The sequence below is a fragment of the Sphingomonas naasensis genome, assembly GCF_004792695.1.
GTDB classification, from domain to species: Bacteria; Pseudomonadota; Alphaproteobacteria; order Sphingomonadales; family Sphingomonadaceae; genus Sphingomonas; species Sphingomonas naasensis.
This window is the reverse complement of the sequence record NZ_SRXU01000001.1, coordinates 898,926-956,596: the sequence shown is the minus strand read 5'-3', so window position 1 is coordinate 956,596 and position 57,671 is coordinate 898,926. Positions and strand designations below refer to the sequence as shown.

The 57,671-nt window shown below is 67.7% G+C and carries 45 protein-coding genes and 1 pseudogene (2 of these 46 cut by a window edge); 24 read left to right on the top strand and 22 right to left on the bottom strand.

Annotation, left to right across the window (positions count from 1 at the left end):
* Window positions 1–566, bottom strand: the 5' end (the start) of a protein-coding gene (locus tag E5A74_RS04405) for a carboxylesterase/lipase family protein (RefSeq protein WP_135983008.1). 985 nt of this gene lie to the left of the window's left edge; 566 of the gene's 1,551 nt are visible here — the first part of the coding sequence; it begins with the start codon at window positions 564–566; its stop codon lies beyond the left edge, outside the window.
* A 155-nt stretch (window positions 567–721) separates the two neighbouring features.
* On the opposite strand from E5A74_RS04405, the gene E5A74_RS04400 reads away from it, so the two are divergent.
* Complete coding sequence (locus tag E5A74_RS04400; RefSeq protein WP_135983007.1) at window positions 722–2,203, top strand: UxaA family hydrolase; 1,482 nt, start codon at window positions 722–724, stop codon at window positions 2,201–2,203.
* Here E5A74_RS04400 and E5A74_RS04395 read toward each other — a convergent pair.
* On the bottom strand, window positions 2,193–2,837 hold the full coding sequence (locus tag E5A74_RS04395) for a glutathione S-transferase family protein (protein WP_135983006.1): 645 nt from the start codon (window positions 2,835–2,837) through the stop codon (window positions 2,193–2,195). The two genes, E5A74_RS04400 and E5A74_RS04395, sit on opposite strands and share 11 nt — an antisense overlap.
* Before the next feature lie 176 nt (window positions 2,838–3,013).
* Between E5A74_RS04395 and E5A74_RS04390 the strand changes: the two genes are divergently transcribed.
* Window positions 3,014–4,174 (top strand): cytochrome-c peroxidase, encoded by a 1,161-nt coding sequence (locus E5A74_RS04390; RefSeq protein WP_166745599.1) that lies wholly within the window; start codon window positions 3,014–3,016, stop codon window positions 4,172–4,174.
* On the opposite strand, the gene E5A74_RS20795 is transcribed toward E5A74_RS04390, so the two are convergent.
* Window positions 4,171–5,574, bottom strand: a complete 1,404-nt coding sequence (locus E5A74_RS20795) for a hypothetical protein (RefSeq protein WP_166745598.1) — start codon at window positions 5,572–5,574, stop codon at window positions 4,171–4,173. The two genes, E5A74_RS04390 and E5A74_RS20795, sit on opposite strands and share 4 nt — an antisense overlap.
* A 449-nt stretch (window positions 5,575–6,023) precedes the next feature.
* Here E5A74_RS20795 and E5A74_RS04380 point away from each other — a divergent pair, with 449 nt between their 5' ends.
* From E5A74_RS04380 to E5A74_RS04340, 9 genes and pseudogenes are all read left to right on the top strand, one after another.
* A complete protein-coding gene (locus tag E5A74_RS04380; protein WP_135983004.1) occupies window positions 6,024–6,815 on the top strand; it encodes a 2-keto-4-pentenoate hydratase in 792 nt (263 codons plus the stop codon).
* 118 nt (window positions 6,816–6,933) lie between these two features.
* Complete coding sequence (locus E5A74_RS04375; RefSeq protein WP_135983003.1) at window positions 6,934–8,217, top strand: DUF885 family protein; 1,284 nt, start codon at window positions 6,934–6,936, stop codon at window positions 8,215–8,217.
* Between the two features lie 110 nt (window positions 8,218–8,327).
* Window positions 8,328–9,626: pseudogene (locus E5A74_RS04370) on the top strand (MFS transporter); the annotation flags it as partial.
* A 251-nt stretch (window positions 9,627–9,877) separates the two neighbouring features.
* Window positions 9,878–11,326: a glucuronate isomerase gene (gene uxaC, locus E5A74_RS04365; RefSeq protein ID WP_135983002.1), complete on the top strand. Its 1,449-nt coding sequence runs from the start codon at window positions 9,878–9,880 to the stop codon at window positions 11,324–11,326.
* A 21-nt stretch (window positions 11,327–11,347) separates the two neighbouring features.
* The gene (gene kduI, locus E5A74_RS04360) at window positions 11,348–12,187 is read left to right on the top strand and encodes a 5-dehydro-4-deoxy-D-glucuronate isomerase (protein ID WP_135983001.1); all 840 of its coding nucleotides are present in this window, start codon (window positions 11,348–11,350) and stop codon (window positions 12,185–12,187) included.
* Between the two features lie 150 nt (window positions 12,188–12,337).
* Window positions 12,338–13,093 carry a 2-dehydro-3-deoxy-D-gluconate 5-dehydrogenase KduD gene (kduD, locus tag E5A74_RS04355; RefSeq protein ID WP_135983000.1) on the top strand — a complete coding sequence of 252 codons (756 nt, stop codon included), beginning with the start codon at window positions 12,338–12,340 and terminating at the stop codon, window positions 13,091–13,093.
* A complete protein-coding gene (locus E5A74_RS04350) occupies window positions 13,090–14,097 on the top strand; it encodes a sugar kinase (RefSeq protein WP_135982999.1) in 1,008 nt (335 codons plus the stop codon). The genes kduD and E5A74_RS04350 overlap by 4 nt, the downstream gene beginning before the upstream one ends.
* A 30-nt stretch (window positions 14,098–14,127) precedes the next feature.
* Entirely contained in the window at window positions 14,128–15,459 is a 1,332-nt protein-coding gene (locus E5A74_RS21345) for a methyl-accepting chemotaxis protein (protein ID WP_135982998.1), read from the top strand.
* Between the two features lie 16 nt (window positions 15,460–15,475).
* Window positions 15,476–16,432 (top strand): alpha/beta hydrolase, encoded by a 957-nt coding sequence (locus E5A74_RS04340; protein ID WP_135982997.1) that lies wholly within the window; start codon window positions 15,476–15,478, stop codon window positions 16,430–16,432.
* 244 nt (window positions 16,433–16,676) lie between these two features.
* On the opposite strand, the gene E5A74_RS04335 is transcribed toward E5A74_RS04340, so the two are convergent.
* The 14 genes from E5A74_RS04335 to E5A74_RS04275 form a co-directional block, all read right to left on the bottom strand.
* Window positions 16,677–19,772, bottom strand: a complete 3,096-nt coding sequence (locus E5A74_RS04335) for a TonB-dependent receptor plug domain-containing protein (RefSeq protein WP_166745597.1) — start codon at window positions 19,770–19,772, stop codon at window positions 16,677–16,679.
* Between the two features lie 289 nt (window positions 19,773–20,061).
* Window positions 20,062–21,261, bottom strand: coding sequence for a serine hydrolase domain-containing protein (locus E5A74_RS04330; protein ID WP_166745596.1), 1,200 nt, complete (start codon window positions 21,259–21,261; stop codon window positions 20,062–20,064).
* A 2-nt stretch (window positions 21,262–21,263) separates the two neighbouring features.
* On the bottom strand, window positions 21,264–22,814 hold the full coding sequence (locus E5A74_RS04325; RefSeq protein ID WP_135982994.1) for an N-acyl-D-amino-acid deacylase family protein: 1,551 nt from the start codon (window positions 22,812–22,814) through the stop codon (window positions 21,264–21,266).
* Window positions 22,799–23,197, bottom strand: coding sequence for an adenosylmethionine decarboxylase (gene speD, locus E5A74_RS04320; RefSeq protein ID WP_135982993.1), 399 nt, complete (start codon window positions 23,195–23,197; stop codon window positions 22,799–22,801). The genes E5A74_RS04325 and speD overlap by 16 nt, the downstream gene beginning before the upstream one ends.
* Window positions 23,194–24,804 (bottom strand): flavin monoamine oxidase family protein, encoded by a 1,611-nt coding sequence (locus E5A74_RS04315; RefSeq protein WP_135982992.1) that lies wholly within the window; start codon window positions 24,802–24,804, stop codon window positions 23,194–23,196. The genes speD and E5A74_RS04315 overlap by 4 nt, the downstream gene beginning before the upstream one ends.
* Window positions 24,794–26,326 (bottom strand): polyamine aminopropyltransferase, encoded by a 1,533-nt coding sequence (locus E5A74_RS04310; RefSeq protein ID WP_135982991.1) that lies wholly within the window; start codon window positions 26,324–26,326, stop codon window positions 24,794–24,796. The genes E5A74_RS04315 and E5A74_RS04310 overlap by 11 nt, the downstream gene beginning before the upstream one ends.
* Window positions 26,319–26,531 (bottom strand): DUF350 domain-containing protein, encoded by a 213-nt coding sequence (locus E5A74_RS04305; protein WP_135982990.1) that lies wholly within the window; start codon window positions 26,529–26,531, stop codon window positions 26,319–26,321. The genes E5A74_RS04310 and E5A74_RS04305 overlap by 8 nt, the downstream gene beginning before the upstream one ends.
* A 9-nt stretch (window positions 26,532–26,540) precedes the next feature.
* Window positions 26,541–26,687 (bottom strand): hypothetical protein, encoded by a 147-nt coding sequence (locus E5A74_RS20790; protein WP_166745595.1) that lies wholly within the window; start codon window positions 26,685–26,687, stop codon window positions 26,541–26,543.
* Window positions 26,684–28,024 carry a DUF4178 domain-containing protein gene (locus E5A74_RS04300; RefSeq protein WP_135982989.1) on the bottom strand — a complete coding sequence of 447 codons (1,341 nt, stop codon included), beginning with the start codon at window positions 28,022–28,024 and terminating at the stop codon, window positions 26,684–26,686. The genes E5A74_RS20790 and E5A74_RS04300 overlap by 4 nt, the downstream gene beginning before the upstream one ends.
* Entirely contained in the window at window positions 28,014–28,688 is a 675-nt protein-coding gene (locus tag E5A74_RS04295; protein WP_135982988.1) for a DUF4178 domain-containing protein, read from the bottom strand. The genes E5A74_RS04300 and E5A74_RS04295 overlap by 11 nt, the downstream gene beginning before the upstream one ends.
* A gap of 16 nt (window positions 28,689–28,704) precedes the next feature.
* Window positions 28,705–29,697: an SPFH domain-containing protein gene (locus tag E5A74_RS04290; protein ID WP_135982987.1), complete on the bottom strand. Its 993-nt coding sequence runs from the start codon at window positions 29,695–29,697 to the stop codon at window positions 28,705–28,707.
* Window positions 29,698–29,795: 98 nt separating this feature from the next.
* Complete coding sequence (locus E5A74_RS04285; protein ID WP_166745594.1) at window positions 29,796–31,178, bottom strand: serine hydrolase domain-containing protein; 1,383 nt, start codon at window positions 31,176–31,178, stop codon at window positions 29,796–29,798.
* Between the two features lie 187 nt (window positions 31,179–31,365).
* Window positions 31,366–32,088, bottom strand: a complete 723-nt coding sequence (locus tag E5A74_RS04280) for an AraC family transcriptional regulator (RefSeq protein WP_166745593.1) — start codon at window positions 32,086–32,088, stop codon at window positions 31,366–31,368.
* 44 nt (window positions 32,089–32,132) lie between these two features.
* The gene (locus E5A74_RS04275) at window positions 32,133–33,365 is read right to left on the bottom strand and encodes a Gfo/Idh/MocA family protein (protein WP_206365757.1); all 1,233 of its coding nucleotides are present in this window, start codon (window positions 33,363–33,365) and stop codon (window positions 32,133–32,135) included.
* A gap of 101 nt (window positions 33,366–33,466) precedes the next feature.
* On the opposite strand from E5A74_RS04275, the gene E5A74_RS04270 reads away from it, so the two are divergent.
* The 10 genes from E5A74_RS04270 (at window position 33,467) to E5A74_RS04225 (ending at window position 45,367) form a co-directional block, all read left to right on the top strand.
* A complete protein-coding gene (locus E5A74_RS04270) occupies window positions 33,467–33,859 on the top strand; it encodes a c-type cytochrome (RefSeq protein WP_135982984.1) in 393 nt (130 codons plus the stop codon).
* Window positions 33,860–33,884: 25 nt separating this feature from the next.
* Window positions 33,885–34,928 (top strand): sugar phosphate isomerase/epimerase family protein, encoded by a 1,044-nt coding sequence (locus tag E5A74_RS04265; RefSeq protein WP_135982983.1) that lies wholly within the window; start codon window positions 33,885–33,887, stop codon window positions 34,926–34,928.
* 46 nt (window positions 34,929–34,974) lie between these two features.
* The gene (locus E5A74_RS04260; RefSeq protein WP_135982982.1) at window positions 34,975–36,276 is read left to right on the top strand and encodes an MFS transporter; all 1,302 of its coding nucleotides are present in this window, start codon (window positions 34,975–34,977) and stop codon (window positions 36,274–36,276) included.
* Entirely contained in the window at window positions 36,273–37,181 is a 909-nt protein-coding gene (locus E5A74_RS04255; RefSeq protein WP_135982981.1) for a hydroxypyruvate isomerase family protein, read from the top strand. Before E5A74_RS04260 ends, E5A74_RS04255 begins: the two co-directional genes overlap by 4 nt.
* 11 nt (window positions 37,182–37,192) lie before the next feature.
* Window positions 37,193–38,020 (top strand): 3-keto-disaccharide hydrolase, encoded by an 828-nt coding sequence (locus E5A74_RS04250; protein ID WP_240699635.1) that lies wholly within the window; start codon window positions 37,193–37,195, stop codon window positions 38,018–38,020.
* A complete protein-coding gene (locus E5A74_RS04245) occupies window positions 38,020–38,577 on the top strand; it encodes a gluconate 2-dehydrogenase subunit 3 family protein (protein ID WP_135983205.1) in 558 nt (185 codons plus the stop codon). The genes E5A74_RS04250 and E5A74_RS04245 overlap by 1 nt, the downstream gene beginning before the upstream one ends.
* Entirely contained in the window at window positions 38,574–39,413 is an 840-nt protein-coding gene (locus E5A74_RS04240; protein WP_135982979.1) for a sugar phosphate isomerase/epimerase family protein, read from the top strand. Before E5A74_RS04245 ends, E5A74_RS04240 begins: the two co-directional genes overlap by 4 nt.
* A 21-nt stretch (window positions 39,414–39,434) precedes the next feature.
* Window positions 39,435–41,111 carry a GMC family oxidoreductase gene (locus E5A74_RS04235; protein ID WP_135982978.1) on the top strand — a complete coding sequence of 559 codons (1,677 nt, stop codon included), beginning with the start codon at window positions 39,435–39,437 and terminating at the stop codon, window positions 41,109–41,111.
* 291 nt (window positions 41,112–41,402) lie between these two features.
* Window positions 41,403–43,910: a TonB-dependent receptor gene (locus E5A74_RS04230; RefSeq protein WP_135982977.1), complete on the top strand. Its 2,508-nt coding sequence runs from the start codon at window positions 41,403–41,405 to the stop codon at window positions 43,908–43,910.
* Window positions 43,910–45,367 carry a CehA/McbA family metallohydrolase gene (locus E5A74_RS04225; RefSeq protein ID WP_240699634.1) on the top strand — a complete coding sequence of 486 codons (1,458 nt, stop codon included), beginning with the start codon at window positions 43,910–43,912 and terminating at the stop codon, window positions 45,365–45,367. The genes E5A74_RS04230 and E5A74_RS04225 overlap by 1 nt, the downstream gene beginning before the upstream one ends.
* A 19-nt stretch (window positions 45,368–45,386) precedes the next feature.
* On the opposite strand, the gene E5A74_RS04220 is transcribed toward E5A74_RS04225, so the two are convergent.
* Window positions 45,387–47,039, bottom strand: coding sequence for an MFS transporter (locus E5A74_RS04220; protein WP_135982976.1), 1,653 nt, complete (start codon window positions 47,037–47,039; stop codon window positions 45,387–45,389).
* Window positions 47,040–47,636: 597 nt separating this feature from the next.
* Between E5A74_RS04220 and E5A74_RS04215 the strand changes: the two genes are divergently transcribed.
* On the top strand, window positions 47,637–50,552 hold the full coding sequence (locus tag E5A74_RS04215) for a TonB-dependent receptor (RefSeq protein ID WP_135982975.1): 2,916 nt from the start codon (window positions 47,637–47,639) through the stop codon (window positions 50,550–50,552).
* 480 nt (window positions 50,553–51,032) lie between these two features.
* Window positions 51,033–52,052 (top strand): FG-GAP repeat domain-containing protein, encoded by a 1,020-nt coding sequence (locus tag E5A74_RS04210; RefSeq protein ID WP_135982974.1) that lies wholly within the window; start codon window positions 51,033–51,035, stop codon window positions 52,050–52,052.
* 218 nt (window positions 52,053–52,270) lie between these two features.
* On the opposite strand, the gene E5A74_RS04205 is transcribed toward E5A74_RS04210, so the two are convergent.
* The 3 genes from E5A74_RS04205 to E5A74_RS04195 all read right to left on the bottom strand — a co-directional run bounded on the left by E5A74_RS04205 (window position 52,271) and on the right by E5A74_RS04195 (window position 56,569).
* Window positions 52,271–53,755 (bottom strand): serine hydrolase domain-containing protein, encoded by a 1,485-nt coding sequence (locus tag E5A74_RS04205; RefSeq protein ID WP_166745592.1) that lies wholly within the window; start codon window positions 53,753–53,755, stop codon window positions 52,271–52,273.
* A gap of 139 nt (window positions 53,756–53,894) precedes the next feature.
* Window positions 53,895–54,587, bottom strand: coding sequence for a hypothetical protein (locus E5A74_RS04200; protein WP_135982972.1), 693 nt, complete (start codon window positions 54,585–54,587; stop codon window positions 53,895–53,897).
* Window positions 54,588–54,610: 23 nt separating this feature from the next.
* Window positions 54,611–56,569 (bottom strand): hypothetical protein, encoded by a 1,959-nt coding sequence (locus E5A74_RS04195; RefSeq protein WP_135982971.1) that lies wholly within the window; start codon window positions 56,567–56,569, stop codon window positions 54,611–54,613.
* Between E5A74_RS04195 and E5A74_RS04190 the strand changes: the two genes are divergently transcribed.
* A complete protein-coding gene (locus E5A74_RS04190; protein WP_135982970.1) occupies window positions 56,547–57,416 on the top strand; it encodes a hypothetical protein in 870 nt (289 codons plus the stop codon). The genes E5A74_RS04195 and E5A74_RS04190 overlap by 23 nt on opposite strands.
* A 6-nt stretch (window positions 57,417–57,422) precedes the next feature.
* Here E5A74_RS04190 and E5A74_RS04185 read toward each other — a convergent pair whose 3' ends face one another.
* A protein-coding gene (locus tag E5A74_RS04185; RefSeq protein WP_135982969.1) for a LytR/AlgR family response regulator transcription factor crosses the window boundary here: on the bottom strand, window positions 57,423–57,671 show its 3' portion. It continues 516 nt past the right edge of the window; only the last 249 of its 765 coding nucleotides appear in the window; the start codon falls outside the window, past its right edge; it ends in the stop codon at window positions 57,423–57,425.

Here is a 57,671-nt window from a genome sequence, read left to right as displayed (position 1 = left end):
GCGATATTGTCGCGGACCCATTGCAGCGCGAGGATCAGGTCGAGCTGGCCGCAATTGCCGCTGTCGGCAAAGCGCGGATCGAGCCGCGCCAGATAGAGATAGCCGAAGGCGTTGAGCCGGTGGTTGACCGTCACCACCACCACGTCGCCGCGTGCCGCCAGCGCGCCGCCGTCGTTGAGCGGATCGGTGACGCTGCCGCCCGAATAGGCGCCGCCATGGATGTAGAGCATCACCGGCTTGCGGGCGCGCGGGTCGGCCTCGGCGGTCCAGATGTTGAGGAACAGACAATCCTCGGACTGGGCGCCGTAGCGGCTGCCCGCTTGCGGCGCGACCGGGCCGAAGCTCGCGGCCGACTGGATTTCCGCGGCGGCGGAGATGGGGGTGGGGGCGCGGAAACGCTCGGCATGGCCGTAGCGGATGCCGCGGAACACGCGGACACCGCCTTCGATCGTCCCCTGGAAGGCACCGGCCGCGGCGCGGACGGGCGCGCCGGCGGATTGCGCCCGGGCGCGCGCGGAGAGCAAGGCCGCCGAGGCCCCCGCGATCAGCGTGCGGCGGTCGATCATCGCTCACTCCCCTAAAGCATTGCTATGCTTGCCGGATCGGGTAACCGGTGTCAGACGGCTTTGCAACGCCACCGCGGCGCTACGCCGTCCAATGGTTGCGTCGCCCGCGGTTTCGACCCACATAGCCACTGGCGCAGGCGCGCCCCGGACAAGCGATGACGACTGCTCTCAAGATCCATTCGAACGACCATGTCGCGACGCTGCTCGAGCCGATCGCGGCGGGCGAAAGCGTCGAAATCGACGGCGCGCGCATCGTCGCACGCGCCGATATCCCCAAGGGACACAAGATCGCCCTGGTCGACATCGCGCCCGGCACCGAAGTGAACAAGTTCGGTTTCCCGATCGGCCGTGCGATCGCGCCGATCGCATCGGGCGATCATGTCCATAGCCACAATCTGGCGACCGGCCTGTCGGGCACGCTCGACTATCGCTACGATCCGCATGCCGAACCGCGCGCGCCGACTACGGGCGGGAAGACCTTCCTCGGCTATGTCCGCGCCGACGGCCGGGTGGGCACGCGCAACGAGATCTGGATTCTGCCGACGGTGGGCTGTGTCGGCCGCACCGCCGAGCGCATCGCCGCCGAGGCCGGGCGGCGCCATGCCGGGCAAGTCGACGGCGTCCACGCGTTCGCCCACCCCTATGGCTGCTCGCAGCTCGGCGACGATCTCGGCGCGACGCGGCGGATGCTCGCCGCGCTGGCCGCGCACCCCAATGCCGGCGGCGTACTGCTGATCGGGCTGGGCTGCGAATCGAATCAGCTCGCGCAACTGCTCGAAGCGATGCCCGAGGGCTATCGCGACCGCATCCGCACCGTCGTCGCGCAGAAATCGGAGGACGAGTTCGCGGACGGTCTCGCCGCAGTCGCCGAGCTCGCCGCCGAGGCGGCGCGGACGAAGCGCGAGCCCGTCGGCCTCGACAGGCTGGTGCTCGGGGTGAAGTGCGGCGGTTCGGACGGCTTTTCGGGGCTGACCGCCAATCCGCTGGTCGGCCGGATGAGCGACGTCGTCACTGCCGCGGGCGGCAGCGCGATCGTCACCGAGATCCCCGAGATCTTCGGCGCCGAGCAGATGCTGATGGATCGCGCCGAGAATGCGGCGGTGTTCGAGAATATCGTCGGCGTGGTCAACGACTTCAAGAATTACTTCCTCAGCCATGGCGAGCCGGTCTCGGAAAATCCTTCGCCGGGCAACATCGCCGGCGGGATCACCACGCTCGAGGAGAAGTCGCTCGGCGCGGTGCAGAAGGCGGGGCATGCCGTCCTCACCGACGTCAAACGCTATGGCGAGCGCATCGAGCGCACCGGGCTGACCTTGCTCGAGGCGCCGGGCAACGATGCGGTTTCGTCGACGGCGCTAGCCGCGGCGGGGGCGACGGTGATCCTGTTCACCACCGGCCGCGGCACGCCGCTCGGCTTCCCGGTGCCGACGGTCAAGATCGCGTCGAACAGCGACCTCGCCATGCGCAAGCCGAACTGGATCGACTTCGACGCGGGGCAGGTGCTGCGCGAAGGTTTCGACGCGGCCGAGGAAGCGCTGATCGACCGTATCGTCGCGATCGCGTCAGGCGCGGAGACCGCAGCCGAGCGCAATGGCGAGCGCGAGATCGCCTTCTGGAAGCGCGGCGTTACGCTGTAGGTGCGTTGACCGCCAGCTGCGCAGCGAAGGCGCGCTGATAGGCGGGGCGCGCCTCGCCGCGCGCGACATAGGCGGCGAGATTGGGATATTCGTCGAGGATCCCCGACATCCGCGAGCGGAGCAGCACCGACACCATCAGCAGATCGCCCGCGCTGAACGCGCCGTCGAGCCATTCGGCGTCGCCCAGCCGGGCCGAGAGCCGGTCCAGCCGATCGCGGATGCGCTCCTTCACCAGCGGCAGGCGCTCCGCCGCCCATGGCTTGTCGCCTTCGATGATCTTGACGACGGTCAGGTCGAGGATCGGCGGCTCGACGGTATTGAGCGCCGCGAACATCCAGGTGATCGCCCGGGCGCGCGGGTCGGGATCGTGCGGCAGCAGGCCAGCATGTTGCGTGGCGATATGAAATACGATCGCCCCGGTTTCGAAGATCGCGAGGCCGCCGTCCTCATAGGTGGGGATCTGCCCGAACGGATGGACCGCCAGATGCGCGGGCTCCTTCATCGCGGCGAAGGAAACGAGCCGGACGTCATAGGGCTGGCCGACTTCCTCGAGCGCCCAGCGCACCCGCGTATCGCGTGCCAGCCCCATGCCCCCGTCGGGCGATCGTTCAAAGGCGGTGATAGTGATCGTCATCGTGTCGGTCTCCCTGCGTGATGCGATGCCTCGTGGCGCCGCATCGTGACGACGAGCGCGCCTCCCGGAAATCGACACGCTGTTGTGATTATTTTCCGCCGAAGCGCAAATCGCGCGCCTGCGAATGGCCGCGGCATCGAAAGCGCCCTACGACAAAGGCGGACAAAGGGACGAAGATGCGGCTGGGAAGCTTGGGACTGGTTGCAAGCGCATTCGCGCTGGCGCTCGCGGCATGCGGCGGAAACGGCGGATCCGCGGTGACTCCGGCGGGCGTTGCGGAGCACACCACGCTCGATTTCGCGAAGGTCGCCGATTATTCTACGCGGTCGCTTCCCGCCCATTTCGATCAGAGCGTGGCGGCGCTCGACAACAGCCCGGCTTCCCGCCCGGGCGACGATCGCGTCGCGACGCTCGGACGGGTGCTGTTCTACGATTTGCGGTTGAGCACCAACGATCGCGCGTCGTGCGCCTCATGCCATCAGCAGGCGCTCGGCTTCACCGATTCGATGCGGTTCAGCAACGGGATCAGCAGCGCCGCGACCACCGATTTCCATGCGATGCGGCTCGGCAATCTGCGCTACTGGCGGCCCGGCTCGACCTTCTGGGATCGCCGCGCGGCGAGCGTAGAGGCGCAGGCCAGCCGTCCGTTCCACAGCCTCGTCGAAATGGGATGGGGCGGCGCGGCGGGCGGCTTCGACGCGCTGATCCGCAAAATGGGCAAGACGGCCTATTATCCGGATCTGTTCGGCTGGGCGTTCGGCGACGCCGCGATCACCGAGCCGCGGATCCAGCAGTCGCTCGCGCAGTTCGTGCGCGCGATGATCTCGCATTCGAGCCAATGGGACACGGGCTATGCTCAGGTCTTCGCGCCCGGCGCGCCCAACCGCGCGCTGAACCGCGATCTGCCGAACTTCACGCCGCAGCAGAATCGCGGCCGGCAGCTGTTCATGATGCGGGTCGGCGAGGGCGGCGCCGGCTGCTCGTCCTGCCATCTGCCCCCGACCTTCGCGCTGGCGGCGGACGCGCGCAGCAACGGGCTCGACGCCGGCGAGAAGCGTGTGTTCAAGGCGCCGTCGCTCCGCAATGCCGGATTGACCGGGCCGTACATGCACGACGGGCGGTTCGCGACCCTCGCCGAGGTCGTCGACTTCTACGATCACGGCATTCAGGACGGCCCGGCGCTCGACAATCGCCTGCGGCAGGACGGCCGGCCGCAGCGGCTCAACCTTGGTGCGGCGGATCGGGCGGCGCTGGTCGTTTTCGTGATGACCCTGAGCGATCTCGCGCTGACCACCGATCCGCGCTTCGGCGATCCGTTTCGCCGGCCTGCGCGCTAGCTGGCGCGGATCGAATACAAGGTCGCGTTGCTGATCGCATAGACCGCGCCGTCGGCGCCGATCAGCGTCGGCGTATAGGCCTGGCCGAGCCCGGTGTTGAGCCGGACGCCCTGCGACAGCGTGTTGGTCACGAGGTCCCAGCGGTAGAGCACGCCGTCCTCGTTGTTGGCGAGGATCGACTTGCGCTGCGGATCCGCCGCCATCGTGTTGATGCACCATTCGCGCCGTGCGGTGGGCGATCCGCCGTCCAGCGTCGGCCCGAGGATCGTCAGCACTTCGCGCATCACCTGCAGGCCGGCGACGATCGGATCGGCCTGGCTCGCCTTGGGATCGAGCACCGCGATCCGGTTGAGCCCGTCGCCCGTGCCCACCCCCGCATAGTTGTTGTACTTCTGCGCGAGCAGATAGGTCGAGGTGCCCGTATAGGACGGCACCATCGCAGCGGGGATCACGCTGGGCGAGACATCCCAGCCGAAGCTGCCCGGGACCCCCACCGGATTGAGCAGTGCGTCGAACTGGAGCAGCCAGCCGCGCGCATTGTGCGTCGGGAACTGCGTTTCCAGCACGCCGTAGAACACGCGGCCGTCGGGCCCGATCACCGGCGATGCCGTGCCGTCGTCGCTGATCCGCGCGAGTGTCTTCTGATTGGGATCGACCAATGCGACTTTGGCGCGGGTGGCGAGCGTCGTGCTGTCGAGCGCGAGCAGGAAGCCGGTCTGCGTTGCGGTGGTCGCGCCGCGGTTCACGGCGATGTAAACGGTGTTGCCGTCGATCGAGAGCGCGGGCGCGCAATTCATCGCGGGCTTCTGGACCGAAGCATCGCTCGCCGCGGTGGCTGCGCTCACCCAGATGCCGGTGCCGTCGGGCGAAACCCGCGCGATCCCGCTGACCAGATTCGCGGGGTTTGTCCCGGTCACGTGGAAGCCGAAGAAGAGATTGCCGTTCGCATCCGCGGTGATCGGCGTGTTGATGAAGACGCTGCCGTCGAACGCGGCAGGGTTCGCGTTGTAGGTCGCCGCGCCGTAGAAGATGTGCGCGGCAAGCGCGCCACTCGCCGCGTCGGCGTCGGCGCGCATCAGCAGCTTGCCCCCGGCGCCGGGGGCATAGAGGCGGCCCTGCTGGGTGAGCAGCACATTATAGGGCGGCAGCCAATTGCGCGGCGGCGTGACATAGTCGGTGGTCGCCGACCACAGCAGCGCGCCCGTCGTGCCGTCGCGCCCCTCGACGCGGTAGCCGCCGGTGGCGCCGGTCTTCACCGGGATCACCACCGTGTTGTGCGTGGTCACGACCGGCGATCCGTAATGGGTGAGCAGCGCGCCGGACGGCGTGTATTGCGGCGCGAGGTCGACCGGAGACGACCAGGCGATGCGCCCGAGATCCTGCGACGCGATCGCGCTCACTGCCGTGTGCTGCGCATCCCGGCCATAGCCATACCATGCCGGGCCCGAAACCGGCGTGGGTGACGGCGAAGGCGAGGGCGAAGGCGACGGGCTCGGACTCGGCGTCGGAGCGGGAGAGGGCGTAGGCGACCCGCCGCCGCTGCCGCACGCGGCCAGCACGGCGGACGATGACAGCATTGCCAGCGCGCTGCGACGCGAAAGGACAGCGGGGAGCGGGGCGTCTGGCGACAGAGGATGGCGGCTCATAGCCGCAGCGTACGCCCTCGTTCGGCGAAATCCACCCACTTATATGCGCTTACGCAGCTTCGACGTAGCTCTCCATCGCAAATCGGCGCCGCTCCTGAGGTGGAGATGCGGGGCGCCGCCGCTGAAAATCTCGGCGCCCCGTTGCCAATGACACCGGTTTCCTCTAATTCTCCGCCAAACACAGACCGAGAGGAAGGGGCCTGGTGGGATCCGTACAGTTTGCCGATGAAGCGCGTCGAATTGCCGAGACGTTCGTCGAGGCGCGTCGCGAGAGCCGCGGGCTGCCCGATTATCCGGGCGACGTGCCTGCCGCGCTCGACGATGCCTATGCGGTGCAGGACCATGCCATCGCGTTCGACGGCCGGCGGATCGGCGGGTGGAAGGTCGGCCGGATCAATCCGCCGCGCGACGGCGTCGATCGGCTGGCGGGGCCGATCTTCAGCGACACGATCGTCGATGCGCGCGAAGGGCTCGAGATGCCGATCTTCGGTGCCGGCTTCGGCGCGGCGGAGGCGGAGTTTCTGCTCCGGCTGGGTGCGACACCGCCGGCGGGCAAGACGCGTTTCACCGAAGAGGAGGCCGCCGATCTGATCGACGCGGTCCATGTCGGGATCGAGATCGCCAGCTCGCCCTTTCCGGGGATCAACGAGCATGGCCCGACAGTGACCATCTCCGATTACGGCAACAATAACGGCCTCGTCATCGGGCCCGAGATCAAGGACTGGCGCTCGGCCGGCATCAATGCCTGGCCGGTGACGCTCGACATCAATGGCGCGCGGATCGGCGCTGCCACCGCCGAGACGATGCTCGATGGCCCGGTCGGCGCCGTGCGCTTCCTGCTCGAGCTCATGGCGGCGCGCGGGATCGTGCTCGAGGCCGGGCAATGGGTGTCGAGCGGCGCGGTGACCGGCGTCCATCCGGTCAAGCCGGGCGACGAGGTCGCATGCCGCTTCGGCGCGGGTTTGGAAGTAGAGTGCGCGATCATCGCCTCGTAAGCGGGCGGATCGGGCGGAGTGGAGAGCACATGCGAATCGCGAGTGCGGCGGTGCGGAGCGCCGCTGCGCATCCCCAAGTCTGCACGATGCGCGTGACGCCCGCCGTCGGGGCGCTTTGGTGATCCTCGTGCGCCGCCGCGCGTTGCTGGGCGGGCTGACCGCCTCGGCGATGCTGTCGGCATTGCCCGCGTCCGGGCAGCCGCGCGACGACGCCCGTTTGCGCGAGGCGCTCGACGGGCTGGTCGGGGTGCCCGGCTATGATCAGCGGCTGGCCGCGCTCGAACCGTTCGATGCGGCCTCGCTCTCGCCTTCGGCGGCAGTGGATTTGCGAACCATCCGCAAGAATATTGCGATAGATTCGCAATTGTCGCGGCTCTTCCCTGGCGGCAAGGCCGGTTTGCCCTATGGGTTGCCGGCGTCTTCGGAGGGCCTGTCGCAACGTCCCGAGGGCGCCGCTGCCTATGCGCTGCTGCTCGAACGGCATGTCGGCGCGCGCGTTAACCCCGAAGCTGCGCATCGCCGGTTCGAGCGCGAGGCGGCGCGGCTGGTCGCGCGCGCCGATCAGCTGCTGCGCGGCGCCGGCTTCTCCCGGGGTACCGTCGGGGCGCGTTTCAGGGCGATCTTCGCCGATCCGCGCGGGCTCTATCCCGACGACGAGGCCGGGCGCGATGCCGCGGTGGCCGATATGAACCGCTGGCTCGACGCGGCGCGCCGGCAAGCGTCGGCGCTGGTCGGCCCGGTGCCCCAGGCCAGCCTCGACGTCAGCGTGCGCCGGATGAGTCTCGCCGATCAGGCCGCGGGCAAGCAGGGCTATCGTCAGATACCCACCCCGGGCCAATCGGGTGTCTACGTCGTCGATCTCAAGGAGATCCGCCGCCGGCCACGCTGGACGCTCGGCAGCGTCGTCCATCACGAGTTGCTGCCCGGGCACATGGTCCAGCTCCCGATCGAGGCTGCGGCGAATCCGCATCCGCTGCGTATCGCCTATCTGCCGGCTTTCGCCGAGGGCTGGGCGATCCACGCCGAGCAGCTGATGGCCGATCACGGGGTGTATCGCGGCAGGCCGCTCGACGCGCTGGGTCATATCCATTGGCTGCTGTTCCGCACGGTGCGCGGGCTGCTCGACACCGGCATCCATCATCGCCGCTGGAGCCGCGATGCGGCGCTTGCGGCATTCGATCGGTTGCAGGGTGTGCCCGCCTATTTCGCGCCGTTCGAAAAGGATCTCGAACGGATCGCCGGCGATCCGGCTGTGCGCGCTGCCGAAGCGCTGATCTGGCTCGGGCTCGCCGCCCGGACGAACGGGCAGCGCGGCGCAGCGCTCCGGCGAATCCACCAGCAGATCCTCGCCGACGGCCGCAAGCCGCTGGTGTTACTCCCGAATGTTGGGAGTGCAGTATGACATGCGAAACGATGGCTTTCCGTGGCGGGACAGGCTAACCACCGTCAAAACCAGCTGCGAGCGGGAATCGGGCCGCAAGAAATAAGAGTGGGAGAGGCTGAATGAACGACATGCGAGAGGCGACCATCGCGGCCGCCACCGAGCGGGTGGGGCGCTATCGCTGGGTGATCGTCGGCCTGCTCTTCGCCGCCACCGCGATCAACTATATCGATCGCCAGATGATCGGGCTGCTCAAGCCGATCATGATGGAGGATCCCTCGCTCCACATGGACGAGCGGACCTATGCCGATATCGTCGTGTGGTTCCAGATCGCCTACGCGATCGGCTATCTCGGCTTCGGCAAGGTGGTCGACGCGATCGGCGCGCGGATGGGCTATGCCGCGGCGGTGGTGATCTGGACGATCGCGCACGTCGCGCATGGCGGTGCCTATAGCGTCACGCAGTTCGCCGCGGCCCGCTTCGGGCTCGGCATCGGCGAATCCGGCAACTTCCCCGCCGGCGTCAAGGCAGTGACCAGCTGGTTCCCGCAAAAGGAGCGCGCCTTCGCCGTCGGCGTGTTCAACGCCGGCTCGAACGTCGGCGCGATCGCGGCGCCCTTGCTCTGCTTCCTGATGGTGCCGGCGGTCGGCTGGCGGATGACGTTCATCCTCACCGGCGTGTTCGGCCTGATCTGGCTGGTCGCGTGGCTCGCCGTCTATCGCGACGATCCGGCGAAGCATGCCCGCGTCGGTGCGCCCGAAGTCGCGCACATCACGCAGGATCCCGCCGACCCCGACGTGAAGACGCCCGGCCTGTGGCTGCGCCTGCTCGCCCAGCGCGAGACCTGGGCGTTCGCGCTCGGCAAGTTCTTCATCGACCCGATCTGGTGGTTCTATCTGTTCTGGCTGCCGGGCTATCTCGGCACCCAATATGGCCTCGACCTCAAGACCTGGTCGACGCCCACCGCGGCGCTCGCATTGGGCGGCATCTATCTGATCTCGGACATCGGCAGCGTCGCCGGCGGCTGGCTCTCGGGCCGGCTGATGAAGGGCGGGATGAGCGTCAACGCGGCGCGCAAGATCACCATGGTGATCTGCGCCTTCTGCGTGCTGCCCGTGGTGTTCGCCACCTCGGTGCCCAATCTCTGGGCGAGCGTGCTGATCATCGGCATCGCCGCGGCGGCGCATCAGGGCTTCTCGGCCAATCTCTACACTGTGCCGTCGGACACCTTCCCGCGTTTCGCGGTGGGCGCGGTGATCGGCATCGGCGGCACCATGGGAGCGATCGGCGGCGCGCTCTTCTCGAAATATTCGGGAGACGTGCTCGATCGCGTCGGCAGCTATGCGCCGATGTTCATCGCCGCGGGCGCGGCCTATTTCCTCGCCGTGCTGTCGGTGCATCTGCTGACGCCGCGGCTCGCGCGGGTCGAGAGCTTCCGCCACTCGACGCCCTGGGCGGTGATCGCCGCGGTGGTCGCCGGGCTGGTCGGCGTGATAGTCTTCCTCGCCTCCGGCAAGAACACCGAAGGCTGCGTGCCGGTGTGGATGGGCCCCGCCTCGCCCTGCTTCGAAACCGGGACCTACTGGATGATCCTCGGCGCGTGCGCGGCGGTTGCGATCCTCGCGATCGTCGTCAACACGCTGGTCCGCGACAAGGCGCCGCAAGCGTAAGAGAGAGTAGAATGACCAAGCCCCTCAAGCTCGATCCCGACCGGCTGTTTCCCGCCGACGAGCGCACGCGGAGCATCGCGCGCGCGCTCTATGCCGAAGTGGCCGGGCTGCCGATCATCAGCCCGCACGGGCACACCGATCCGACCTGGTTCGCCACCAATGCGAACTGGTCGAACGCGACCGAGCTGCTGCTCTCGCCCGATCATTACATCTACCGCATGCTCTATTCGCAGGGCGTCGCGCTCGACGATCTCTGCGTTCCGAGCAAGGCGGGGATGCCGGGCACCGATCCGCGCAAGGCGTGGCGGACTTTCGCCGAGCATGTCCATCTGTTCCGCGGCACGCCGTCGAGCATGTGGCTCGGCCATGTCTTCGGCGAGGTGTTCGGCTTCGACGTCGCGCTCGATGCGTCGACCGCGGATCATTATTACGACACGATCAACGAGAAGCTCGCCAGCGACGCGTTCAAGCCGCGCGCGCTGTTCGATCGCTTCGGCATCGAGTTCCTCGCCACGACCGAGGGGCCGCAGGACGATCTCTCGCCGCACCATGCGATCCGTGAATCGGGCTGGCAGGGCCGGGTGGTCACCACCTATCGCCCCGACGCAGTGATCGATGTCGAGCACGAGCAGTTCGCCGGCGCGATGAAGATCTTCGCCGACAAGACCGGCGAGGACGTCTGGTCGTGGGACGGCTATCTCGCTGCGCACCGCAAGCGCCGCGCCGATTTCCGCGCGGCGGGCGCCACCGCCACGGATCACGGCCACCCGACGGCGCAGACCGCCAATCTTTCGAAGGACGAGGCCGAGCGGCTGTTCCGTACCATCCTGTCGGATCGCTGGACTCCGCAGGATGCCGAGCTGTTCCGCGCCCAGATGCTCACCGAGATGGCGGCGATGTCGGTCGAGGACGGGATGGTGATGCAGATCCACCCCGGCAGCTTCCGCAACCACAATGGCGGGCTGTTCGAGAGCCATGGCCGCGACAAGGGCGCGGACATCCCGATGCGCACCGATTATGTCCATGCATTGAAGCCGCTGCTCGATCGGTTCGGGACGAGCACGCAGCTGTCGATCATCCTCTTCACGCTCGACGAGACCGTGTACGCGCGCGAGCTGGCGCCGCTGGCCGGCCATTATCCGTGCCTCAAGCTCGGCCCCTCCTGGTGGTTCCACGACAGCCCCGAGGGCATGCGCCGCTTCCGCGAGCAGGTCACCGAGACCGCGGGCTTCTACAACACCGTCGGCTTCAACGACGACACCCGCGCCTTCCTGTCGATCCCGGCGCGGCACGACGTCGCGCGGCGGATCGATTGCGGCTTCCTCGCCCAGCTCGTCGCCGAGGGGCGGCTGCTCGACTGGGAAGCGCAGGAACTCGCCCACGAACTGACCAACGGCCTCGTCCGCAAGGCATACAAGCTCGATCAACAAGCGCCGGCGCCCGTCGCCGCCGCGGCCTAAATCAAACCAACGGAGTACCCCATGTTCGACCGCACCTATTACGCCACGCACCCGGATATGATGGAATGCGTCTCGAACGAGGAGCTGCGCGATCGCTATCTGATCGACGGGCTGTTCCGCGACGGTGAGTGCGTGCTCAACTATACGCACGCCGATCGCTTCGTGATCGGCGGGGTCGCAGTGGCATCGGGCAGCGTCAAGCTTCCCGACCAGACCGAGCCGGCGTCGGCAGCGGGCCATCCGTTCCTCGAGCGCCGCGAGCTCGCGGTGGTCAATGTCGGCGGAGTCGAAGGCACTGTCACCGTTGATGGCGAGGCCTTCACGCTCGGCAACAAGGACTGCCTCTACGTCACGATGGGCGCCAAGGACGTCCAGTTCTCGGGCAATGGCGCGCGCTTCTATCTGGCCTCGTGCCCGGCGCATAAAGGCTTCCAGACGCGGAAACTGTCGATCGCCGACGCCAATGCGCTCGAGCGCGGCAGCCTCGAGGAATCGAACGAACGCACGATCTACCAGCTCGTCATCCCCGGCGTGTGCGACAGCGCGCAGCTGGTGATGGGCCTCACCGTGCTCAAGCCGGGCTCGGTGTGGAACACGATGCCCCCGCACATCCACGAGCGCCGCAGCGAGATCTATTTCTACTTCGAATTGGACGGCCCCAACGACCGCGTCTTCCATTACATGGGCGAAGGCGAGGCGATGCGGCACATCGTGATGGGCAACGAGGAAGCGGTGATCTCGCCGCCCTGGTCGATCCATATGGGCTCGGGCACCAAGGCCTATGCCTTCATCTGGGCGATGGCCGGCGAGAACCAGGACTATACCGACATGAACGTGCTGGACATCTGCCAGCTCGCGTAAGCCCGACGTGACTCCCCTCCCTCGAAGGGAGGGGTTGGGGGTGGGTGCCGAGCCGAAGGCTCGGCCCTCCTCCGCGACTGAAGAAGCGCGACGCTGCGCGTCGCGCGCCCACCCCGACCCCTCCCCGGCAGGAGGCGAGTGAGAGAGTGCATGACCAAGATCTTCGACCTGACCGGCAAGACCGCCATCGTCACCGGCGCCAATACCGGCATCGGCCAAGGCATTGCGCTCGCGCTCGCCGCCGCCGGCGCCAACATCGCCGCGGTCGGCCGCTCGGCCGCCACCGAGACCGTCGACAAGGCCCGCGCGCTGGGCGTGCAGGCCGAGATCGTCTCCGCCGATCTCTCGACGATCGAGCCTGTGGGCAGGGTTGTGGACGAGACTGTGGAAAAGCTCGGCGGGCTCGACATCCTCGTCAACAATGCCGGGATCATCCGCCGCAACGACAGCCTCGATTTCACCGAAGAGGATTGGGACGCGGTGATCGACACCAATCTCAAGTCGGTGTTCTTCCTCTGCCAGGCCGCCGGCCGCCACATGGCGGCGCAGGGCAGGGGCAAGATCATCAACATCGCCTCGATGCTGAGCTTCCAGGGCGGCATCCGCGTGCCGAGCTACACCGCATCCAAGTCGGGCGTGGCCGGGCTCACCAAGCTGCTCGCCTGCGAATGGGCGGCCAAGGGGATTAACGTCAACGCGATCGCCCCCGGCTATATCGCCACCAACAACACCACTGCCTTGCAGGCCGACGAGACGCGCAACCGCCAGATCGTCGAGCGCATCCCGGCGGGCCGCTGGGGCGATCCGGCCGATCTCGGCGGCGCCGCGGTGTTCCTCGCCTCCTCGGCCGCGGACTATGTCCAGGGCCATATCCTCGCGGTCGACGGCGGGTGGCTCGCTCGATGACCATCGCATTCTTCGGCGAAGTGATGCTGCGGCTCTCGCCGCCGGGGCGCGAGCTGCTGCTCCAGACGCCGACGCTCGAAGTGAATGTCGGCGGCGCCGAGGCGAACGTCGCCACCGGGCTCGCCTGTCTCGGCCACGCCACCCGCATGATCAGCGCGGTGGCCGACAATCCGCTCGGCGGCGCGGTAATCAACGAGCTGCGCCGGCGCGGCGTCGATACCGCGACGGTGGCGCGCGAGGAGGGGCGGCTCGGTCTCTATTTCCTCACCCCCGGCGCGGGCCTGCGCGCATCCGAGGTCGTCTACGACCGGGCGCATTCGGTGTTCGCCACGCGCGCGGCCGATAGCTGGGATTGGGATCGCCTGCTCGAAGGCGCCACCCGGCTGCATCTGTCGGGGATCACTCCGGCGCTCGGCCACAACACCGCCGCCGCCGCGATCGCCGCCGCCGAAGCGGCGTCCGCCCGCGGCATCCCCGTCTCGTTCGACGGCAACTATCGCGCCAAGTTGTGGGAAGCGTGGGACAGCGATCCGCGCGCGGTGCTGACCCAACTGATCAGCCATGCCGACATATTGTTCGGCAATCATCGCGATGTCTCGCTGCTGCTCGGCAAGCCCTTTTCGGGCGAAGGCTCGGATCGCCGGCGCGAGGCGGCGGAAGCGGCCTTTGCGCATTTCCCCAGGCTCCAGACGATCGCCTCGACCGCGCGGCATGTCGACGACGCCGACAGCCACCGCGTCTCGGCGCGAGTGGATACGCGCGGCGGCGCGCACCAGACCGACGAAGTGCTGATCGCCGGGATCGTCGACCGGATCGGCGCGGGTGACGCCTTCGCGGCGGGCGTGCTGCACGGCCTGATCGAGAGCGACGACGATGCCCGCGCCGCGGCAAAGGCCGGCCTCGCGCTGACCGCGCTCAAACATTCGCTGCCGGGGGACGCGAGCCTGTTCACCCGTGCCGATCTCGCCGCCTTCGAAGGCGGCGGGCTGGACGTGCGCCGATGACAAAATGCGAGGGGATTCCGGAGGGGATGTATGTTGGAGGAGAGGGGATTCGCCGCTGGTGAAGCGGCGTTGCCGCGGTACGATGCCGCGGCATTGCGACGCGGCTATGCGATCGACGATCGTTTCGAGGCCGAGCTGCGCGAAGCCTGGACCTTTGTCGAGCCGCACATCGCGGGGATCGCGCGCGACTTGCTCGAGCGCCGCGCGGGCGCCGCGGTGTCGGACGCGCTGGTCGCTTCGCGGGTCGATTATGCCCGCGCCAAGCTGGCGCGGTCGATCGATCAGGCCTGGGTCGACGCCATCGTCGCCGAGGCCGATCGCATCGCGCAGAACGACCTCGATTTCTCGGTGGTCGCGGCATCGATGCTCGTCGCGCAGATGCGCATCCACGCGCTGTTCTTCGAGCTGACCCAGGATCCCGCCCAGCTCGAGCGTCTCACCCGCGCGACCCAGAAGCTGGCGGGGATCGAATTCGAGGTCATCGCCAGCCGGCTGCGCGCGATCGCCCGCGCACGCAATCAGGCCGCGGTCCGCGCCGAAGCCGACGCGGTGCGCAAGCAATTGGGCGAGGCGATCACCACCAGCGCGCGCGCCAGCCGTGACGTGGCGATGTTCACCGAACGCAGCGCCGCCGAGATGCAGTCGCTGAGCAAGCCCGCGGTCGAGGTCGCCACCGCGGCCGATCAATCGGCGACGGCGATGGCGCAATCCGCCGAGAGCGCCGCCGTGCTGATCTCGGCGTTCGAGCGTGCCCGCGAGGAAGCGCTCGCGGCGTCCGAAGTCGCCGGCCGCGCCGACGCGATCGCGCTGCAGGGCGCGGAGAATGCCGCCAATCTCGCCTCGCACACTGCGCAGATCGAAACCGTGCTCACGCTGATCGCGGGGATCGCGCAGCAGACCAAGCTGCTCGCGCTCAACGCCAGCATCGAGGCGGCGCGCGCGGGCGAGAGCGGGCATGGCTTCGCGGTGGTCGCGCAGGAGGTCCGCAGTCTCGCCGATCAGGCGGCCGATGCCACGGGCGGCGTCACCGTCACGATCCGCCAAGCGCAGAATGCTAGCGAGATCATGGCGCACACCAACCAGGCGATCCTCGCGATCGTCAGCGAGCTGATGGAGCGGGTGCGCGGCCTTTCATCCGAGATGGAGGAGCAGGTGGCGACGGTGGGCGCGATCCTAGCCGCGATCGACGAGACCGCGATGTCCTCGCGTGAGATCGCCGGGCTGATCGCCCAGATCAGTGGACGCGTCTCCGAGCTCGCCGCCGCCGCGCAGGACGCGGGCCGGCAGGCGACCGAGGCCGGGGCCGCGCTCCAGCGAGTTGAGCATACGGTCGGCCAGTTCATGGCCGGAGTCGCGCGCTAGCAACAGGGAAGCCGTTATGGATCGTCGTACCCTCCTCGCCACGGGGCTCGCGCTCGGCGTCGCCGGCAGCGCGCGTGCGGCGATGGCTGCCGGGCCCGAACGCGTCACGCTCTGGCCCGGCATACCGCCGGGCGGGGAGGGGCTCGGCATCCGCGACGAGATCATCCAGCGTTCGCCGCCGGGCGGCGATCCCGACGACATCGCATGGACGCATATCGCCAGCCCGGCGATGACGGTGGCGCGCGCAGCCAACCCCAATGGCGCGGCGGTGCTGCTCATCCCCGGCGGCGGCTATACCCGCGTCGCGGTGCGCCGCACGCCTTCGAACATCGCGCAGATGTTCGCGGCGCGCGGGATCACTGCGTTCGAGCTTCTCTATCGCCTGCCGCACGACGGCTGGCGCGCCGGTCCGGCCGCCCCGCTGCAGGATGCCCAGCGCGCGATGCGGCTGATCCGCGACGGCGCGGCGAAATGGGCGATCGATCCGGCGCGCGTCGCCGCGATCGGTTTCTCGGCGGGCGGGCATCTGGTCGGGCAATTGAGCGCACGGGCCGAGCGGGAGACCTATGCGCCGCTCGACGCGGCCGATCGGCTGCCGGCGCGCCCGATCGCGACGGGCATGTTCTTCCCGGTGGTCTCGATGCTGCCGCCGCTCGCGCACGAGCAGTCGCGCCGCGAGCTGCTCGGCGCCGATCCATCCGAAGCGCTCGCCACCGAATGGTCGCTCGAGCGCAACGTCCCCGCGACGATGCCGCCGACCTTCGTCTGCCACATGGCCGACGACAAGACCGTCAAGGCGGCGAACAGCCTCGCGATGTTCGCGGCGCTGCAGGCGGCGCGCATCTCCTCCGAGCTGGTGATCGGCGAGAAGGGCGGGCACGGCGTGCCGCTGCTCGGCCGCGACGGCAAGCGGCATGTCTGGTTCGATCTGTTCGAGACTTTTGCGACCCGCCACGGCTGGCTGAAGGCCTAGGGTCCGTACTCAATACCCACAACGGTCGGGATCGCGCGCAGCGGCGGGCCGCTTTTGGCGCACAGCCACGTCACGAGCCAAGCCCTTGGAGTCACGATGACACCGCATCGCTCCCTCCTCTTTCCTCCCCGTGCGCCAAAATCGGCTCCGTCACGACCATTGCGGGTATTGAGTACGGACCCTAGCCCGGGCCAAAAAAAAGGGGCGGCACGCGGCCGCCCCGAGTTGATCGCTTCCGGTAATTCTAGAAGTCGAGCTTCACGCCCGCGCGGAAGTAGCGGCCCATGATGTTCGGGCCGGCCCAGGCGGGGTTGTAGCCATAGAAGCCATAAGCGGCGTTCGGATCGAACGGCGGCTTGATGTCGAAGGCATTGAGCACGTTCACATAGATCGTGAACTGGTCGTTGAGCTTGTGCGAGGCCGTCAGATCGACGTTCCAGATTGCCTTGGAGCGGCACTGCACCGGGGTGCCGTCGTCATAGGTCGCCGCGCCGGCGTCGACTGCGCTTTCGCAATCGCCGGGGACGCCGCCAAAGTCGACTGCCGCGACATCGTATCCGGCGGTGTAATAGGCCGTGGCGGTCAGCGTGGTGTCGCCGAGCGCGAGGCTGTTCTGCCAGCTCCAGCGCCAACGCGGCGAGCCCGAGCACGAGGTCACGTTGCACGGGCTGAGCGTGCCTTCGAACTTCTGCGGGTCCTGCGGCTCCCCGGTCGCCGGATTGACGAGCGTGAGATGGTTCTTGCCGAGGTACGAAGCCTCGAACGAGCTCGACCAGCGCACGCCGTCGCTGATCTTGATGTCGGCGTTGACGCCGAGATCGATGCCCTGAACCGCCTGCTGGTTGGCATTGACATAAGAGGCCTGGACGAACCCGATATGCGGCAGCGCGGTCGGATGGGCGGGATCGACCGGGGCGGGCGTCACGGTCAGGTTGGGAATCGTGACGACGCCATTGTTGGTGTAATATTGCTCGAGGATCGGTCCGAGGTCGGTGATCCCCACGATCTGGTCGCGGACCTTGATGCGCCAGAAATCGACGGTGAAGCTCAGGCCGCGCATCGGCTCGAACACCGCGCCGGCGGTCATGCTCTCCGAACGCTCGGGCTTGAGCTTGGGATTGCCGGTGCTGGTCAGGCCGACCGAGAAAGGCGCGGTCGCATAAGAGCTATTGCCGTGCGCCGCGCAGAACGCCGCATAGTTCTCGCAGAACGCCTCGTTGCCGCCCTGGGTCACATAGCCGGTGGTCGGCAGGCCGAAGGCTTCGTTGAAGCTCGGGATGCGGAACCCCTTCGACCAGGTGCCCCGCAGCGCGAGCTCGCGGACCGGCGTGAACTTGGCGCCGACCTTGGGCGAGAAGTTCTTCTGGCCGGTCGAGTAGGAGTCGTAGCGGCCGGACAGGTTGAGCTCGAGCTTGTTCAGCGCAGTCGCCTGAAGCTCGCCAAAGGCCGAGAACACCTTGCGGCTGCCCGCGGTGCCGACTGCGTTGACCGAATAGTATCGATCATAGGGATGCAGGTCGTTCTGCGGGTTGGCGCTCGGCGCGTCGATTGATTCATAGCGATAGGAAACGCCGCCCGCCGCATCGACGCCGCCGTCCGGAAGCGAGAACAAACGCCGCGAAAGCGTCGCGGTGGCCTGCCAGAGATCCGAATTTGAGACGGTGGTGTTGTCAGGAGCGAGATAGTCCCAGACGCTCTGCGGCGTCGCGGCGGGGTTGAACAGGTTGAACTCGCCACGGGCGAGGACGTCCATCGCGCGCTGCGGGATGATGTAGTTGGACTGGGTCCGGGTGAGCTTGGAGTTCGCCGCGACGAAGCTGGTCGAATAATCGAACCCGGCAAGGGTGCCGGACAGGCCGATGACGCCGCGCAGCGAGCGCGACACGGCGTGGTCTTCGCGTACGCGATCCCCGCGGAAGAGCACCTGCGCGGTCTGCCCCGCCGCTGCGAAGGGATTGTACGGATTGAGCACGCCATTGGTCGCGTTGCAGCCCGTGTTCACGCCATTGGGCGTGCCGATGCCCGTGGGGCAGACATAGACTGGCAGGATCGCGAAATAGGTATCGGCACTGTTCGGCGGCGGCGGCGTGCCGGCGAAACCATGCGGCGCCGAAGTCGCGAGAGTCGACGTCTTGTAGTAGTTCGCCTGCGCGTAGAGTTGATGCGAGTCACCGATGTTGGCGGTGAAGCGCGTGGACACGCCGAAGCGCTCCACGTCGGGCAGAAGCATCAGATATTCGCCGACGTAGTTCACTTCGCAAATGCCGGCGAGCGGCAGCGAATCGTCCGAATCCAGCTGATCGGCAGTGAGCTGGTTCCGCGTCCAACGGCCGCAGCGGACCGAGGGGTTCAGGTAGGTGTAGCGACCGTCGCCGATGATCTCGTCCGGGGTCGTGACGGGACGAACCAACACGACGTTGGGCGTGCTGAACAACGCGTTGATCTGGCCGTCCGGGCTAACCCCGTTCCAGTTGTTGTTGTGCATGCAACCGCCGTTGCCGTTGCAGATCTTGCTGAAGTCGGCGGTGTTGAACGGATGGCCGCGATCGCGCGCCATCAACGCGTTCTGCTTGTTGTATTCGCCGCTGACGTAGAAGTTGAATCCCTGCTCGCTGAGGTCGCCATAGCCCCAGGTCAGGTCGCCACGCGACTCGCCGGCATCGCCGCGCGACGAGATGCCCGCCGAGAAATTGGCGTGGAGGCCCTGAATTTCCTTCTTGGTGATGACGTTGATCACGCCCGCGACCGCGTCGGCGCCGTAGGTCGAGGAAGCGCCGTCGCGCAGCACTTCGATCCGCTCGATGATCGAGTTGGGGATGGTGTTGAGGTCGACGAAGTTGCGCTGGCCGTCATCGGCGAGCGGATAGGGCGCCATGCGCAGCCCGTCGAAGATCGTCAGGGTCGCCTGCACGGTGAGGCCGCGCAGCGAGATCGCGCTCGCACCTGCGGCGAAATTGCCCTGTGCATTCCAGCCTTGGGTGATGGTGCCGGCGTTGCCTGCGGCAAGCCGCTGCACCGCCTCGGCGACGGTGTTGAGGCCGCGCTGCTCGAGCGTTTCGGCTGACAGCACGGTCACCGGCGACGGCGTCTCGGCATTGGTGCGGCGGAACAGCGAGCCGGTGACGACGACTTCATCGCCGGTTTCGGGTGGGGTCTGGAGATAGGTGGTCTCCGCCGGGGCGGGTGCCGCTTGCTGCGTTTCCTGCGCCGCGGCCACGCTCTCGGTCGCGGGCGTCGCTTCGGTCGCCGCTTCCTGTGCCCAGGCCGGTGCGATCGACAGCGCCATCGCGGCGGTCGAGCCGCACAGCAGCCGCGCCAGAATCCTGCTTCGATTAGTCATTTCATTCCCCTTTGCTTGCCGGGATCGCCCGCTCATTGTGATGAGCCGGGTGTCACGCGAGCCACTCGACCAAGTCGCGCGGCGGGGATTCCAGTGACTTGCTCCGCCAAGATGGAAGAGTGTCTGAAGAAGACGATCGGCTGCCCGATCGTCCGATTGCCCCCGCTTTGCCGAAGCCGTTCCCGCGATGGAGAACGGCCGAGCGGTGGCTGTGCAGCGATTGTCTTCGCGACTGCGGTAGAAATCGACGGAACCGGATCTCGCGGCGACGAGGGCCGACCGGACAGCGCTAGCGGGCGGGCGCCAGCGCCTCGCACAGTCGATCGGTGGCGAGCGCCACGCGCGATTCGGCGGTGGTGCGGTTGCCGGGCGCGTTCTCGACGCCCCGGGTCTCCGTGTTGAACGCGAGCAGCGTGCCGATGCGCTGATCAGGGCACAGGCTCAGATAGGCGCGGAAGCCGTTCTGATCGCCGTTGTGCCCGACGATGCGGAAGCCCTTGCCCTGATCGAGAAAGAACGAGAGGCCGCTCTGCGTGGTCGCGGCCATCCGGCCCTGGCTGAAATCCTCGCCCGCGGAGATTTGCGGCCGCCACATCTCCTCGAGCGAGGAACGCTTGAGGATCAGATCATAATCGGCGGCGCGCTGCGGATCGCCGAGCAGGAAGGTGACATAGCGGGCCATATCGGGCAGCGGCGCATTGAGCCCGCCATTGGACACCGTCACGCCGGTATCGGCGTCGAACGGCGCGGGGGTGCGCTTGCCGTCGCGGATGTAATAGCTGTGCGAACGGTGCGGCAGCAGAAACGCCGGGGTGCGATCGAAATAGCTCGCATGCATGCCGAGCGGGCGAAGGATGTTCTTGTCGACATAGACTTCGAAATCCTCGCCCGAGAGCCGCTCGATTACCTGGCCGAGATAGACGATCCCCGGGTTCGAATAGCTGAAGCGGCTGCCGGGCCGGAACGTTACCTCGGTATAGGGCAGAATCGCCTCGAGCTGCTCCCAGCGCGGCGGCTCGAAGGGCTGCCATTCCTTGTCGCGCCACGGCCAGGTGCCGCTGCGGAAGCCGGCGCTGTGGCTCATCAGCTGGCGGATCGTGATCGCGCTCGTGTCGCCGAAGGGGTTATGGACCCGGGCGAGCTCGGGCACGTAGCGCACGATCGGATCGTCGAGGCCGAGCAGCCCGCGATCGCGCAATTGCATGATCGCGATCCCGGTCATCGTCTTGGTGATCGACGCCCAGTGATAGATGGTCCGGGCGTCGACCGGGACATGCGCCTCGGCATCCTGCTCGCCGAGATGGTCGGCGACCACCGTCTTGCCGTCGCGCACCACATAGAAGCTGCTGCCGGCGATTCCTGCGCGCTGAACCTCGGCGCGGTGCAGCTTGCGGAAGCCCGCAATCGCCGCGTCGAAACGGTCGTCCTGCGCCGCCGCGGGAGTGGCGACGGTGGTGAGGAGCAGGCAGATGGCGAGGGCGCGGCGCACGGTCAGCGCGCCCGCAGCAGGCGGCCGGGCCTTGCGACGCGCTTGCCGCCCTCGAAGGCTGGCCGACCATTGACCATCACGAGATCGAAGCCCTCGGCCCTGGCGAAAGGATCGAGGAACGTCGATCGCGCCCGTATCTTGCCCGGATCGAACAGGAGCAGATCGGCCCTGGCGCCGGGCCTGATCACTCCGCGATCGGGCAGGCGCAAGACGTGCGCGGGAAGCGACGTCGCCTTGCGGACCGCTTCCTCGATCGGCAGCTTGCGATCGCGCACGACATATTCCTCGATTAGCTTGGCATAGGTTCCCGTCGCGCGCGGGTGGCGCATGCCGGGGCCGCCATCGGTGGAGATCGCGACGAACGGATCGAGCAGCAGAACGTCCTGCAGGGCTTTGTCCATTGTGAAATGCGCGCCCGAGCCGCCTTCCGGGCCCAGCTTGATCAGGAAGTCGGCGAAATGCAGCCCGGCCTCCTGCGCGGCCTGCGCCACGGTCTTGCCGGCATAGGGCGCGGTGCCGAGCAGCAGCGCCTCCGGGCCGCCGCGGCGGATCATCCGCTTCTCGAGATAGTCGCGCAGCTCCTGCCGGCGATTGGCGACGACGCCGGCATAGTCGGTGGGCGGCAGCGCCCACTCGGGGAAGAGAATCGCGACGCCGGTATAGCCGGCGGTATAGGGGTAGGCGTCAGCAGTGAGATCGATCCCCTGGCGGCGCTTCGCGGCGAGGAATTCGAGCAGCGAACGCGCGCGCTCCTCGCCTTTGCCGAACACCAGCTTGAGGTGCGAGATATGCGGCCGCGCGGGCAGCGAGGAGGCGATCAGCTCGTCGATCGAGGCATTGATCTCCTCGTCATTCTCCGAGCGCATATGGCTCATCACCACCCCGCCCGTGCCGGCGACGACCTTGCCGAGATTGGTCAGCTCGGCGGTCTCCGAATAGATGCCGGGGACATATTCGAGGCCGTACGAAAGGCCGAAGGCGCCGGCGCGGAGTTCGGCCTCCAGCTGCTTCGCCATGCGGGCGAGCGCGGCCCCGTCGGGACGGCGGACGGCGTCGGGGATGCCCACCGCGCGGCGGAGCGTGCCATGGCTGGCGAGTGTCGCGACGTTGCAATCGAGCCGGGCGCGATCGACCGCGGCCATCCAGCTGCGGAGATCGAGATCCTTGCCGAGCCGCGGGCCGCTGCCGTCCTGCCCCAGCACGATCGTGGTGACGCCCATCGCGAGGAAGGATTCGTACGACTGGTCGAGCGGATCGCCATGGCTGTGCGTGTCGATGAAGCCCGGCGCGAGCACGCGGCCGTCGCCGGCGATGACGCGCGCGCCCTTCACGGTGGTGCGCGTGCCCGGCGCGGTGATCGCCGCGATCCGCTCGCCGCTGACGAGCACGCTCGCGCGCCGCGGCGCCGCGCCGGTCCCGTCGACCAGCAGGACGTCGTGAAACAGGGTCGCGCCCGCCGTCTGCCCCGCGGCGCGTTCGGGCAGTGCGGCCGCAACACCGCCCGCGGCGAGCGCGCCGCCGACAAGCTGCCGGCGCGTCAGGCGCTGAGACATTCTTGCTCCCCCGTCGGGCGGTTGCGCGCTTCGCCGCCGAAGTTCCTCGTCAACACGCTTCGCCGCGTCACCGTCGCCGCCAGCCCCGCGGTGATCGCGGCGAGCGCGGCGTCGAGATCATGCGTTCTTCCGCACAGGAAGATATCGATGCAGGCGCTGCCATATTCGGGCCAGGTGTGGATCGAGATGTGCGATTCCGCGAGCAGCGCGACGCCGGTGACGCCCTGACCGGGACCGAACGAATGTAGCCGCACCTCGAGCACGGTCGCGCCGGCGGCCGCCGCGGCGGCGAGCAGGCAGCGCTCGACATGGTCGACCTCGGTCAGGCGCGAGGCGCCCGCCAGATCGGCGATCAGATGCTGGCCTTCACACGCTTGGGTCACAACAGGCTCTCATGCGGATGGCCGAGCAACGCCATCGCCTGCTCGGCGGCGCGGACGCCGTGATAATGCGCCTCCTCGAACAGCGACAGCCCACTGAGGTCGGAATGCGCGACGAACAGCGGCGGGGCGGGCGTCACCGCCGCACCGCGCGCGAGGAAGCCGGGGGTCGGACGGATCATCGCATGGCCCCAGCGCCACAGCTCGATGCGGCGGATCGCGGGTTCGAGATCGGGATGCATCGCGAGCAGATCGTCGCGGACGATCCGCTTCCATTCGTCGGCCGGGCGCTGGACGAGCAGGCGGCGGGCCTGCTCGGGCGGCATGTCCGACAAGGGGAGGTACCAGGTCAGCACGGTTGCGGGCGTGATCGCATCGGGCCCCTGATGCGTCGCGACGACATAGCCCAGCGAATTGCTGGTGCTCGAAACATTGTCCCAGGCGAGCGGCACGCCGCGGCCCTCGGGCAGGCGATCGACGGTGACGTTGGCGACCAGCCACGGCGCGTAGCTGAAGCCGGGCGGGTCGGCGATCTCGCCGCAGACGCGCTTCGCCACGAAATGCGGCATGGCGAGGATCGCGGCGCCGGCGCGCGTGCGCACCGTCGCGGCGGTGGCGACGTCGAAGCTGTCGACGAGCACCGCCGATCCCTCGCGCGCCACGCGGTGGACGATGTGCCCGGCGGCGATCTTCCCGGGCAAGAACTCGGCGAGGCGGCGCGTCAGCCGGCCATTGCCTTCGGGCCAGGTCAGCTCGTTGTCGTTGACGCCGTCAGCGGCCCAGCCGCGCCGCGCGGCGAAATAATGCACCCCCGCCCACGCCGAGACCTGATCGGGCTCGGTGCCGTAATCGTCGCGCATCGCATAGCGGACATGCGCGCGCAGCACCGGCGAGCGCCAGCCCCGGGCGTCGAGCCACGCAGTAAAGCTCAGCGTGTCGAGCGCGAGCAGATCGGCGTCGCCTGCGCTGTACGCCATCGGCACCGCGAAGGCCGGTCTGCCATCGGCGCCGATACGCTTCGAGAATGCCGCCATCGCAGCTTCGAACGCTGCGAGATCCTTGCGGTCCTGCGCGGTGATGCCGGTGCGCGGGATCAGCCCTTCCTGCCAGCGGCCCTGCCAGAACAACCGCTCCTGCATGTCGGCGCAGAGCTGCTCGGAGTCGTAGATCGGCACGCCGTCGCGATCGCCGGTGATCATCCCGAGCTGGCGGAGCAGGTGCTGGAGCGCCTTGGCTTCCTTGTTGGCGACTGGGAGGTAATGCGCGCCGAGCGGATAGGCCGAGATCGCGTTGCGGCCGCTGCGCGCATTGCCGCCGACATGGTCCTCGAGCTCGAGCAGCTTGAACCGGTCATAGCCCGCATCGGCCAGCCGCCAGCCCGCCGAGAGCCCGGCGACGCCGCCGCCGGCGATCACCAGATCGACGTCCTCGAACCGGCTCGGCGCGGGAAATCCGCCGGTGCGCAGGCGATGGCCGCGCGCCATGTCGGCGCCGGCGAGCGCGCCGCCGGGCAGCGGCGCCTCGCGCCCCAGCGCATAGGCCAGCCCGCCGCCCGCCGCTGCGGCCGCGACGGCGCCGAGGCCGAGCAGCGCGCGCCGGTCAGCCTTCATATTTGCCCCATGCGTCGGCGAACTCGCGGACGAGCACCTGATTGTCGAGCCGGTTCACCGGGGTCGGGCGCCGCGCCATGTCGGGCGGGAAATCGAACAGCCGCTGGTCGATCACCGGCGTGAGGAAGCGCCCGGTCGGGATGTTGGCCTGGTCCGGGATCGGGCCCGGCGCGGCGAGGACGAAGCCCCATTCGCCGAAGCTCGGCACATAGGCGTGATAGCCCCGCGTCTGCAGCCCCGCGGCCTCGAGCGTCGAGGCGACGGTCCAATAGGCATTGGGCGCAACCAGCGGCGAGGTGCTCTGGACCACGATCATCCCGCCCGGCGCGAGCAGCTTGCGCACCGCGCGGTAGAAAGTGTCCGTGTAGAGCTTGCCCACCGAATAATCGACCGGATCGGGGAAATCGACGATGATCGCGTCGTACCGGCCGGTGGCCTCGCGCGCCCAGCGGAAGCCGTCGGCGTTGATCACCGTCATCCTTTTGTCGGTCAGCGAACCGCCGTTGAGCCGCGACAGCATCGCGGTGCGCGAGAACAGGCTGGTCATCTCGCCGTCGAGGTCGACCAGCGTCAGGCGCTCGACTCCGGGGTGGCGGAACACCTCGCGCGCGGCGAGCCCGTCGCCGCCGCCCAGGATCAGCACGTTGCGCGGGTTGGCGACGCGGCCGAGCGCGGGGTGCACCAGCGCTTCGTGATAGCGATATTCGTCGCGCGACGAGAATTGCAGATTGCCGTTGAGATAGAGCCGGACATCGTCGTCACGCCGGGTCAGCACGATGCGCTGGAACTTGGTCGTGCTGGCATAGATCACAGGCTCGCCATAGCTCGCCACCTCGGCCCAGCGCTGGAGCCGGTCCGACGCGATGAAGCCCGCGGCGAGTGCGAGCAGGACGAGCACCGACGCTATCTTCTCGCCGCGATAGCCGCCGGCACGCGGCAGGGTGAACAGCAGCGCCAGCGCCACGCCGGCGTTGAGGAAGCCGAACAGGAAGCCGGTGCGGATCATGCCGAGATGCGGCATCAGCAGCAGCGGGAAGAGCAGGCTGGCGACCAGCGCGCCGACATAGTCGAAGGTGAGGACGTTGGAGACGGTCTCGCGGAAGTCGAAACCGCGCAGGATGCGGATCAGCAGCGGGATCTCGAGCCCGACGAGGAAGCCGATCGCGAGGACGAGCCCGTAGAGCGCGACGCGGAAATGATCGATCACCGGGAAGAGAATAAATAGCGCCGCCGCCGAGCATCCGCCGAGCAGCGCGATGAGCAGCTCGACGCGGACGAACAGCCGCAATTCGCCGCGCCTCACATAGCGCGAGCACCAGCTGCCCACGCCCATCGCGAACAGATAGCTGCCGATGACGGTGGAGAATTGGGTAACGCTGTCGCCGAGCAGATAGCTGGCCAGCGTGCTCGCCAGCAGCTCGTAGATCAGCCCGCAGGTGGAGACGACGAAGGCCGAGGCGAGCAACGCCGCGGCGGAACCGGACGCACGGACTTTGGGTGTCGCGGGGTCGGCTTCAGCCATGGATCGCGGCGGCGACGATGATCGCGAGCCCGATCGCGACCGCGCCCGCGAAGATCGCCACGGCGACATTCTGCTTCTGCTCGATCTCTTCCCACAGCTTTCCCGGGGTGAGCAGGTCGAGGATGACGAAACCGACGACGAACACGACGATGCCGATCGCGGAATAGAGCAGGGTGCTCAGCACGGCGGGTAGGGTGGTGACCATTTCCGTCTCCTATTTGTGGTGGGGGCCGTAATAGCCGGCATGGCTGCGCGCGCGGCCGCCTTCGGCGAAAGGCGACCAGGCGAAGCCGGCGCCGAGTACGAACAGCCCCGCTACGCCGAGGCACCAGAGCGAAAAGAAGAAGGTGCGTCCGCTCATTCGTCGTCGTCCCCATCGCTTCCGCTCGGGGCGAAGTCGCTCTCGCCCTTGCGCGCGCTCTCGAACGAGAGGTGCCGGAACAGGCCGAACAGCAAAGGCGCCGCGATCAGAATCAGCGCAAGCCAGAGATTGGAGGCGTATACCGCGCCCTGCCGCACCTCGACGGTGACCTGCGGCGCGTTGGCGGCGTCCATCCAGCCGGCGCCGCTATCGAGATAGCTCGGCGCGTTCGACCAGCGATTGCCCTTGTAATCGACCACCAGATCATAGCTGCCCGCGGGAACGCTGGGGATCGACACCGCGGTGCGGCGGTCCCCCTCGGTCCATGCGCCGTCGGAGTCCGTGCCCGAATAGCGCTCGGCGGCGCCATAGGCTTCGTAGACCTGCTGGGTCTTGCGATCGACGAGGCTGTAGTCGAGATCGAGCCAGCCATTTTCGAGGCGCGGCACCTCCGCGCGGAGATGGACGCTCTGATAGCGGCTGCGCAAGGTGATCGGGCCGAGCGTCACGCTCTGCTCGCGTCCGTCGGCCGCGATCGGGAACGTGCCCGCCGCGTCCCATCGCGTGCCCCCGAATTGGAAGGCGAAGAGCAGCAGGAAGGCGAACGCGACAAGGCCGATCTTGACCCCGGTCTTGAGCCAGTCCCCCCAAGGCGAGGGCTGATGCGGCAAGGGCGGCCACGGTAGCGGATCGCGCTGGACTCCGAACGCCTGCTGCATCTCCTTCGAGGGCAACCATTCGTTGCGCGTCCAGCTGATCTCCTGGGCGTTCTCCTCGCGCGACAGCATCGCGCCCGGGCGTGCCCAGTCGGCGGTCTGCACGGTTTCGCCCACCGCCACGCGCCAGAAGAACTCGCCGAGCACATAATCGACCCGCGCGACACCATCGGCGTAGAAATGCGTGAAGATCTCCCCCGCGACGGCGAGCTGGTCGTGCGCGACCCAGTCCGGCATGACGGTCAGCTGCTCGCCGAGGCTCCAGCCACCGCGCGCGTACACCAGCCAGCGATAGCCGTGATACGGATTGAACAGCAGATACTCGTCCCAGCCATAGGCGCCGTTCTCCGAGCGCTGGAGATAGCCGATGACTTCCCATTCGACGCCGCGCAGCACGCCGCGCGTGCCGAGCGGGATCTCGAGCGCCGCCGCCGCCTGGTGATAGGCGGTGACCAGCTTCACCTGCGGATCGGTGACGTCGAGGATCGAGCCGCAATATTGGCAGGCGACATGGACGGTATAGCCCGCCGCGCGCAGCTCGACGCCGCCGCCGCAGGAAGGGCAGGTCAGCGCCCGCGTCGCAGGCGCCGGCTCGGCGCGGATCGCGGCGTCAGGCTGCATAAGCGGGCAGCGTCCAGCCTTCGATCGCGCGCATCCCGCGCGGCGCCAGTTCGGCGAGCGTCACATAGCGCCCTTGGTAGACACTCGTTTCCCCGCGGTCGCGCTGCAGCGTCGCGCACTCGCCGTGCTGGCCGCGCAGATCGACGCTGTAGAGCTTCCAGCCGCTCGGCGCGGTGAAGGGCAGCTCGCCCTCGGCCGCGACGCAGACCACCTCGCGCGCATCGGCGATGACCAGCTTCTGGTGGTCGAGCTGGACCTCGGTGCCGATCACCGCGTCCTGCCCCTTGACGATGCCGCGCAGCGCGGGGCTGCGGACCTGACCCAGCGAACGCTCCCACAGCAGCATGAACTGCCCCATCGCCTCGCCGAGCCACGCGTTGCCGCCATCCTCGAACAGCAGCAGCCACTCGTTCCACGCGCCGTCGGTCCATGCCCAGCGGACGCGGCCGATGACTTCGAAGCCCTTGCCGTCGATGCGGCCGCGCATGCCGATCTGCACCGGGCTGACGTCGAAGGGCAAAGCCGCGGCCTCGCCGACCTTGATCACGCCCGAATCGCTGCGCACCAGCAGCGAGCGGCAATAGTCGCACACACGGCTCGGCAGCGCTGGCGAGCGGAACACGACATCGGCGCCGCAATTGGGGCAGGGAAGGTGCTGGCTCATGCGGCCGGAATCCCGATCAGCGGATACGGCTCAGCAGCTCGGCCTTCTTGGCGTCGAAATCCTCCTGCGTGATCGCGCCGATGGTCAGCAATTTGTGGAGCTTCTCGATCTGCGCATAGGCGTCCTCGCCCAATGCCGCCGCCGGAGCCGAAGGCGCGGCACCGATGCCGCCCGCCATGGTCTGGCCGATCGCCAGTCCCGCCGCCATGCCCGCGCCGGCGCCCGCGACGCCGCCAGACTGGCCGGCCGCGGTCTCGATCGCCTGCGCGCTCTGGAAGCGGACGAAGCGATCGAGATCGCCGACGACGCGCATCGAGCTCGCCTTATCGAGATGCGCCTGGACTTCCTCGGGCAGCGACAGGCTCTCGATGAAGAAGCTGGTGCAGCTGAGGCCCCAGGCGGCGAAGGCGGGCTCGACCGCGGCCTTGAGCTTCTCGGAGAGCACGCTCTGGTTGGCGGCGAGGTCGAGGAACGCGATCTCGCCGGTGCCCAGCGCCGAGGCGATCGCAGTGGCGATCACGCCGCGCAGCTGATCCTCGAGATCGTGCACGGTGAGCCGGTCGAGCGAGCCCATCATCTTCACCGCGAAGGTCGGCACGCTCTCGATGCGGAACGAATAGGAGCCGAAGGCGCGGACGCGTAAGGGGCCGAATTCCTTGTCGCGCACCGTGATCGGCTGCTGCGTCCCCCATTTCAGCCCGGTCTGCTCCTTCTGGCTGAAATAATAGACATCGGCCTTGAACGGCGAGGCGAAGCCCTTGTCCCAGTTCATCAGCGCGGTGAGCACCGGCAGGTTGCCGGTCTCGAGCGTGTAGAGCCCGGGCAGGAAGGCGTCGGCGAGCTGGCCTTCGTTGTAGAAGAGCGCGGTCTGGCCGGCGCGCACGGTCAGCTGCGCGCCGTTCTGGATCTCGCGATCCTGCATCGGATAGCGGATCGCCAGCGTGCCCGGCTCGTCGACCCAGTCGATGACGTCGACGAACTGCTTCGAGAGAAAATCGAAAATGCCCATACGTCCCCCTCTTCCGCGGCGAGGATAGAGGCTTCCGCGCGAGTCCGAAACAGCAAAGCGACGTAAGGGCGCGGGCCGGGCGCCGCGCGTGCGTTTTTTCAGGCTCGTATGCGCGTGTAGATCGCGCCGCGGTATCGCAGCGCCGATCCGCCGTCGACGAAGCCGATCCGCTCGCCCTGCATCGGAACGAGCTCGACCCGGACGGTCTCGGGTTCCGGCGAGGGCTCGGCGAGCGCGCGCATCGCGCCGAAGTGGATGTCGAGCGATCGCGCCGACGCGCTGACTTCGATCTCGCCAAACGCGTCGTTGCAATATCGCCCGGCATATTCCTGCATCGGCCGGGTCAGCGTCGAGCGGCGTGCCGCTCGCGCCGCGCGATCCGCGGTGATCTTCGCGTAGAGGCGGTCGCGCGCGATCACGAGTTGCTCGATCCGTGCGTCGAAGACCTGGACGGCGTCTGCGCGCCGCGCGGTGCGATCATAGACATAGTCGGCGATGGCGTCGGTGAGCTCGGTGGCCGCGCTCGAATCGTTCACGAACGCGGCGACTCCGATCCGTCGCGCCGGGATGTACGAGACATGGGCGCGCGCGCCGGCAAAGCCGCCGAGATGGTGCAGCATCAGCTCGTCACGGAACGGCACATGGTACCAGCCGAGCCCGTAGGCGGTGCGGGTATAGCCGGCGAATTCGGCGCGAAGCGCGGCGATCGGCGCGCGGGTCGCGAGCACCGCTGCGGCAGGGACGATTTGCCGCCCGCCGATCGCGCCGGCTTCGCTCATTAGCTCGAGCCACCGGACGGCATCATGGGCGCTCATGATCACGCCGCCCGCCGAATGCATCGTCGCGTCATCCTTCTGCAGGCCGATCGGCGTCACGCCTTCGGGCAGCGCGACGTGCGGCCTGGCGACAGGCCAGCCTTCGCGCCGCGCACGCGACATGCGCGCGCTGGCATGCCGCATGCGTGCGGGGCCGAAGAGCTCGCGTTCCAGCATGTCCTGCCACGGTCGGCCGAAATGCCGGTCGGTGAGGAGCGTGGCGATGTTGTAGCCGATGTTGGTGTAGTGGAAGGTGCCGGGCGGCGCCTCGGTGTCGACGGTGCACGCGGCGAGCAGGCGCCACAGCGTCGCCGGATCGTGCTGGCCGGAAAAGGCGACGCGGAAGCCGATGGGATCGCAACTGATTCCGGAGATGTGCGCCAGCAGGTGGCGCAACGTCACTTCGCCTGCCCGAACCTCGGCGGGGAAGGGCGCGGCCTCGGCCCAGCGGGCGATCGGCGCGGCCAGGTCGAGCGCACCGCGATGCGCCATGGTTGCGAGCGTCAGGGCGGTCAGCGGCTTGGTCGATGATCCGATGTAGAAGCAGGTGTCCGCGTCGACTGGCCGGCCTGCCCGAAGCTCGGTGACGCCGAACCCGCGCGCGTAGGTTCCGTCAGGGGAATAGACCGCGACCGCAAGGCCGGTGGCCGCCGAAAGCCGGCGCATGGCCTTGTAGATGCGCTCGTCGAGTTCGTCTGCCAGCGGAAAGCTGGAAGCCCCTCGGCGAGGCGGAATTTGCGCATCTGCGGCCTTGGCGGCGCCCGACAGCGAGGCGGCCCCGATGCCGAGCAATAAGGAACGACGATCCATGGCCACACCCTGGAGCGGTACGGCGCGCGCGTATTGGACGATCTTAGCCGATCGCGCGCAACCATTGCGCCCGCTGCGCGCCGGGAGTGCGGCCGATCACGCGGCGGAAGACGCGATTCATATGGCTCTGGTCATAGAAGCCGGCCGCCACGGCGACGTCGCTCAGCGCCGCCTCGCGCGTCATCAGCGCCAGCGCGCGCCGCACGCCCTGCGCGCGGGCATGATCGCTGATCGACATGGCATAGCATTGCCGGAACAGGCGCGAGGCGTGGACCGGATGGACCCCGGCGGCGATCGCGCGGGCGCGAACGTCGACCTGTGCCTGGCTGACGGTTTCCAGCTCCTCCTTGAGATGCCGGAGCCACGCCGGGGGCGGTCGCCGCTCCGCGATATCGTCCGGCCGCGTCGCGATCAGGTCGTTTCCCGCGGTCGCCACCCCCGCCGAATCGCCTGCCAATGCGGCTTCGAGCAGCCCGGCGGCATGACGGAGCGCGAAGCCGTCCGAGCGGCGGTGCCATTCGGGCGCGTGCGGGGCGGCGTCGAACGGATCGTCGGTCAGAAATTCGATCGAGGCGACGATGGCGCCGTCGCTCCCGAACTGGTCCTCGTGCAGCGCGCGGTGCGATTTGAGCAGGACATCGCCGGGCGTCATGCGAATGGCGCCCGGCCGGCTTTCCTCGCGATACCCGCCCCGGAGGACGAAGCTGATACGCGGGTAGCGATCGCGGTGCGCGCGATGCCGCTCGCCCGGGGCGTAGCGGGACACGCTCACCGCATGGTGCGGCGCTGCCAACAGGCAGTCATGGCGTCTCACGCGATCGGGGCCGGCGCAGTCTGGGGGGGCAGGCCGGCCGATATCCGGCGCGCCTCCAGCACCTTGGCGAGCGCGGTCCATTTGGCGTCGCCGGCGCTGTTCTGGATCATCGCCTCGACGAAGGTCATCGTCCTGAGACCGTCGGTGATGCCCGGGAACCAGTCCGCCGCGCCGCGCACCGGGGGAGCTCCTGCGCCGGCACGGATCGTCCGGCCGAAGCTCTGATAGAGATTGGCGAAGGCCTCGATATACCCTTCGGGATGGCCTGAGGGCGTGCGCAGCCGTGCGGCGGTCAGCGGGTCGAGGCCGGGGCCGCCGGCGCGGACGGTCTCGGCGGGGCGGTCGAGCCAGCGCAGCGTCAGCGTGTTGGGCTCCATCTGCGACCATTCGAGCCCGCCTTTCTCGCCATAGACGCGCAGCCGCAGGCCATTCTCCTCGCCCGCGGCGACCTGCGTCGCCTTGAGCACCCCGCGTGCGCCGCCTTCGAAGCGGAGCAGCGCGGCGACGTCGTCGTCGAGCCGGCGGCCGGGGACATGGATGGCGAGATCGGCGCTGAGCGCCTCGACGGTCAGCCCCGAGACATGCTCGGCGAGCTGGAAGGCGTGGGTGCCGATGTCGCCGAGGCAGCCGCCCAGCCCGGCGCGCGCCGGATCGGTGCGCCATTCGGCCTGTTTCTGCCCGTCGCGGTCGATCGGCTGGCTCAGCCAGCCTTGCCAATATTCGGCCTGGACCAGCCGGATCGCGCCGAAATCGCCCCGCGCGACGCGCGCCCGCGCCTCCTCGACCAGCGGATAGCCGCTATAGGTGAAGGCCAGCCCGTAGAGCCTGCCGCTGCGCTGCACCGCCGCCTCGATCGCCAGCGCCTCGTCGAGGTCGAGCGCCATCGGCTTCTCGGAGAAGACGTGGAAGCCGGCATCGAGCGCGGCAATCGCGGCGGGGGCGTGGAGGTGATTGGGGGTGACGATCGCCAGCGCCTGCATCCGCTGATCCGCGGGCAGCGCCGCCTCGCCGGCGAGCAGCGCGTCGAGCGTCGCATAGGCGCGCGCGGGATCGAGCCCGAGGCCCGCGGCGCTGCGCCGGTTGCGTTCCGCATCGCTGCTGAACGCGCCGCACACCAGCTGGTATGCGCCGTCGAGCGACGCCGCCATGCGATGCACCGCGCCGATGAACGCGCCTTCGCCGCCCCCCACCATGCCGTAGCGTAACCTTGGCTGCGTGCCCGTCTCCATCGGTCCTCCGTCCATCGATTTTATGTCTGATAAATGGTTGCGCCGTGCGGCGCGAACCGCTTACATGAAGCCTACCGATCGTTGCCAGACCGGAGAGGATAATGAAATCTCTGATCATGTTGTCGCCGGTTGCGGCAACATTATGTGCGCTGACCCTGACAGCGTTGCCGTCCGTCGCCGCACCTCCCGTCCAGGATGCGGGCGCGGCGGCCTTCGCTACCTGCAAGGCGTGCCACACGCTTTCTGCCGGCGGGAAGAGCCTGCTGGGCCCCAATCTCCACGGCCTGTTCGGCCGCAAGGCCGGTTCTGTGCCGGGCTTCAACTACAGCCCCGCGCTCAAGGCATCGAACATCGTCTGGAATGCGCAGACGCTCGATCAATTCCTCGCCGCGCCGACGCAGAAGGTGCCCGGCACGCGCATGCCGATGAAGGTGACCGATCCGGCCAAACGCGCTGCGCTGATCGCGTATCTCAAGGCCGAAACCGCGAAGTGAGCTTCGCACCGACGGGAGGGGTGGCATGAAGGGTCCGGCGGTCTTCCTCGCCCAGTTCATGAGCGACGCGGCGCCGTTCGACACGCTTGCCTCGGCGGCGCGCTGGATGGCCGATGCCGGCTATGTCGGCGTCCAGATTCCCACTTGGGATAGCCGCTGCATCGACCTCGCCAAAGCCGCCGAGAGCCAGGATTATTGCGACGAGCTCGCCGGCATTTGCCGCGAGGCGGGGGTCGAGATCACCGAACTCTCGACGCATCTCCAGGGGCAGCTGGTCGCGGTGCACCCTGCCTATGACGTCGCCTTCGATGCGTTCGCGCCCGATGCGCTCAAGGGCAAGCCCGCCGAGCGCCAGCAATGGGCGGTCGCGCAGCTCCATCTCGCTGCCAAGGCGAGCCGGCGGCTCGGGCTCGACGCGCATGCGACCTTCTCGGGCGCGCTCGCCTGGCCCTATCTCTATCCGTGGCCGCAGCGCCCGGCCGGGCTGGTCGAGGAAGCGTTCGGCGAGCTGGCGAAGCGCTGGCGGCCGATCCTCGACGCGTTCGACGGGCAGGGCGTCGACCTCGCCTATGAGATCCACCCCGGCGAGGATCTCCACGACGGCGTCACCTTCGAGCGGTTCCTCGCGGGGGTCGACAATCACCCGCGCGCCAACATCCTCTACGACCCCAGCCACTACGTGCTGCAGGCGCTCGACTATCTGGCGTTCATCGACATCTATCACGAGCGCATCAAGATGTTCCACGTCAAGGACGCCGAGCTCAACCCGACGGGGCGCTCGGGGGTCTATGGCGGCTTCCAGGACTGGGTCGATCGCCCCGGCCGCTTCCGCTCGCTCGGCGACGGTCAGGTCGATTTCGGCGGCATTTTCTCGAAGCTGACACAGTATGGATACGAAGGTTGGGCAGTGCTCGAATGGGAATGCTGCCTCAAGCATCCCGAAGACGGCGCGCGCGAAGGCGCGCCGTTCATCGCGGCGCACATGATCCGGCGGGCGGACAAGGCATTCGACGATTTCGCGGGCGGGAGCGATCCGGGGCTCAACCGCAAGCTGCTGGGGCTGGGCTGACGACACGACCGGGCGCACGATAACGATAAGGGGAGGGAGCCAGAAAATGGCCACGACATTGAACAAGGGACGGCTGTTCTGGCTCGGCGTCCTCGCGCTGTTCACCGCGGCGTCGAGCCTCGCGATCCGCGGGGCGATCGCCAGCGGACTCAAGGCCGAATGGATCGATCCGATCGCCCCGCTGCACGCGGGCGAGCTGATCGCCGCCGCGCTCGGTGCGGCGTTCCTCAGCTTCTCGATCACGCTGTTCGTCGCCAGCGCGCTGCTCGATCAGATCGGCATGAAGCGCTGCCTGCTCGGCGCCGGGCTGTGCTTCATCCTCGGGCCGCTGCTGATCATCAGCGCGGGCAATCTCGCGACGGGCATGACGATCTACACGATCGTCTGGCTCGGCATGCTGCTCAGCGGCATCGGCTGGGGGCTGACCGAGGCGGCGATCAATCCGCTGACCGCGCAGCTCTATCCCGAGGACACCACCCATCGGCTCAACGTGCTCCATGCCTGGTTCCCCGGCGGGATCATCGTCGGCGGGCTCGCCGGCTTCTTCCTCTCGGCGACCTTGCCGTGGCAGGGCATCATGGCGCTGGTGATGATCCCCGCGGCGCTCACCGTGGTGATCGCCGCGACCACCACCTTCCCGCCGCCGCTGCGCAGCGAGACCGGGGTGAGCTTCGGCGAGATGGTCAGCGAGGTGTTCCGCCGCCCGAGCTTCTTCATCTGGTTCGGCGCGATGTTCCTCACCGCCTCGTCCGAGCTGGCTCCCGGCCAGTGGATCGACGTGGCGCTGTCGAACCGGGTGGGCATGCGCGGCATCCTGCTGCTCGTTTACGTCAATGCGCTGATGTTCGTGTTCCGCCATTTCGCCGGCCGTCTCGCCAACAGAATCTCGAATCCCGGCCTGCTCTGGGTGTCGAGCCTGCTCGCCGCGATCGGGCTGTTCATGCTGAGCCAGGCGCAGACGCCGGTGACGGCGGTGCTCGCCGCCACCGTATGGGGTCTCGGCGTGTGCGTGATGTGGCCGACGATGCTCGCCTCGGTGGCGGAGCGCTATCCGCGTGGCGGATCGTGGGCGATGGGGCTGGTCGGGTCGGCCGGCGCGCTCGCCAGCTTCTTCGTCCTGCCCTTGCTCGGCGCGATGTTCGACAAGGCCAAGGTCGAGTTCGCCGGCGGGCCCGAGGCGTTCGCGCAGCTCGCCGGCGCGGCCAAGCTTGCGGCGGAGGACGCCGCGGCGTCGGTGTCGTTCCAGAAGCTGGCGATCCTGCCGGTGGTGCTGCTCGCGGTGTTCGGCTTCATCTGGCTGCGCGAGCGCGGCAAGTCGCGCGCGGCGCTGGCAGGCGAGACGGCGTGAAGCTCAGCCGGCGATCGATACTGGCCGCCAGCGCCGCAGCGGCGGGCACGGCAACGATGGGCCGTGCCGCGCCGGCGCAGAACGCCGCACGCTTCTCGCTCGGCTTCGCGCCGCACGAGGGCAGCTTCGCGAGCCGCGGCAACCGGCTTGAGCAGATCGCGTACGCCGCCGATCAGGGCTTCACTGCCTGGGAAGACAATGAAGCGGCGGGCCGCACCATCGCCGACCAGAATGCGATGGCGCGCGCGCTCCGGCAGCGCGGCATGACGATGGGCGTGTTCGTCGCCAGCATGCCGCGATGGGCCGATTTCCGCCCGGTGCTCGGCGGCAACGACGATGGCGATCGCCAGGCCTTTCTGCGCGATGTCCGCGCCTCGATCGACGTCGCCAAGCGGCTCGACGTCAAGTGGATGACGGTGGTCACCGGCTTTCTCGATCGCCGGCTGCCGGTCGAGATCCAGACCGGGCGGATCATCGACACGATGCGCCGCGCCGCCGAGATCGTCGAACCGCACGGGCTCGTCATGGTGATGGAGCCGCTCAACACGATCGTGAACCACCCGGGCGTGTTCCTGCAGACGATCCCGCAGGGCTTCGCGGTCGCGCGCGGCGTCGACAGTCCTGCGGTGAAGGTGCTCGCCGACCTCTATCACGAGCAGATCCAGGCGGGGAATTTGATCAACACCCTCGGCGCCTGCTGGGACGAGATCGGCTATATCCAGTTCGGCGACAATCCCGGCCGCAAGGAGCCGGGGACCGGCGAGGTGAATTTTCAGAATGTCGTGCGCTGGCTGCGCGCGCGGAAATATGCCGGAGTCATCGGCATGGAACATGGCAATTCGATCGAGGGACGCGCCGGCGAGGAGCGGCTGATCGCCGCCTATCGCGCCATCGACGCGGCATGAGGGAGGAAGCAGTGAAGCGTATCGCATGGGCCACCGCGATGGCGGTGGCGGCGACGGCGGCAAGTCCCGCCGTCGCGCAGGAGAAGCCGGGCTTCAAGGACACGCCGATGCTGCCCGACGGCAAGTGGCAGGTCCACGATGCCGATCGGCCCTATCCGCAGGTGGTGACGCCCGCCGCGACCCCCGGCGCGCCGCCTGCGGACGCCGTGGTGCTGTTCGACGGCAAGTCGCTCGACGCGTGGCAGGCGCAGGCGACGCCGTGGGCGCTCAAGGACGGCGCCGTCACGTCTACGCCGCGCGCCGGCGGCGGCGGCGAGAATGCGCTGGTCAGCAAGGCGAGCTTCGGCGACGTCCAGCTCCATCTCGAATATCGCTCGCCCAATCCGCCGACCAAGACCTCGCAGGATCGCGGCAACAGCGGCATCTGGTTCATGCAGCGCTACGAGATCCAGATCCTCGACGGCTATCAGAACCCCACTTATGCCGACGGCACCGTCGGGGCGATCTATGGCTGGAAGCCGCCGCTGGTGAACGCCTCGCGCAAGCCTGGCGAATGGCAGAGCTACGACGTCGTCTTCGAGCGCCCGCATTTCGGGCCCGACGGCAAGCTGCTGCGCCCTGCATACATCACGGCGTTCCTCAACGGCGTGCTGGTGCAGAACCGCCAGCCCTGGCTGGGCGGCACGATCTGGCGCAAGGTCGGCACCTATCAGGCGCATGGCGATGCCGCGCCGATCCAGCTCCAGGACCATAATTCGCCGGTCTCGTTCCGGAACATCTGGGTGCGCCCGCTGCCCGAGGCGGCGGCGAGCTATGATTTCGAAGGTAGTGTGAAATGATCATCGATCGCAGAGACGCCCTTGCGGGCATGGTCGCGATGTTCGGCGCGGGGCTGTACGCCCCGATCGCCCGCGCGGCGAAGGCACAGGCAACCGGGATCAGCGACGGGCCGCCGAGCACGCCGGTGTTCAGCGCGCAGCAGCGCGCCGCGGTGACCGCGCTCAGCGAGCGGGTGATGCCGACCACCGATACCCCCGGCGCGATCGCCGCGGGGGTTCCCGCCTTCATCGAGAAGCTGCTCGCCGATTGGGCGGCGCCCGAGGATCGCAAACCGATCCTCGCCGGGCTCGACGCGATCGAGGCGCGCAGCCAGCAGGATTACAAGGTCGCCACCGACAAGGCGACGCCGGCGCAGCAGGACGCGCTGCTCACGCTGGCGATGGAAGACAAGCTGCCCGGCGGCGAGGACTTCTTCGACAAGTTCCGCCAGCTCGTGATCACCGGCTATTTCACGTCGGAGATCGGCATCACCCAAGAGCGCGAATATCTGCCCGTCCCGGGCCGGTACGACGGCGCCTATCCCTATTCTCAGGTCAACAAGGTGTTCTCGTCATGATGATCAGCCGACGGCAATGGATGGCGGGCGGCGCCGCGCTCGCGACGACGCTCGCGGCGGGGCCGCTGGTGGCGAAGAGCCTCAAGGGCAGGCCGGTGGGGCTCCAGCTCTACACGGTGCGCGAGCTCTTCGCCGCGGACCCGATGGGCACGCTCGGCAAGGTCGCGGCGATCGGCTATCGCGAGGTCGAATATGGCGGCGGCGGCTATGACAAGATGGATCATGCCGCGCTCCGCCAAACGATGGACCGGCTGGGCCTGAAGTCGCCCTCGCTGCATATCGGCTATGATGCGCTGAACAGCGATTTCGCCGGTTCGGTGAAGATGGCGAAGACGCTGGGCGCCGACACGGTGATCCTGCCCTACATGGTCGCTGAGCAGCGCAACGCCGAGAGCTGGAAGCTGGCGGTCGCCAATTTCAACCGCTGGGCGAAGCAGCTCAAGGGGGAGGGGCTCGACTTCGCCTATCACAACCATGATTTCGAGTTCACCACCAAGCCCGGCGGTGTCAGCCTGTACGAGACGCTGGTCACCGATACCGATCCGGCGTTGGTCAAGCTCGAGCTCGACCTGTTCTGGGCGATCGCCGCGGGCGAGGATCCCAAGGCGCTGATCAAGCGCCATCCGGGCCGGATCTACGCCTATCACGTCAAGGATCGCACCGCCGACGGCAAGATGACCAGCGTCGGCAAGGGCGTGATTGATTTCGCCGACATCTTCACGCTCAACGCGACCGCGGGCGTGAAGCATTTCTATGTCGAGAACGATCAGTCGCCGGCGCCCTATCTGCCCGACATCCAGACCAGCTTCGCGACGCTCAGCAAGCTGCGCGCGTAATTTAGTTCGAGGAACACAGCTATGGCGGACAAGTTCGATGCGATCGTCATCGGCTCCGGAGTGAGCGGCGGATGGGCGGCGAAGGAACTCACCGAGAAGGGGCTCAAGGTCCTGATGCTCGATCGTGGCGTGATGGTCGAGCATGGCGAGGGCTATGATTTCGACGGCAAGCCCGCCTTCGAGATCCCCAGCCGCGACATCATGCCCAAATCGCTGGTCGACAGCGATTATTTCATCGCCAAGCACGGCTATGTCTCGCCCGGCAACCGGAAGTTCTACAATAACGACCGGTTGAATCCCTATGCCTATGGCGAGGGGGAGAAATTCTACTGGATCCGCCCGGGCGCGGTCGGCGGCAAGTCGCTGATCTGGGGCCGCTGGAGCTTCCGCTGGAGCCCTGAGGATTTCGAGGCCAACAAGCGCGAGCAGGTCGGGATCGACTGGCCGATCCGCTACGAGGATCTCGCCCCGTGGTATGATTATGTCGAGAAATATATTGGCGTGTCGGGCTCGCGCGAGAATCTGCCGCAGCTGCCCGACAGCGCGTTCCAGCCGCCGATGCAGATGAACATCGCCGAGAAATGGGTGAAGGGCCGGCTCGAGGCGACGACGCCCGGGCGCAAGCTGATCAACACCCGCCTCTCGAACATGACCGAGGACAAGGAAGCGCAGGGCCGCAGCAAGTGCCAGTTCCGTAACCAGTGCGGTCGCGGCTGCTCGTTCGGCGCCTATTTCTCGACGCAGGCGGTGACGCTGCCCGCGGCGCGCGCCACCGGCCGCCTGACGCTGCGTTCGGACGCCGTGGTCTCGAACCTCGAATATGACCCGAAGACGAAGAAGGTCACCGGCGTCCGCGTGGTCGACGCCAAGACCAAACAGGCCGAGGTGATCCCGGCGCGGCTGGTGTTCCTCTGCGCCTCGGCGATGGCGTCGACCCAGATCCTGATGAACTCGCGGATCCCGGGCAGCAGCAAGAGCCATTTCGACACCAGCGGCACGCTCGGCCGCTATGTGATGGATCACATCTTCCGCGTCGGCATCTCGGGCGAGATCCCCGGCATGACCGACTATATCGAATATGGCCGCCGCCCCGGCGGGGTCTATATCCCGCGCTTCCGCAATGTCGGCGGCGAGGAAGGCATCGGTTTCAGGCGCGGCTATGGCTATCAGGGCAGCGCGCGGCGCGATCCGGCGCAGCCCGTCGGCTTCGGCGCGTCGATGAAGCAGGGCATGCGCAAATATGGCGGATGGAAGTTCGGCATGGGCGCGTTCGGCGAGTGCCTGCCCTATGAGGACAATCGCGTCAGCCTCCACGCCGACAAGGTCGATCGCTTCGGCATCCCGCTGATGCGCTTCGACGTCACCTTCCGCGAGAACGAGCTCAGGATGATGCGCGACGCGCGGACCGAGGGCGAGAAGATGCTGCGCGCGGCGGGGCTGCTCAACGTGACCAGCGACGAGGGCGAGCACGTCCCCGGCGACGCGATCCACGAGATGGGTGGTGCCCGCATGGCCGCCGATCCGCGCCAGTCGGTGCTCAACAAATGGAGCCAGGCGCACGACGCCGCCAATCTGTTCGTCACCGACGGCGCGCAGATGGCGTCGATCTCGTGCGTCAATCCGTCGCTCACCTTCATGGCGCTCACCGCCCGCGCGGCCGACTATGCCGTCAAGCAGATGAAGGCGGGGGCGATCTAGGAAAAGACCCTCCCCGGAACGGGGAGGGGGACCGCGCAACGTAGTAGCGTGGTGGAGGGGCTCTCCGCGAGGGAATCCCTTGCGGCACGCCCCCTCCACCATGCTTCGCATGGTCCCCCTCCCCGTGCCGGGGAGGATCTTTTTCGTCCTATACCCGCAAGGCATACCATCCACTCGAATTGCCATGCCGCTGTCATTGCAGTGCAGCAACGACGCCACCGACCCGTCACGACCCGCGCCTAATGCCCCGGCGACCGCATCCAGCGGGTAGTTTGCCGGGGAAGAAATCACATGAAGGTCGCCTATCCTGTCCGCGCCGTCGTCGCGGCGCTGCTCGTCACGTGCAGCAGCCACGCGCTCGCCCAGACCGCCGATCAACCCGCCGCGCCGGAAGCCGAAACCGAGGGGCAGGACATCATCGTCACCGGCCGCGCCGGCGCCGGCGAGCGTACCCGGGTCGAGACCAGCTACGCGGTCACCACGATCGACGCCGACATGCTGCGTTCGCGCGCACCGTCGAGCGTCACCGAAACGCTCAAATCGGTCCCCGGCTTCTGGGTCGAGGCCTCGGGCGGCGAAGGCTCGGGCAACGTCCGCGCCCGCGGCATCCCGGTCGACGGCTTCGGCTCGATCAACCTGCTCGAGGACGGGCTGCCGGTGCAGCACGATCCGGCGCTGGGCTATCTCAACGCCGATCAGGCCTTCCGCGTCGATCAGTCGATCGATCGTATCGAAGTCGTCCGCGGCGGCCCGTCGTCGGTCTTCTATTCGAACGCGCCGGGCGGCGCGGTCAACTTCATCACCCGCAAGCCGGGCGACGAAATCTCGGGCGTGGCGCGGGTGCTCTATGGCCCGACCGCCGATCTCTACCGCGTTGACGGCTGGGTCGGCGCACCGATTGGCGGCGGCTGGGGCATCGGCGTCGGCGGCTTCTACCGCAACGAGCGTGGCGTGCGCGATCCGGGCTTCACCGGCAACAAGGGCGGCCAGATCCGCGCCGATCTGCACGGCGATTTCGCCAACGGCAGCACGACGATCAGCTACAAGCACCTCGCCGACAATGCGATCTTCTACACCGGCATCCCGCTGACCAAGGACAGCGAGGGCGACATCGTCGGGCTGCCCGGCTTCGATCCGCATTACGACACCACCGCGAGCGCGCAGGTCCGCCGCATGACGCTCAAGAGCGCGACCGGCCCGGTCGACTTTCGCGAGGATCAGGGCACGCGCATCCGGCTCGACCAGATCAGCTGGCTGAGCGACTGGCAGGTCGGTGACGGCTGGAAGCTCAGCCACCGCATGCGCTACCGCGATTCGAACACGGTGCGGAACGGCGTCTATCCGGCCTCGGTGAGTACCGCGACGGCGCTGCTCAACACCTATCGCAACCAGGTGATCGGCGCTTTCCCGGGCGCGACCAGCATCCAGCTGCGCTATGTTGACAACGGCCAGGCGTTCGATGTCGCCGGCCAGAACGGCAATGGCGACGTGTTCATCAACGCCGCGCGCCCGGTCACGGTCGAAGAGAGCGAGCTGCTCAACGACCTGCGCCTCGCACACCGCTTCGAGGCGGCGGGTACCCACGACTTCGCGGTCGGCATCTACTACGCCTATATCAAGGAGACCTTCCGCCGCTATTCGGCGTCGACGATCCAGGACGTGTCGGGCAATTCGCGCCTGCTCGATCTCGTCGCGCTCAATGCCGCGGGCAATGTCGTCGGCGCGCTGACCGAGAACGGCGTCGCGCGCTACGGCTCGGAATTCGCCAATGGCTATGGTTCGCAGCGCACCGTCGCGGTCTATGCGTCGGACGAATGGCAGATCGCGCCGGGCTTCCGCATCGACGGCGGGCTGCGCTGGGAGAAGGTCTCGGCCGCCGGCGCGCAGGAGAACAGCCGCACGGTCAATCTCCGCAACGCCGCAACGCTCGCCGACGATAGCGTGCTCACCGGCAGCGGCGTGTTCGTGCCCTATAGCCGCACCTTCGATCGGCTCGGCTGGACGCTCGGCGCCAACTGGCAGTTCATGGAGGATGCGGGCCTGTTCGCGCGCTACACCTCGGCCTTCCGCCTGCCGAGCGTCGGCAGCTTCATCACCAGCGCCGCCGCGCAGCCGGTGGTGCAGGGGATCGACATGTGGGAGGCGGGGCTGAAATATAGTTCGCGCCTGCTCAGCCTCTACGCGACGGCCTTTCTGACCGATTTCGACTCCTATTCGATCGGCAACACCCGCTTCGACACGGCGACCAACAGCTATACCCAGCAGACCGTCTACACCGACACCCGCGCCTATGGCGTCGAGTTTGAAGGCACGCTCCGCCCGGCGCCGTTCTTCGATTTCACGCTCAATGCGACGTGGCAGGAGCCGACCTTCCGCAACCTCGCCTTCAACGAGCTGGCCACGGTCAACGGCGTCCAGACGCTGATCCCGCGCGATTATTCGGGCAATCAGCTGCTCCGCGTCCCCAAGCTCGCGCTGCGCGCCACCCCGGCGGTCAATCTGTTCGACAACCGCTTCCGCGCCCAGCTCGACGTCGAGCATTATACCAGGCGCTATGCCGATGCGGCGAACACCTCGACGCTGCCGGCCTATACCGTGCTCAACGCCAGCGTGCGGCTGAACGTGACCGACCAGATCAGCCTCTGGGCCTATGGCGACAATCTCACCAACACGATCGGCCTCACCGAAGGCAATCCGCGCGCCGGCGAGCTGACCAGCGGCCAGGCCAACGATCTGCTGTTCATCGGCCGCCCGATCCTTGGCCGGAACTTCCGCTTCGCGGTGGACTTCAAGTTCTGATGCGGATGCTGCTTCCTGCGTTGCTCGCCGCGCTGGCGCCCATCACGGCGGGGGCGCAGGAGGCGGCACCCGATCTCGTCTTCACCGGCGCGATCACCGGCGCCGATCATCAGCACTACAAGCCGGTGCCGTTCGACGTCCCCAAGGGCGTCGAGCGGATCACGGTGACGCTCAGCTACGACAAGGCGAGCAAGACCGTGGTAGATCTCGGCCTGTGGGATCCGGTGCGCTTCCGCGGCTGGAGCGGCGGCACGCGCGATCGCTTCACCATCGCGCCGAGCGATGCCAGCCCGGGCTATCTGCCCGGCGCGCTGCCGGCCGGGCGCTGGCAGGTGATGCTCGGCGTTCCCAATGCCCGCGCCGGGAGCAAAGCCGCCTATCGCGTCACCGTGGCGTTCGATCGCGGCGCGGTGCGGCATGCCAGCGCGGCGATCGCCGATCCGCCGATCGATCGCAATCCCGGCTGGTATCGCGGCGATCTCCACATGCACGACGCGCACAGCGACGGCAGCTGCGCCAGCCAGTCGGGCAGGCGCGTGCCGTGCCCGCTGTTCCGCACCGTCGAGGCGGCGGCGAAGGCGGGGCTCGATTTCGTCGCGGTGACCGATCACAACACCACCGCGCATTTCTCCGGCCTGCGCGAGCTCCAGCCCTTTTTCGACAGATTGCTGCTGATCCCAGGGGCGGAGATCACCACTTTCGGCGGCCATGCCAATCTGATCGGCCCGCGGGGCTTCGTCGATTTCCGGATCGGCAGCCGCGCGGTGCCCGATGTCCGCGCGCTCCAGCGCGCCGCGGCGGCTTCGGGCGGTCTCCTGTCGCTCAACCATCCGGCGCTGCCCTCGGGCGAGGCGTGCATGGGCTGCGGCTGGACCTGGCCCGACACCGATTGGTCGGCGGTCACCGCGATCGAGGCGGTCAACGCCAACGCCGCCGAGGGGCCGCTCGCCGGGATCGGCTTCTGGTATGCCCGGCTCAACGCGGGCCACAGGCTGACCGGCATCGCCGGCAGCGACAATCACGATCCCGATGCGCCGTCGGGCAAGGCGCCGATCGGCCGGCCGACCACGGTGGTGCATGCCGCCAATCTGTCGACCGATGCGATCCTCGCCGGCATCCGCGCGGGCAATGTCTTCATCGACGTGCGCGGCGGCGCGAAACGATTGCTCGAGGTGGAGGGCGCGGCGGGCGGCCGGGTCGCGGCGATGGGCGGAACGCTCGACGCCGCCCCGGAGACGCTGCTCCGCATCCATGCCCGGGGCGTCGCCGGTGCGACCGCGGAGCTCATCGCCAACGGCAAGCCCGCGCAGACGCAGCCGATCGACGGCGACGATGCGCGCCTCGTCTTCCGCCTCGGTCGGCCCGGCTGCGGCTGGGCGGCGGTCAATGTCCGCGACGGCGCGGGGCACCCGCTGCTGATCGGCAACCCGATCTATCTGCGCTGCCGATCGAAATAGGCGCGCAACGGGCGGCGGCTCAGTTCGACCGTGCCGGATCGGTGATCGGATCGAGCTCGCGCGCATCGGGTCCGCGGAAGCGCGGCAGCGAGCCGGTCTGCCGCTCGATCCGGCGGTGCACCACCGGCTCGCTGCCGTCGATCCGCAGCCGGCGGAGCGCCTCGCTGTTCGCGTCGTCGGCGTGCGTGCGGCGGTGGTTGTGGCGCACATAATCGAGCCAGGTCGCGACATGGTAGCGCTCGATCCACAGCCGCGGGTCGCCGAGGTCGCGGAGCAGCGCCCAATGCCGCGCGCCGTCGCGCATCCGGATCCGGCGGCGCTCGCTCATCACGCCCAGAAACGCGGCGACGTCCTTCTCGGCGATGCGATGCTCGATGGTGATCACGATCGGGCCGCTGCGGGCCTCGACCGGGACCGCCGTCTGCGGTTCCTCCCAGCTGTCGCGCGGATCGAGGTTGAGCTGGCTGACCGGCGGCAGGTACCAGATCAGCCCGGCGACCACGCTGAGCAACTGGACGCACGCCGCGGCAATCAGCGCGGCCTCGACGCCATGGCCGCTCGCGACGATGCCGAAGATCCAGCTCCCGCCCGCCATCCCGCCAAAGGCGGACATCTGGTAGAGCGCCAGCGCGCGCGCCACCACCCAGCGCGGCGAGGCCATCTGGACGCTGACGTTGAAGGTCGACAGCGCCAGCACCCAGCCCGCGCCGCAAAACGCCAGCGCGACGAGCGAGAGCGCCAGCCATCCCGTCGCCGCGGTCGCCGCCGCGCCGATGGCGAGGCCGAGCGAGGCCAGCCGCACCAGCGCTTCGGTGGAGAGCCGGCTCCGCATCCAGCGGCTGCCCAGCGCGCCGCCCACCGCGCCGAGCCCGAAGCCGCCGAGCAGCAGACCGAAGGTGAGCGGGCCGCCGCCGACGATGTCGCGCGCGACCAGCGGCATCATCGCGGGGACCGCGCTGGCCGCGAAGCCGAACAGCGCGGCGCGCGCGAGCACGGTGCGGATCGGGGGCGAGAGCGCGACGTAGCGGATCCCGGCGCCCATCGCGACGCCGATCCGCTCGCGTGGCAGTCGCGCCGCCGGAAGCTCGGGCTTCCAGCGCGCGAGCACGACGATCAGGCCGATATAGCTCACGGCGTTGACCAGAAAGGCCGCGGCGGCGCCCGCGACGGCGACGATCGCGCCGCCTATCGCCGGCCCGACGCTGCGCGCCACGTTGAAGCCCATGCTGTTGAACGCCACCGCGTCGGGCAGCATCGTGCGCGGCACCATGTCGCCGACCGAGGCTTGCCAGGCGGGGCCGTTGATCGCGGTGCCGCAGCCGATCAGGAAGGTGAACACCAGCAGGAGCCACGGCGTGAGCATGCCCGCCCAGGTGCCGATGGCGAGCAGCGCCGATACGATCAGCATGAAGAACTGCGCCGACAGCATCACCCTGCGGCGATCGAGATTGTCGGCGACCGCGCCCGACCAGAGCGACAACAGCATGATCGGCAGGCTGGTCGACGCCTGGACCAGCGCGATCATCTGTGGCGTGCCGCCGAGATTGATCATCATCCACGAGGCGCCGACCGACTGGATCAACCCGCCGAAGTTGGACGCGAGGCTGGCGATCCACACCGAGCGGAAGAGCGGGACGTGGAAGGGGGAACGATGCTCGGATACGGCGCGCATGGCTGCTCAATACCTCAGCACCGTGGCCGATCCGCGATAATTTGTTTTGCGCCGGTTTGCCTCGGTCGCGCCGAACGATCCGGCTGGCCGCCGCGCTCCCGCGGTTCCGCGCCGGCGGAGGCTTTGATCACGGCAGGACCGAGCCGAAGGTCTCGAATGCCGATCCCCGGGACGCGCGTTCCTCGACGGGCGCGTCACCCATGAGAATGTCGGGTCAGGCGGCTTCAACGCACCGGGAGAACCGGCGCATCTTCCATTTTCCCCCCGACGAGCGGACCGCGCGGAGTACGTGTCGGCTCTCCAGATTCTCGACGTGCAGCGATTGACACCGGTGACCGTTTTCCTCGCAAAGGGGTCTCCAGCTGGTCCCATATTGTAGGAGTAGGGGTGTCGATTTTGTTGCCCGCATCGATTTGCACAGGATCCACGATGAAAAATCAGCATTTGCAACCTACCTATTGACACCGGTGTCCAATGGCGTGAAGTTGGTCCTCATCCCGCCTCTGCATGGCGGAGGATCGATGCGCGCCTATCGCGCGCGGAGATCTCGGACTCGCCACAGAGCGGGCCGACAGGAACAGGCAAGGAGGAGGCCCGATGAAATTCCGCGTTTCTCGATTCGATTGGCGCATCGGCGCGTCGGCGGCGGCGGTTGCGCTCGCGCTCGGCGCTGCAGCGACCGCGTCGGCACAGACCGTCGAGCCGGCACCCGCCGCGACCGATGACGCGCAGGCGCAGCCTGCCGAGGAGCCGGCAGCCGACGAGATCGTGGTCACCGGCTTCCGCCAGTCGCTCGAAGCCGCGCTGAATGTGAAGCGCAATTCGGTCTCCGCGGTAGACGCGATCGTCGCCGAGGATATCGCCAAGTTCCCCGATCAGAACCTCGCAGAATCGCTTCAGCGCATCCCCGGCATCTCGATCCAGCGCGACGGCGGCGAGGGCAGGGCGATTACCGTGCGCGGCCTCGGCTCGCAATTTACCCGCGTCCGGGTGAACGGGCTCGAGACGATCGCCACGTCGCATGACGGCGCCTCCTCGAACCGCGATCGCGCGTTCGACTTCAACGTCTTCGCCTCCGAGCTCTTCACCTCGATCGTCGTCCACAAGACCGCCGAGGCGAGCCTGGACGAAGGCTCGCTGGGCGCGGTGGTGGACCTCAACACCGGCAATCCGCTGGCGGGCAAGGATGGCTTCACCCTCGTCGGCTCGGCGCAGGGCAGCTACAATGATCTCAGCAAGAATTGGGGCCCGCGCTTCGCCGGCCTGATCGGCTGGAAGTCGCCCGACGGCACGCTGGGCGCGTCGATCTCGGCGGCCTATCAGAGCACCGACACGCTCGAGCTCGGCAACAACACCGTGCGCTGGGCGCAGGCGCGCTTCGATTCGGTCAATGGCACGCCGTGCTTCTATTCGGCGAACACCGGCGGCACGCCGGTCGCGAATTCGGGCGGCAACTATCGTCCGAGCACCGCTTGCGACGCGGTGGCGCTGGCCTTCCATCCGCGCATCCCGCGCTATGGCGAGGTCCGTCACGATCGCGAACGTCTCGGCATCACCGGCAGCATTCAATGGGCGCCGAGCGATGCCACCAGGATCTCGATCGATGGCCTGTTCTCGCGGTTCCGCGAGAATCGCGAGGAGAAGTGGGGCGAGGTGCTGCTGCGCTCGAACGAGCGGTCGATCAACGTCAGCAACTACGTCATCGACGACGACAATAATCTGATTAGCGCGACGCTCGACGACGCATGGGTGCGCACCGAGCATTTCCTCAAACAGTCGAAGACGACATTCTATCAGATCGGCGGCAGCTGGGATCAGGATCTCGGCGACAATTTCCGCTTCACGCTGCTCGGCGGCATCTCCAAGTCCGACGCAGACGTGCCGGTCGAGACCACGTTCGTGTTCGACGATCGCGACGCGCAGGGCTATCACTACGATTATAGCGACATGAACCGCCCGGTGCTGACCTTCGGCACGAGCGTGACCAATCCGGCCAATTTCCAGCTCGCCGAGCTACGCGACCGGCCGTCGAACGTCACCAACAAGTTCCGCACGGTGCAGCTGCGCACCGAATGGGATGTCGCCGAGGGCTTCCAGGTCAAGCTGGGCGGGCTCTATCGCCGCTTCGACTTCGATTCCGAGGCGTTCACCCGCGATACCGTGGTGTGCGGCAATGGCGGGCTCGATCGCGTGCTCGGCACCGTCACCTGTTCGCCCAGTTCGGCATTCGGCCCGGCGGCGGTGTACGGCCTCCCGGTGACCTCGGCGATCAGCGAGCTGTTCCGGCTCGGCAATGCCGGGCAGCCGGGCGGCACGACCACCGAGTGGCTGGTTCCCAATATCGGTGCCGCCGCGGACTATACCAACCTCTACAACCGCCCGACGGCGGTCGACGCCGGCAATACCCGGGGCGTCACCGAGGAAGTGAAGGGCGGCTATCTTCAGTTCGATGCGAAGACCGAGCTGGGCGGCGTCGAAGTCGCGGTCAATGCCGGCATCCGCTATGTCCGCACCGATCAGGAATCGCGCGGCCTCACCAGCGGCACGCCGGTGACGGTGAACCGCGATTACGAAGATTGGCTGCCGGCGGTGAACCTCGCGATCACGCCGGTCCACGACGTGATCATCCGCGCTGCGATCGCGAAGGTGATGACGCGCCCGACGCTCGGCAATCTCACGCCCGGCGGCTCGGTCGACGGGTTCAACTATCGCATCAACTACGGCAATCCGTTCCTCGAGCCGTTCCGCGCGACGGCCTATGATCTCGGCCTCGAATGGTATTTCGCGCCGGGCTCGATCGCTTCGGTCGCGTTCTTCCGCAAGGAGATCCAGAGCTTCCCGGTAGCCGAGACGCGCAGCGGCAGCTTCGCCTCGACCGGCCTGCCGCTGTCGATTATCCCGCCCAGCTCGCCCGCGGCGATCAACCCCGAAGGTCAGCTCTGGACGATCAACTCGATCGGCAACGGCGCGGGCGCCGAGCTCAACGGCATCGAGCTTTCGTTGCAGGCCCCGTTCCGCTTCCTGCCGGGCTTCCTCTCGAACTTCGGCGGCATCGTGAACGCCACCTTCGTCGATTCCGACGCGGACTATACCGTGGCCGGCCCGACGGTGAACGCGTGCGTGCCCGGTGCCACGCCCACGGCGGCGTGCGCCTTCGGCCCCAATGTCGCAGCGACGCGCAGCTCGACGCTGTTCGGCCTGTCGAAAAAGGCGTTCAACGCGACGCTCTACTACGAAGACAGCCGTTTCAGCGCGCGTGCCTCGGTCAGCTATCGCGGGCCGTACAATGATCAGAACAGCGGCACCGGCAACGTGTTCGAAGGCTATGACGCAATCACCAACGTCGACGCCTCGATCCGCTACAAGCTGACCGACTGGATCGAGCTGTCGGTCGAGGGCACCAACCTCACCGACGCCTATCGCGAGCGCTTCACCGACGTCGATGCGCAGCGCAACTACGAGTACAACCATTTCGGGCGCACCTTCCTCGTCGGTGCGCGCCTCAAGATGTGAGAGGCGTCGGCGGTATCGTTCTTCAAATCCTCCCCCGCGCGGGGGAGGTGTCGGCCGCAGGTTGACGAGGGACAAGCAGCGCACGCGCCCGTTGCGCGCGGTGCCCGCGCCCCGTCGCGCTTCGCGCGTGACACGCGCCAATACGAATATGCTGGCAACGGATCGCGACAGTCGAATGCACGACGGCGTGTCCGACGGAGGATCTGCGAAATCATACCGCTCCGACTGTCAGAGGTCCCTCCCGCGCTTCCCACTTTGCTCGCGGCGTAAGGTCAATCATCGCACGCGGCGAGGAAGGGGCGATCATAGGGCGCTTTCAGCGGTGTCGGGGAACACCGACCCTTATCCGGAACAGACTTCGCCCTCGTTGATCTCTGCCCTGCCAACTGGCACACCATCGATCGGGATGGCGGAGAAATGCCCCGATAATCACAGGTTGTCGCCGGCGAGAGAGAGGCGCCCGAGCAGGAGGATGTCCCTATGTCCGACACGGAAGCTCGGGTACCCGCGTTTCGCCCACCCGCCCATTATCCTACCGACGGCATCGCGCAATCACTCGCGGGCCTCGACTTCGACAGCGATGGCGATATCGACCTTCTGGCGGCAATTTACGATGACGGCTCGCACAACGGCTACGTCGCTTTGCTAGAGAACATCGGAAACGGGAGCTTTACTGCACCGGTCAAGGTGAGCGGTACCTGGCAGACTGGCCCCGACATCCTCGTTGCGGACCTCAATCAGGATGGCAACCAGGACTATCTGGTGGTGAAGCTCGTTTTCAACGGACCCGAGCCTTGGGAATCCGTGAGCGATTTATATCTCTACCATGGCGACGGCGTTGGGGGCTTCACGTTCCAACGAAACACCAGCACGCCGGGCGTGATCGCCGCAACGGTTCTCGGGGACGTGAATGGCGATGGCCGGCTCGACCTGATCACCACGAGGCGCGTCTGGAGTGATCCCGCCACCTCGCAGGCCCTGTTCGCGGTAGAGCTGGGGCAGGCGGATGGGGCATTCGGCAATGCGCTGACCAGGGTTCTTCCCGTTGGCGGGAACGGAATCGCGCGCGGCCACCTGAACGACGATGCCTTTATCGACCTCGTCGTGACGACGGCATCGGGATATTCGTTGTTGCTCGGCAACGGCGACGGGACGTTCGCGCAAACCAACGTCAGCGTCGCGGGCGGCACGACCAGCCCCGCAGTCGGCGATTTCAACGGCGACGGCAACACCGATCTGCCGTGGCGCAGCGCCGCGGGCGAGAGCCGGGTATGGACGCTCGACGGCACGACGGTCCTGTCGCAGGCGGCGACCAACTCGCAGGCGCCGACCGCGTGGAAGGTGCAGGACGTCGCCGACTTCAACGGCGACGGCAAGGCCGATATCCTCTGGCGCCACGACGACGGCGCGACCTTCATGTGGTTCATGGACGGCACCGACGATTATGTTGGTGCGGGCTACACCAATTCGCAGACATCGCTGAGCTGGCACATCGTCTGAAGGCCGACCCGGGGCTGTTGCGCGCGACATCGAGCAGCCACCGCGAGCTCACCAACCCTCAAAGTATCCGGGGGATTTGAGATTCCTGATCGCGATGGCGGCTTTGCGCGCTGAGCTCGGTCATTCGACGTTGCGACGCGTCGCCGCCTTGCCCGGGACATCGACGTCCATACGTTTCCTCGAGCGCGACCTGCACGGAGGGTCGATCGCGTTCCAGGCTAGGTCTGGGCCGCGACCATCTTGACGACATCGTCTCCAACCCATTCGATGAGGGGCGCGTCGTAATTGCCCATCGCCACGACGGTATAGCCGGTTTCCCAAACGATCCGGGCAATATCGTTGATGCCGGAGAATGCGCCGCCCCCGGTGTGGCCGCGGACCGACCTGTCCCCCAGTTTGCGGTGCAGGAAGCCATAGCCATATTGGCTATAGCCCTTCTGGAGGCTCGTCATTTCCTCGGTCATGCGGGGCGAGAGCAACTTTCCGCTGCGCAGCGCCTGAAGGAAGCGCGTGATGTCGCCGACGGTCGAGTAGCTACCGCCGCAGGAGTTGCCGCGATAGCCCAGTCCCTGGAAGGTCCAGTTGTTGATCCGCTCGCCGAAGCCGAGAAAATCCTCATCCGGAAACCGATACCCGACAGCGCGCAGGGGCGAGACCTGGTCGATCCGGTAATAGATCGTGTCCTTCATGCCGGCACGCTCGAAAACCTTGCTCTGCACGGCGTCGTAATAGGTCGGCCCGGTCAGTTTCTCGACGATAGCGCCGAGCAGGATGAAACCCTCGTTGCTGTAGCTTGCCTGGGTGCCGGGCGCGAAATCCAGTGGCTTGGAGGCGAAGCGCGGGAGCAGCTCGCGCACGCGTTCGAAACGGCGAAGGCGATCTTCCGCCGGGCCGCCGAAAGACGAAGCCACGCCGGATTGGTGGCTGAGCAGGTGCCGCAGGGTGATCGAACGCGCGGCGTCAGCGTTGGGATAGTCCGGGAGAATCTCGCCAAGCCGGGTGTCGAGGGTAAGCCGTCCTTCCTCGATCAACTGGCCGATCAGAACGGCGGTGAACATTTTGTCCATCGAGCCCGTGTGGAAACGGGTGTCCAGCGTGACGGGAATTCCGAAATTCTTGTCGGCCTGGCCGAACGCCCCGCTGTAGATCGTCTCGTCGCCGCGCATCACGAGTACGGCGCCGGAGAATTCATCCCGGCCGGCCGCGAAGCGCAAGCGGTCGTCGATTGCCTTTCGCAGCGCGTCGCGCGTGACCGGGTGATCGATTAACGGAGCCGGATAAGGAGCGGGGCGCGCAAATGCGTTGAACCGCAAGACGCCGTTTGCCGGCGTTCCGTCGGTTTCGAGCGAAAGCTTGCCGGTCTTGCCATTTGCCGCGCGCAGGTCGAGGCGCAGCCAACCATTCTTCCGTTCCGTCGAAATGAGCGTCAGGCCGCGGCTTGCGTCGCCAATGTCGCCCAGCATCTTGCTCAGGTCGGTGGCATTCAGGGCGCCATCGCGGAGCGAATGATATCTGGCGGCCCATCGGGTGCGGGTCACCGGGTCGCCGGCGTTGACCGCAGCTACCAGATCCGTGGCGAGAATCTTGTCGGCCTCGCTCGCGCTGGTATCGATCGCGGCCGGCGGCACGGACTGCGCGGAAACAATCTCGCTCGAAAGCACTGCCGCGCCGACGAGATAAGCTACGCGCAGCAATTGTCTCATGTGCCGATCCCCGGAGATTCGTCGTTGAACGCGCAGAGCGACCGCGACCGGCATCGAAAGGCAAGGTCTGAGCGACCAACGCCGCCATGGTTCGACGAAGATCGCCGCCGGCATCGCGAAATGCCAGGCCCGATCGCCCTCAGTAGATCTCGTGCCAGTTTTCGGTCGATGAGGAGCGGTTGGCGAGGCCCCAGCAGATCAGGCTCGGGCGCGCCGCCGAGGCCTTGCCCTTGACGAGCTGATATTTCAGCCGCCGGCACCGAAAGCCGTCGATCGTCTCTTCGGTCAGCACCGTGAGCGTTCCGGCGGCGGCCTTTCCCTGCCAGCGATGCACGTGGCCGACCTGCCAGCTGCCGGCCCGCCGGGCGCGTTCCTCATATTGGCCACTGAACTGGTCATAGGCATATTTCGGGCGCCCATCGAAATCGATCCCGCCTTCGCAGTCGTTGCAGCGCACTTCGCCGAACAGATTGTACGCGATCCGGAGCGCTTCGGCGTCCGAGGGCTTGGCGATGTCGTCGGTGTAGCGTGGGGCGCGCGTGGGGGCGGCTTCCGTCGTCGCCGGCGCAGCGCGGGGCGGTCCGCCGCGTACGGCGCGGGGCGTCATCACCGCGGCCGGCGCTGCTTCGCGGCCCCGTCCACGAACGTCGCCGCCGGAGGACGCGGGAGCGGTGGAGCCGGTTCCCGGGTCCTCGACGATCCGCTCGACCCGTTCTTCTGCCTTCTCGACGGCGCGTTCGGCGAGCCGCTTCAGAAAGCCCTGCGCGCAGGCGGGCTGGGGATTGACGAGGAAAGCGGGCGCAATCGCCATCGCCCAAAGCACGTGTCGCATCGGTATTTCCTGCCTGAGAGATTTCAGAAGTCGTAGACGGCCTGCTTGCCGCCCTCTTCGATCGTGAGGGTCATGGGCCCGCCGCCATTCTGGCGGTCGAAGACGAATTTGGTGCGGATCTCCTTGCCCGCGCGCACAACCGGCGGGGGCGATCCGAAAAGCTTCGGGTAACCGGGCTCCGCGCGCAGGCCCTGACCGCTTCTCTGCTCCACTCCGCCGGCTTCGAGATAGACCCAGACATCCTCGGTCTGCAGCAGGTCGCGCGTGCCCGGATTGCGGAGCGTCAGATAAACATGGGTCAGCCGGTCGTCGCGCGGGTTCTCGACGCGATCGAGACGCACGTCCCATTTGCCGAGCGGCTGATAGTCGCCGGCCGGCGCTTCGGTCTCCGATCCCGGCGTCGGCGCGGATGGCGCCGGCGCCGGGCGCGGGTCCGAGACGGAAGCCGGAGCGGGCGTCGGGGCGGGCGTCTGCGCCACGATCTTGCGTCCGGACCAGCCTTGCTCGACCGGCTTGCCCGCCACCATGCGCGTATAGCTGCCGCTGAAGCTCTTGCCATCCGCCGACGGGTCGAGGCGAAGCGTTCCCGCGCCTTCCACGCCGACGATCGCGGCCTTCCACGCCCCTCCCAACTCCGCGCCCCGCCGCATGCCGTCAAAATGGTGCATCGCCACGAGTATGCGGCCCTCGGATGCACCGTGGTCGGGTATCACGGTGCCGGTCAGATGCGCGCCTTCCACGCGGAGAGTCATTCTGCCGAGGCTGGTCTCCCAGTCGCCGGACAGCGATGCGGCCGGAGAGCTGTCGTCCACCCGCGATGCGGTCAGCACCATCCGGCCGCTGAACGGCGCACCTTCGGTGACGGAGAGCTCGAGCGTTCGATCGTCGATCAGCCGCGCCTTGAAGCGTCGCTCGCCGCCGCTGTCCTGGCCCCCCTGGCCGATGAGCTCGCCCCCAGCCGGTCGGACAACAAAGCTCGACGCCTTGCCGGAGTCGGGCGTGAACCGTCCGGACAAGCGGGCACTCCCGTTGGGAGACTCCGGCGAGCCACCCATGATCTCGATGGTGCCAAGAGTGGAGTTCCATCGTCCGGTCAGCCGGACGAAGTCTACGGTTTCCTGATCCTTCTCCGCTGCCGGAAAAGCATCGGGGACGGCCGGTACGGTCGGCTCGCGCGGCGTCTGTGGCTGTCCCGCGCCAGGAAGCTTGTCGACCCGCTCGCCCCGGAAGCCGAACTCCTGCATGCCCAGCGCGCCAGCCTTGTTGGCGCTGTAGGTGCCGGTGAAGCTGTTGGCATCGGCGGAAAGCGTCAGGGTCAGGTCGCCCCAGCGGGCGGGCTTGTGGATCCACGTTCCGGTGACGTCGAACTCGGAATCCCACGCGCCGCTGACGGTCTTTTCGTCGCCCTTGAAGGCGACGCGCTCCTTGCGCGGATCGGAGCCGTGGGTGATCCAGCCGAAGAAGTTGAAGCCGTCGGTGGCGATTTCGAGCAGACCGAGATTGGTCTGCCACTTACCCTTCCAGACCATCGCCGAAAGCTGGGCGCGCCCCTCCTCGATGCGCGAAAAAGGCACCAGTTCGGGCGTGGCGTTCGCGCCGTTCATCCAGAGCCGGTTGTTGTCGGCAACCCACGCTTTCAGCTCCCGGTCGGCTGGAAAGCCGCTGACGGGCACGTAGCGCACCGTGCCGATCATCGCGCCCTGCGTCAGCGCGGGCTCGAGAATACCGTTCGCATATTCCCTGCCGGTTTCGCGGACGATCTGGCGGAACTGGACTTTGCCGCCTGGCAGCGGCGTGAAGTGATATTCGTGTTTGTCGTCCTGCCATTTGCCATGGAGGCGGACGCCCATCACCGAATTGTCCGGCGCGATCTTCGCCTTTTGCGCGATCGCCGGGACCGGCGCGGTGATCGCCGCCGAAAGCGGCGCCAGCAGCAGCGCGGACTGCAGGAGCGAGCGCTTGAACATCGAACGCGAGAGCATCGTTTCCTCATTTTTCTTGGCATGCTTGCCGTCGACGAGGCGCTTGCCGCGGCGAGCAGAGGAGCGCCGCTGCTCTGATACCGGGCTCGCCGGCCGCGAGACTGACCCCGCCGTTCGCGACGAAGCCGGCCGACGAAGCGACAAATCCGGCTTTGAGCGGCGCGTAGCCGCGCGAACCCGCTTCGATGCAGGTCGGGCGACCGCACAACCGGGTCGAGCGCATCGTGGCTGCCGGTCGCCCGGCAATGCGCCAGGCGGGGGCATGATCAAAGGAGACAGGCCCATGCTGCACATCACTGGATTCATGCTCGCCGCCACAGCCGCCGCCGCGAGCGTGTTCGCGCTTTCCGGCCGGTCGCCCGAGCCTGCGACGCTCGCCGGTAACTGGTCGCAATCGAGCCGGGGCAAGGAACTCGTGCTGGTCCCCCGGATCAAGCTACAACCCAATGTCGGCGTGGGCACGGGCACCAGCCTGGGCGGAACGGTGGGCTATGGCTCGATGACGCGCACGGCGGTCGTCACCGAGCCGGTGCCGATGGAGGTCACGCGATCGATGACGCTGGCTATCGCGCCTGACGGACGCTTCGAGTGGACGATCACGCGCGGCCATGGCGAGGATGGCGGCTGCATGCGGACCAGCTCGCAGATAAAGCAGGGGAATGTCCGCAGCGAAGGCCGCGACCTCGTATTTGCCGTTACGGGCGGCACCGAGAATTGGCGGTCCTCCTGCGGCAAGCAGGGAAGCGGGAAAGTCGCGGCGGCCAGCGAGCGCTATGGGATGACGCTCGAAGGGCGCACCCTGCAACTCGTCAGCGGCCCGAGCCGCTGGACGTTCAGCCGGCGCTGATGCCGGTCAAGCAGGCTCGCGCGCGAGGCCCAGCCGCGCGAGCACCGCTTTCACATAGCTCGGACCGACCTGCACCACCGCGCCATCGCGCATCTCGAGCGCGATCAGCCCTCTGCCGAGACGCTGAACTCCGGCGACCAGAGCGGGCCGAATGAAGGTGGAGCGATGCACGCGCATCAGGGCGCTCGATTCGAGCAAGACCTCGAGTGCGGTCATCGAGATGCGGTGGATATAGCTGCGCGTGGCGGTGTGCAG

Excerpts from the sequence above, each read along its gene's own strand:
- E5A74_RS21345 (WP_135982998.1), top strand. The coding sequence starts at position 14,128 with ATGTTGGAGGAGAGGGGATTCGCCGCTGGTGAAGCGGCGTTGCCGCGG.
- E5A74_RS04325 (WP_135982994.1), bottom strand. The coding sequence starts at position 22,814 with ATGTCTCAGCGCCTGACGCGCCGGCAGCTTGTCGGCGGCGCGCTCGCC.
- E5A74_RS04200 (WP_135982972.1), bottom strand. The coding sequence starts at position 54,587 with ATGCGACACGTGCTTTGGGCGATGGCGATTGCGCCCGCTTTCCTCGTC.
- E5A74_RS04225 (WP_240699634.1), top strand. The coding sequence starts at position 43,910 with ATGCGGATGCTGCTTCCTGCGTTGCTCGCCGCGCTGGCGCCCATCACG.
- E5A74_RS04275 (WP_206365757.1), bottom strand. The coding sequence starts at position 33,365 with ATGGAGACGGGCACGCAGCCAAGGTTACGCTACGGCATGGTGGGGGGC.
- E5A74_RS04315 (WP_135982992.1), bottom strand. The coding sequence starts at position 24,804 with ATGAAGGCTGACCGGCGCGCGCTGCTCGGCCTCGGCGCCGTCGCGGCC.
- E5A74_RS04305 (WP_135982990.1), bottom strand. The coding sequence starts at position 26,531 with ATGGTCACCACCCTACCCGCCGTGCTGAGCACCCTGCTCTATTCCGCG.
- uxaC (WP_135983002.1), top strand. The coding sequence starts at position 9,878 with ATGACCAAGCCCCTCAAGCTCGATCCCGACCGGCTGTTTCCCGCCGAC.
- E5A74_RS04310 (WP_135982991.1), bottom strand. The coding sequence starts at position 26,326 with ATGGCTGAAGCCGACCCCGCGACACCCAAAGTCCGTGCGTCCGGTTCC.
- E5A74_RS04260 (WP_135982982.1), top strand. The coding sequence starts at position 34,975 with ATGGCCACGACATTGAACAAGGGACGGCTGTTCTGGCTCGGCGTCCTC.
- E5A74_RS20790 (WP_166745595.1), bottom strand. The coding sequence starts at position 26,687 with ATGAGCGGACGCACCTTCTTCTTTTCGCTCTGGTGCCTCGGCGTAGCG.
- E5A74_RS04270 (WP_135982984.1), top strand. The coding sequence starts at position 33,467 with ATGAAATCTCTGATCATGTTGTCGCCGGTTGCGGCAACATTATGTGCG.
- E5A74_RS04285 (WP_166745594.1), bottom strand. The coding sequence starts at position 31,178 with ATGCGCCGGCTTTCGGCGGCCACCGGCCTTGCGGTCGCGGTCTATTCC.
- E5A74_RS04235 (WP_135982978.1), top strand. The coding sequence starts at position 39,435 with ATGGCGGACAAGTTCGATGCGATCGTCATCGGCTCCGGAGTGAGCGGC.
- E5A74_RS04395 (WP_135983006.1), bottom strand. The coding sequence starts at position 2,837 with ATGACGATCACTATCACCGCCTTTGAACGATCGCCCGACGGGGGCATG.
- E5A74_RS04230 (WP_135982977.1), top strand. The coding sequence starts at position 41,403 with ATGAAGGTCGCCTATCCTGTCCGCGCCGTCGTCGCGGCGCTGCTCGTC.
- E5A74_RS04400 (WP_135983007.1), top strand. The coding sequence starts at position 722 with ATGACGACTGCTCTCAAGATCCATTCGAACGACCATGTCGCGACGCTG.
- kduD (WP_135983000.1), top strand. The coding sequence starts at position 12,338 with ATGACCAAGATCTTCGACCTGACCGGCAAGACCGCCATCGTCACCGGC.
- E5A74_RS04205 (WP_166745592.1), bottom strand. The coding sequence starts at position 53,755 with ATGAGACAATTGCTGCGCGTAGCTTATCTCGTCGGCGCGGCAGTGCTT.
- E5A74_RS04210 (WP_135982974.1), top strand. The coding sequence starts at position 51,033 with ATGTCCGACACGGAAGCTCGGGTACCCGCGTTTCGCCCACCCGCCCAT.
- E5A74_RS04290 (WP_135982987.1), bottom strand. The coding sequence starts at position 29,697 with ATGGGCATTTTCGATTTTCTCTCGAAGCAGTTCGTCGACGTCATCGAC.
- E5A74_RS04340 (WP_135982997.1), top strand. The coding sequence starts at position 15,476 with ATGGATCGTCGTACCCTCCTCGCCACGGGGCTCGCGCTCGGCGTCGCC.
- E5A74_RS04195 (WP_135982971.1), bottom strand. The coding sequence starts at position 56,569 with ATGCTCTCGCGTTCGATGTTCAAGCGCTCGCTCCTGCAGTCCGCGCTG.
- kduI (WP_135983001.1), top strand. The coding sequence starts at position 11,348 with ATGTTCGACCGCACCTATTACGCCACGCACCCGGATATGATGGAATGC.
- E5A74_RS04335 (WP_166745597.1), bottom strand. The coding sequence starts at position 19,772 with ATGACTAATCGAAGCAGGATTCTGGCGCGGCTGCTGTGCGGCTCGACC.
- E5A74_RS04350 (WP_135982999.1), top strand. The coding sequence starts at position 13,090 with ATGACCATCGCATTCTTCGGCGAAGTGATGCTGCGGCTCTCGCCGCCG.
- E5A74_RS04220 (WP_135982976.1), bottom strand. The coding sequence starts at position 47,039 with ATGCGCGCCGTATCCGAGCATCGTTCCCCCTTCCACGTCCCGCTCTTC.
- E5A74_RS04265 (WP_135982983.1), top strand. The coding sequence starts at position 33,885 with ATGAAGGGTCCGGCGGTCTTCCTCGCCCAGTTCATGAGCGACGCGGCG.
- E5A74_RS04300 (WP_135982989.1), bottom strand. The coding sequence starts at position 28,024 with ATGCAGCCTGACGCCGCGATCCGCGCCGAGCCGGCGCCTGCGACGCGG.
- E5A74_RS04390 (WP_166745599.1), top strand. The coding sequence starts at position 3,014 with ATGCGGCTGGGAAGCTTGGGACTGGTTGCAAGCGCATTCGCGCTGGCG.
- E5A74_RS04240 (WP_135982979.1), top strand. The coding sequence starts at position 38,574 with ATGATGATCAGCCGACGGCAATGGATGGCGGGCGGCGCCGCGCTCGCG.
- E5A74_RS04295 (WP_135982988.1), bottom strand. The coding sequence starts at position 28,688 with ATGAGCCAGCACCTTCCCTGCCCCAATTGCGGCGCCGATGTCGTGTTC.
- E5A74_RS04215 (WP_135982975.1), top strand. The coding sequence starts at position 47,637 with ATGAAATTCCGCGTTTCTCGATTCGATTGGCGCATCGGCGCGTCGGCG.